This window comes from Denitratisoma sp. (genome assembly GCA_032027165.1).
GTDB lineage: Bacteria > Pseudomonadota > Gammaproteobacteria > Burkholderiales > Rhodocyclaceae > Desulfobacillus.
This window is the reverse complement of record JAVSMO010000001.1, coordinates 1,910,291-1,967,180: the sequence shown is the minus strand read 5'-3', so window position 1 is coordinate 1,967,180 and position 56,890 is coordinate 1,910,291. Positions and strand designations below refer to the sequence as shown.

The 56,890-nt window shown below is 69.3% G+C and carries 47 protein-coding genes (2 of these 47 cut by a window edge); 34 read left to right on the top strand and 13 right to left on the bottom strand.

Features of this window, described 5'->3' with window-relative positions; translation table 11 throughout:
* The 3 genes in view from ROZ00_09625 to nirD are tightly spaced (at most 21 nt apart) and all read left to right on the top strand, a layout consistent with a single transcriptional unit that may run on beyond the window.
* A protein-coding gene (locus ROZ00_09625) for an ABC transporter ATP-binding protein (protein ID MDT3736473.1) crosses the window boundary here: on the top strand, positions 1-51 show its 3' portion. The gene continues 741 nt to the left of window position 1, outside the view; the window shows 51 of its 792 coding nt (coding positions 742-792); the start codon falls outside the window, past its left edge; its stop codon occupies positions 49-51.
* Between the two features lie 21 nt (positions 52-72).
* Positions 73-2,556 (top strand): nitrite reductase large subunit NirB, encoded by a 2,484-nt coding sequence (gene nirB / locus ROZ00_09620; GenBank protein ID MDT3736472.1) that lies wholly within the window; start codon positions 73-75, stop codon positions 2,554-2,556.
* A complete protein-coding gene (gene nirD, locus ROZ00_09615) occupies positions 2,525-2,836 on the top strand; it encodes a nitrite reductase small subunit NirD (protein MDT3736471.1) in 312 nt (103 codons plus the stop codon). Before nirB ends, nirD begins: the two co-directional genes overlap by 32 nt.
* A gap of 35 nt (positions 2,837-2,871) precedes the next feature.
* On the opposite strand, the gene ROZ00_09610 is transcribed toward nirD, so the two are convergent.
* The gene (locus tag ROZ00_09610) at positions 2,872-5,583 is read right to left on the bottom strand and encodes a molybdopterin-dependent oxidoreductase (GenBank protein ID MDT3736470.1); all 2,712 of its coding nucleotides are present in this window, start codon (positions 5,581-5,583) and stop codon (positions 2,872-2,874) included.
* 155 nt (positions 5,584-5,738) lie between these two features.
* Positions 5,739-6,611: an OmpA family protein gene (locus tag ROZ00_09605; protein ID MDT3736469.1), complete on the bottom strand. Its 873-nt coding sequence runs from the start codon at positions 6,609-6,611 to the stop codon at positions 5,739-5,741.
* Positions 6,612-6,734: 123 nt separating this feature from the next.
* Here ROZ00_09605 and ROZ00_09600 point away from each other — a divergent pair, with 123 nt between their 5' ends.
* The 3 genes from ROZ00_09600 to ROZ00_09590 are packed head-to-tail and all read left to right on the top strand — an operon-like array spanning position 6,735 to position 9,324.
* The gene (locus tag ROZ00_09600) at positions 6,735-7,535 is read left to right on the top strand and encodes an RMD1 family protein (GenBank protein ID MDT3736468.1); all 801 of its coding nucleotides are present in this window, start codon (positions 6,735-6,737) and stop codon (positions 7,533-7,535) included.
* A 20-nt stretch (positions 7,536-7,555) separates the two neighbouring features.
* On the top strand, positions 7,556-8,437 hold the full coding sequence (locus ROZ00_09595) for a 2-hydroxy-3-oxopropionate reductase (GenBank protein ID MDT3736467.1): 882 nt from the start codon (positions 7,556-7,558) through the stop codon (positions 8,435-8,437).
* Entirely contained in the window at positions 8,437-9,324 is an 888-nt protein-coding gene (locus ROZ00_09590; protein ID MDT3736466.1) for an NAD(P)-dependent oxidoreductase, read from the top strand. Before ROZ00_09595 ends, ROZ00_09590 begins: the two co-directional genes overlap by 1 nt.
* On the opposite strand, the gene ROZ00_09585 is transcribed toward ROZ00_09590, so the two are convergent.
* Together ROZ00_09585 and mtnA are read right to left on the bottom strand one after the other, a co-directional pair.
* Complete coding sequence (locus ROZ00_09585) at positions 9,302-9,937, bottom strand: class II aldolase/adducin family protein (protein ID MDT3736465.1); 636 nt, start codon at positions 9,935-9,937, stop codon at positions 9,302-9,304. The two genes, ROZ00_09590 and ROZ00_09585, sit on opposite strands and share 23 nt — an antisense overlap.
* Positions 9,934-11,010: an S-methyl-5-thioribose-1-phosphate isomerase gene (mtnA, locus tag ROZ00_09580; GenBank protein ID MDT3736464.1), complete on the bottom strand. Its 1,077-nt coding sequence runs from the start codon at positions 11,008-11,010 to the stop codon at positions 9,934-9,936. The genes ROZ00_09585 and mtnA overlap by 4 nt, the downstream gene beginning before the upstream one ends.
* A gap of 30 nt (positions 11,011-11,040) precedes the next feature.
* On the opposite strand from mtnA, the gene ROZ00_09575 reads away from it, so the two are divergent.
* Positions 11,041-12,207 carry a pyridoxal phosphate-dependent aminotransferase gene (locus ROZ00_09575; protein ID MDT3736463.1) on the top strand — a complete coding sequence of 389 codons (1,167 nt, stop codon included), beginning with the start codon at positions 11,041-11,043 and terminating at the stop codon, positions 12,205-12,207.
* A gap of 12 nt (positions 12,208-12,219) precedes the next feature.
* Here ROZ00_09575 and ROZ00_09570 read toward each other — a convergent pair whose 3' ends face one another.
* The 3 genes from ROZ00_09570 to ROZ00_09560 all read right to left on the bottom strand — a co-directional run bounded on the left by ROZ00_09570 (position 12,220) and on the right by ROZ00_09560 (position 14,557).
* A complete protein-coding gene (locus tag ROZ00_09570; GenBank protein ID MDT3736462.1) occupies positions 12,220-12,429 on the bottom strand; it encodes a glycine zipper 2TM domain-containing protein in 210 nt (69 codons plus the stop codon).
* Between the two features lie 104 nt (positions 12,430-12,533).
* Entirely contained in the window at positions 12,534-13,853 is a 1,320-nt protein-coding gene (locus tag ROZ00_09565) for an ATP-binding protein (GenBank protein ID MDT3736461.1), read from the bottom strand.
* A complete protein-coding gene (locus ROZ00_09560) occupies positions 13,850-14,557 on the bottom strand; it encodes a response regulator (protein ID MDT3736460.1) in 708 nt (235 codons plus the stop codon). Before ROZ00_09560 ends, ROZ00_09565 begins: the two co-directional genes overlap by 4 nt.
* Positions 14,558-14,672: 115 nt before the next feature.
* Here ROZ00_09560 and ROZ00_09555 point away from each other — a divergent pair, with 115 nt between their 5' ends.
* From ROZ00_09555 to ROZ00_09495, 13 genes are all read left to right on the top strand, one after another.
* Complete coding sequence (locus tag ROZ00_09555; GenBank protein ID MDT3736459.1) at positions 14,673-15,449, top strand: DUF3365 domain-containing protein; 777 nt, start codon at positions 14,673-14,675, stop codon at positions 15,447-15,449.
* Between the two features lie 21 nt (positions 15,450-15,470).
* A complete protein-coding gene (locus ROZ00_09550) occupies positions 15,471-16,070 on the top strand; it encodes a cytochrome c (GenBank protein MDT3736458.1) in 600 nt (199 codons plus the stop codon).
* 31 nt (positions 16,071-16,101) lie between these two features.
* A complete protein-coding gene (locus ROZ00_09545; protein ID MDT3736457.1) occupies positions 16,102-16,305 on the top strand; it encodes a DUF2892 domain-containing protein in 204 nt (67 codons plus the stop codon).
* A gap of 26 nt (positions 16,306-16,331) precedes the next feature.
* Positions 16,332-17,810 carry a hypothetical protein gene (locus ROZ00_09540; GenBank protein MDT3736456.1) on the top strand — a complete coding sequence of 493 codons (1,479 nt, stop codon included), beginning with the start codon at positions 16,332-16,334 and terminating at the stop codon, positions 17,808-17,810.
* A gap of 11 nt (positions 17,811-17,821) precedes the next feature.
* A complete protein-coding gene (soxX, locus tag ROZ00_09535) occupies positions 17,822-18,307 on the top strand; it encodes a sulfur oxidation c-type cytochrome SoxX (protein MDT3736455.1) in 486 nt (161 codons plus the stop codon).
* Positions 18,308-18,317: 10 nt separating this feature from the next.
* Positions 18,318-19,229, top strand: coding sequence for a sulfur oxidation c-type cytochrome SoxA (gene soxA / locus ROZ00_09530; GenBank protein ID MDT3736454.1), 912 nt, complete (start codon positions 18,318-18,320; stop codon positions 19,227-19,229).
* A 27-nt stretch (positions 19,230-19,256) separates the two neighbouring features.
* Positions 19,257-19,727: a thiosulfate oxidation carrier protein SoxY gene (soxY, locus tag ROZ00_09525; GenBank protein ID MDT3736453.1), complete on the top strand. Its 471-nt coding sequence runs from the start codon at positions 19,257-19,259 to the stop codon at positions 19,725-19,727.
* A 31-nt stretch (positions 19,728-19,758) separates the two neighbouring features.
* Positions 19,759-20,061 carry a thiosulfate oxidation carrier complex protein SoxZ gene (gene soxZ, locus ROZ00_09520; GenBank protein ID MDT3736452.1) on the top strand — a complete coding sequence of 101 codons (303 nt, stop codon included), beginning with the start codon at positions 19,759-19,761 and terminating at the stop codon, positions 20,059-20,061.
* 21 nt (positions 20,062-20,082) lie between these two features.
* The gene (locus ROZ00_09515) at positions 20,083-20,550 is read left to right on the top strand and encodes a hypothetical protein (GenBank protein MDT3736451.1); all 468 of its coding nucleotides are present in this window, start codon (positions 20,083-20,085) and stop codon (positions 20,548-20,550) included.
* Between the two features lie 95 nt (positions 20,551-20,645).
* Complete coding sequence (locus ROZ00_09510; protein ID MDT3736450.1) at positions 20,646-21,758, top strand: efflux RND transporter periplasmic adaptor subunit; 1,113 nt, start codon at positions 20,646-20,648, stop codon at positions 21,756-21,758.
* Positions 21,758-24,853 carry a CusA/CzcA family heavy metal efflux RND transporter gene (locus ROZ00_09505; GenBank protein ID MDT3736449.1) on the top strand — a complete coding sequence of 1,032 codons (3,096 nt, stop codon included), beginning with the start codon at positions 21,758-21,760 and terminating at the stop codon, positions 24,851-24,853. Before ROZ00_09510 ends, ROZ00_09505 begins: the two co-directional genes overlap by 1 nt.
* Positions 24,850-25,161: a DUF3240 family protein gene (locus ROZ00_09500; GenBank protein ID MDT3736448.1), complete on the top strand. Its 312-nt coding sequence runs from the start codon at positions 24,850-24,852 to the stop codon at positions 25,159-25,161. Before ROZ00_09505 ends, ROZ00_09500 begins: the two co-directional genes overlap by 4 nt.
* The gene (locus ROZ00_09495) at positions 25,158-26,387 is read left to right on the top strand and encodes a TolC family protein (protein ID MDT3736447.1); all 1,230 of its coding nucleotides are present in this window, start codon (positions 25,158-25,160) and stop codon (positions 26,385-26,387) included. Before ROZ00_09500 ends, ROZ00_09495 begins: the two co-directional genes overlap by 4 nt.
* A gap of 11 nt (positions 26,388-26,398) precedes the next feature.
* On the opposite strand, the gene glnE is transcribed toward ROZ00_09495, so the two are convergent.
* Positions 26,399-29,068: a bifunctional [glutamate--ammonia ligase]-adenylyl-L-tyrosine phosphorylase/[glutamate--ammonia-ligase] adenylyltransferase gene (gene glnE / locus ROZ00_09490; GenBank protein ID MDT3736446.1), complete on the bottom strand. Its 2,670-nt coding sequence runs from the start codon at positions 29,066-29,068 to the stop codon at positions 26,399-26,401.
* Positions 29,069-29,170: 102 nt separating this feature from the next.
* On the opposite strand from glnE, the gene ROZ00_09485 reads away from it, so the two are divergent.
* From ROZ00_09485 to ROZ00_09465, 5 genes are all read left to right on the top strand, one after another.
* Entirely contained in the window at positions 29,171-33,037 is a 3,867-nt protein-coding gene (locus ROZ00_09485; GenBank protein ID MDT3736445.1) for a YhdP family protein, read from the top strand.
* Entirely contained in the window at positions 33,034-33,837 is an 804-nt protein-coding gene (locus ROZ00_09480; GenBank protein ID MDT3736444.1) for a carbon-nitrogen hydrolase family protein, read from the top strand. Before ROZ00_09485 ends, ROZ00_09480 begins: the two co-directional genes overlap by 4 nt.
* A gap of 24 nt (positions 33,838-33,861) precedes the next feature.
* A complete protein-coding gene (gene tldD / locus ROZ00_09475; GenBank protein MDT3736443.1) occupies positions 33,862-35,295 on the top strand; it encodes a metalloprotease TldD in 1,434 nt (477 codons plus the stop codon).
* 119 nt (positions 35,296-35,414) lie between these two features.
* Complete coding sequence (locus ROZ00_09470) at positions 35,415-36,209, top strand: type IV pili methyl-accepting chemotaxis transducer N-terminal domain-containing protein (protein MDT3736442.1); 795 nt, start codon at positions 35,415-35,417, stop codon at positions 36,207-36,209.
* Between the two features lie 31 nt (positions 36,210-36,240).
* The gene (locus ROZ00_09465) at positions 36,241-37,035 is read left to right on the top strand and encodes a type IV pili methyl-accepting chemotaxis transducer N-terminal domain-containing protein (protein MDT3736441.1); all 795 of its coding nucleotides are present in this window, start codon (positions 36,241-36,243) and stop codon (positions 37,033-37,035) included.
* A 42-nt stretch (positions 37,036-37,077) separates the two neighbouring features.
* Here the strand turns inward: ROZ00_09465 and ROZ00_09460 are convergent, their stop codons facing one another.
* Positions 37,078-39,750, bottom strand: coding sequence for a cation-transporting P-type ATPase (locus ROZ00_09460; GenBank protein ID MDT3736440.1), 2,673 nt, complete (start codon positions 39,748-39,750; stop codon positions 37,078-37,080).
* Between the two features lie 139 nt (positions 39,751-39,889).
* Between ROZ00_09460 and aroG the strand changes: the two genes are divergently transcribed.
* Both aroG and ROZ00_09450 read left to right on the top strand, forming a co-directional pair.
* Positions 39,890-40,990, top strand: a complete 1,101-nt coding sequence (gene aroG / locus ROZ00_09455; protein MDT3736439.1) for a 3-deoxy-7-phosphoheptulonate synthase AroG — start codon at positions 39,890-39,892, stop codon at positions 40,988-40,990.
* Positions 40,987-41,508 (top strand): cyclic nucleotide-binding domain-containing protein, encoded by a 522-nt coding sequence (locus ROZ00_09450; GenBank protein ID MDT3736438.1) that lies wholly within the window; start codon positions 40,987-40,989, stop codon positions 41,506-41,508. The genes aroG and ROZ00_09450 overlap by 4 nt, the downstream gene beginning before the upstream one ends.
* A gap of 9 nt (positions 41,509-41,517) precedes the next feature.
* Here ROZ00_09450 and ROZ00_09445 read toward each other — a convergent pair whose 3' ends face one another.
* From ROZ00_09445 to ROZ00_09430, 4 genes are all read right to left on the bottom strand, one after another.
* Positions 41,518-42,069, bottom strand: coding sequence for a cob(I)yrinic acid a,c-diamide adenosyltransferase (locus ROZ00_09445; GenBank protein ID MDT3736437.1), 552 nt, complete (start codon positions 42,067-42,069; stop codon positions 41,518-41,520).
* Between the two features lie 82 nt (positions 42,070-42,151).
* Positions 42,152-44,701, bottom strand: coding sequence for a sulfate permease (gene sulP, locus ROZ00_09440; GenBank protein MDT3736436.1), 2,550 nt, complete (start codon positions 44,699-44,701; stop codon positions 42,152-42,154).
* A 144-nt stretch (positions 44,702-44,845) separates the two neighbouring features.
* Positions 44,846-46,108 carry a HAMP domain-containing sensor histidine kinase gene (locus ROZ00_09435; protein MDT3736435.1) on the bottom strand — a complete coding sequence of 421 codons (1,263 nt, stop codon included), beginning with the start codon at positions 46,106-46,108 and terminating at the stop codon, positions 44,846-44,848.
* Positions 46,092-46,781 carry a response regulator transcription factor gene (locus ROZ00_09430; protein ID MDT3736434.1) on the bottom strand — a complete coding sequence of 230 codons (690 nt, stop codon included), beginning with the start codon at positions 46,779-46,781 and terminating at the stop codon, positions 46,092-46,094. Before ROZ00_09430 ends, ROZ00_09435 begins: the two co-directional genes overlap by 17 nt.
* Positions 46,782-46,993: 212 nt before the next feature.
* On the opposite strand from ROZ00_09430, the gene ROZ00_09425 reads away from it, so the two are divergent.
* From ROZ00_09425 to ROZ00_09395, 7 genes are all read left to right on the top strand, one after another.
* Positions 46,994-48,949, top strand: coding sequence for an SLC13 family permease (locus tag ROZ00_09425; protein MDT3736433.1), 1,956 nt, complete (start codon positions 46,994-46,996; stop codon positions 48,947-48,949).
* A gap of 6 nt (positions 48,950-48,955) precedes the next feature.
* Complete coding sequence (locus ROZ00_09420) at positions 48,956-51,064, top strand: SulP family inorganic anion transporter (protein ID MDT3736432.1); 2,109 nt, start codon at positions 48,956-48,958, stop codon at positions 51,062-51,064.
* Between the two features lie 69 nt (positions 51,065-51,133).
* A complete protein-coding gene (hyfB, locus tag ROZ00_09415) occupies positions 51,134-53,143 on the top strand; it encodes a hydrogenase 4 subunit B (protein ID MDT3736431.1) in 2,010 nt (669 codons plus the stop codon).
* Positions 53,140-54,093: an NADH-quinone oxidoreductase subunit H gene (locus ROZ00_09410; GenBank protein ID MDT3736430.1), complete on the top strand. Its 954-nt coding sequence runs from the start codon at positions 53,140-53,142 to the stop codon at positions 54,091-54,093. Before hyfB ends, ROZ00_09410 begins: the two co-directional genes overlap by 4 nt.
* Positions 54,090-54,758 carry a formate hydrogenlyase gene (locus ROZ00_09405; protein MDT3736429.1) on the top strand — a complete coding sequence of 223 codons (669 nt, stop codon included), beginning with the start codon at positions 54,090-54,092 and terminating at the stop codon, positions 54,756-54,758. Before ROZ00_09410 ends, ROZ00_09405 begins: the two co-directional genes overlap by 4 nt.
* 7 nt (positions 54,759-54,765) lie before the next feature.
* Positions 54,766-56,217, top strand: coding sequence for a hydrogenase 4 subunit F (locus ROZ00_09400; protein MDT3736428.1), 1,452 nt, complete (start codon positions 54,766-54,768; stop codon positions 56,215-56,217).
* Positions 56,214-56,890, top strand: partial view of an NADH-quinone oxidoreductase subunit C gene (locus ROZ00_09395; protein ID MDT3736427.1) — the start only. The gene runs 883 nt beyond the window's last position; 677 of the gene's 1,560 nt are visible here — the first part of the coding sequence; it begins with the start codon at positions 56,214-56,216; the stop codon falls past the right edge of the window. Before ROZ00_09400 ends, ROZ00_09395 begins: the two co-directional genes overlap by 4 nt.

Here is a 56,890-nt window from a genome sequence, read left to right as displayed (position 1 = left end):
GCCGCGGTGCTGGAATTCCTCCACCGCAAGCACCTGCGGCGCGCGGCGTAATCGAAAGAAGGGAGCGCAACAATGAAGAAACCCAAACTCGTCCTCGTCGGCAACGGCATGGCCGGCGTGCGCACGCTGGAGGAATTGCTCAAGCTGGCGCCGGACCTCTACGACATCACCGTCTTCGGCGCCGAACCGCACGGCAACTACAACCGCATCCTGCTCTCGCCGGTGCTGGCGGGCGAGATGCAGCTGCCGGAGATCATGCTCAACGGCCTCGACTGGTACCGCGAGCACAACATCACCCTGCACGCCGGCAAGAAGGTGGCGAAGATCGACCGCATCCGCCGCAAGGTGGTGGCCGAGGACGGCACCGAGGCGCCCTACGATCGCCTGCTGCTCGCCACCGGCTCGAACCCCTTCATGCTGCCGGTGCCGGGCAGGGACCTGCCCGGCGTGATCGCCTACCGCGACATCGCCGACACGCAGGCCATGATCGAGGCGGCGGCGCATCACAGGCACGCCGTGGTGATCGGCGGCGGCCTGCTTGGCCTGGAGGCGGCGAACGGACTGAAGCTGCGCGGCATGGACGTCACCGTGGTGCACGCGGCGGACTGGCTGATGGAGCGCCAGCTCGACCGCGCGGCGTCCGGCATGCTGCAGGCCTCGCTCGAGGCGAAGGGCCTGAAGTTCCTGCTGCCGAAGTTCACCAGCGAGCTGGTACAGGGGGAGTCCGGCCGCGTCTGCGCCGTGAAGTTCAAGGACGGCGAGACGATCCCCGCCGACCTGGTGGTGATGGCGGTGGGCATCCGCCCGAACACTGCGCTGGCGGAAGCCGCCGGCCTGCACTGCGACCGCGGCATCGTCGTCAGCGACACGCTGCAGACCTACGACCCGCGCATCTACGCCGTCGGCGAGTGCGCCGCGCACCGCGGCACCGCCTACGGGCTTGTCGCGCCGCTCTTCGAGCAGGGCAAGGTCTGCGCCAACCACCTGGCCAATTTCGGCATCGGCCGCTACGCCGGCTCGGTGGTGTCGACCAAGCTCAAGGTGACGGGCATCGACGTCTTCTCCGCCGGCGACTTCATGGGCGGCGAGGGCACCGAGGAGATCGTGCTGAACGACCGCAACGGCGGCGTGTACAAGAAGCTGGTGCTGAAGGGCGACAGGCTGGCCGGCGCCGTGCTCTACGGCGACACGGTGGACGGCAGCTGGTACTTCCAGCTGCTGCGCGAGGGCCGCGACGTCTCCGGCATCCGCGATCACCTGATGTTCGGGGAATCGCATCTCGGCAGCGCCGGCCATCAGGGCCAGAGCAAGGCCGCCGCCATGGCGGACTCGGCCGAGGTGTGCGGCTGCAACGGCGTCTGCAAGGGCACCATCGTCAAGGCGATCAAGGAGCAGGGCCTGTTCACGCTGGAGGAGGTGAGGAAGCACACCAAGGCCTCCAGCTCCTGCGGCTCGTGCACCGGCCTGGTCGAGCAGATCCTCGCCACCACGGTGGGCGGCGCCTACCAGCCGCAGGACGCCTCGAAGAAGCCGCTGTGCGGCTGCACCGACTACACGCACGAGGAGGTGCGCAAGGCGATCCGCGAGCAGAAACTGCTGTCGATTCCCGAGGCGATGCGCTTCATGGAATGGAAGACGCCCGACGGCTGCTCAGGCTGCCGGCCGGCGCTCAACTACTACCTGGTGTGCGCCTTCCCGAAGGAATACCGGGACGACCCGCAGTCGCGCTTCATCAACGAGCGGGCGCATGCCAACATCCAGAAGGACGGCAGCTTCTCGGTGGTGCCGCGCATCCACGGCGGCGTCACCACGCCGGCGCAGCTCAGGCGCATCGCCGAGGTGGCGGAGAAGTACGCCGTGCCGACGGTGAAGATCACCGGCGGCCAGCGCATCGACCTGCTCGGCGTGAAGAAGGAGGACCTGCCGCGGATGTGGGCCGACCTCGACATGCCTTCGGGCTTCGCCTACGGCAAGTCGATCCGCACGGTGAAGACCTGCGTCGGCTCGGAGTGGTGCCGCTTCGGCGTGCAGGACTCGACGAACCTCGGCATCGACCTCGAGCGCGCGCTCGACCGCATGTGGGCGCCGCACAAGGTGAAGCTGGCGGTGAGCGGCTGCCCGAGGAACTGCGCCGAGGCCGGCATCAAGGACGTCGGCGTCGTCGGCGTCGAGTCCGGCTGGGAGATCTACGTCGCCGGCAACGGCGGCATCAAGACGGAAGTGGCGCAGTTCCTGGCCAAGGTGAAGACGCGCGAGGAGGTGATGGAATACGCGGGCGCCTTCCTGCAGCTTTACCGCGAGGAAGCGCGCTACCTCGACCGCACGGTGCACTGGGTGGCGCGCGTCGGCCTCGACTACGTGAAGCAGCGGGTGGTCGAGGACGCGGCGAACCGCAAGGCCCTTTACGAGCGCCTGCTCTTCGCCCTGCAGGACGAGAAGGACCCGTGGGCCGAGCGCGCCAAGGGGCTGCGCAGTGCCGAGTTTGCGCCGATCAGGATTGTCGAGAAAAAAGGAGAAAGCAGCGATGAGCGCCTGGCTCAAAGTGTGTCCGCTTGAGGAGATCCCGCCGCTCGGCGCGCGGGTGGTGAAGACCGCGCGCGGCGACGTCGCCGTGTTCCGCAACGCGCAGGACGAGGTGTTCGCCGTCGACGACCGCTGCCCGCACAAGGGCGGCCCGCTCTCGCAGGGCATCGTCGCCGGCAATCGCGTCACCTGCCCGCTGCACGGCCTGCACATCGCCCTCGACAGCGGCAAAGCCGTCGCCCCCGATACCGGCTGCACGCACCGCTACGCGGCGCGTGTGGACAACGGGACGGTATTGATTCAGCTCGGCTGAACGGCCTCCCCCTTTTCAAAGGGGGGAAGAAAGGATCAGGCCGCAGCCTTGCCCGCCGCCAGCAGCCGCTTCAGCTCCGGCACGCAGGAGCCGCAGCCGGTGCCGCAGCGCAGGGTCTCCTGGAGGGATTCGAGGTTCGCGCCGGCGGCGACGGCGGCGAGGATGTCCTTCTCGGCGACGTTGTTGCAGGCGCAGACGATGCGCCCGCGCACGGCGACGCCTTCCGGCGGCGCGGAGAGCGGCGCCAGCAGCCAGCGGCGCACATCCCCGGCCGGCCGGCCGTCGACCACCATGTCCTTCAGCCAGGCCGCGGCGGCCGTCTCGCCGGACAGGTGCAGCCCGGTCAGACGGCCGTCCTCGAGGCGCGCCTTCTTGCGGATGCCGCGCTGGCGGTCGCGGTAGCTGAGGCAGTCGGCGTCGCTCAAGCCGAGGATCGAATCGATCTCCTCCAGCCATTCCGCCGGCGGCGCTGCCTCGCCGGCGAGACGCAGCACCACCGTGGCGGTCTCGCGCCCGGCCAGCGTCAGGCTGGCGTAGCGGAAGCGCGCGAGCAGGGGCTGCAGGCGCGCCAGCCAGGCGAGCGCCTGTTCCGTGCCGTCGGCTTCGCGGCGCAGCACCAGCGCTTGCCAAGGCAGCTCGAGGCGGGCCGCCTGCACGGCGGCGTGCTTCAGTTCGGGCTGCTTCGAGAAGGGATCGAGCGCGCCGGGCATCAGTTCGTTGGCGCCGCTGTGCGAGAGCGAGCGGCGTCCCCAGTGCATGGCGAGGAAGACCTGCCCCGCGCGCAGCTCGCCGGAGGCGGCGACGGTGAGCACGGTCTCGCCGCGCCGCCCGCGCAGGCTGGCGAAGTCGCCGTCCTGCAGGCCGCGCCGGAGCATGTCGTCGGCGTTCATGAGCAGGCGCGGCGCTTCCTCGTGGCTGTAGAGTTGGGCGGCGCGGCCGCTGCGGCTCATGCCGTGCCACTGGTCGCGCAGGCGGCCGGTATTCAGGTGCAGCGGGAAGCGCGCATCGGTGGACTCGGCGGTGCGCGCGAAGTCGAGCGGAACGAAGCGGGCCAGTCCGCCGGGGCGGGCGAAGCGCAGGTCGGCGTACAGGCGCGGCGTGCCGGCCGGCGCGCCCTCGGGGAAGGGCCATTGCTGCGGGCCGCGCGCCTCGAGCAGGGCGTAGTCGACGCCCGTGATGTCGAGGTCGCGGCCGCGCGTGGTGCCGGCGTGCTCGCGGAAGACCTGGCCGGGATGGAACCAGGAGAAGAGCTGGGGCGCGTCATGGCGGCCCAGCTCGCGGCCGAGGTGCAGGGCGAAGTCGCGCGCGATCTGCCAGTCGGCGCGCGCCTCGCCCGGCGGCGGCACGGCGCGGTGCACGCGCGTGATGCGCCGCTCGGAATTGGTGACGCTGCCGTCCTTCTCGCCCCAGGTGGCGGCGGGCAGCAGCAGGTCGGCGTAGGACGCGGTCTCGGTGTCGCCGAAGGCTTCCTGCAGCACGACGAACTCGGCGCGCTCGAGCGCCTCGCGCACGCGCGCCTGCTCGGGCAGCGACTGCGCCGGGTTGGTGCAGGCGATCCACAGCGCCTTGATCTCGCCGCGCCGCACGGCCTCGAACAGCTCGACGGCGGTCTTGCCCGGCGCCTCCGGCAGCGACGGCACGTTCCAGTAGCGCGCCAGCTCCGCGCGGTGGTCGGGATTGGCCGGGCTGCGGTGGCCGGGCAGCAGGGTCGCCATGCTGCCGGTCTCGCGCCCGCCCATGGCGTTGGGCTGGCCGGTGAGCGAGAAGGGGCCGGCGCCGGGCCGGCCGATCTGGCCGGTGGCGAGGTGCAGGTGGATCAGCGCGGCGCCGTTGGCCGTGCCGTGGGAAGACTGGTTGAGGCCCTGGCACCAGAGCGAAAGCGCCGCCTTCGCGTTGCCGAACCAGCGCGCGGCGGCGACGATGTCCTCGGCCGGGACACCGCAGACGGACGCGGCGGCGGCCGGCGTCAGCTCGCGCACGGCGTCGCGCACCCCGTCGAAGCCCTCGGTGTGGGCGCGGATGAAATCGCGGTCGACCAGGTCCTCCCACAGCAGCACGTGCAGCATCGCGCCGTAGAGCGTGACGTCGGTGCCGGGCAGCAGGGCGAGGTGCAGGTCGGCGCCCGCGGCGGTGTCGGTGCGGCGCGGGTCGACGACGATCAGCTTCATGTCCGAGTTGGCGCGGCGCGCGTCCTCGATGCGGCGGAAGAGCACCGGATGCGCCCAGGCGGTGTTCGAGCCGGCGACGAGCAGGCAGTCGGCGAGGCCGAGGTCTTCGTAGCTGCACGGCGGCGCGTCGGCGCCGAGCGTCTGCGTATACGCGGCCACCGCCGAGGACATGCACAGGCGCGAGTTGCTGTCGATGTTGTTGGTGCCGACCAGCGCCCGCGCCAGCTTGTTGAAGACGTAGTAGTCCTCGGTGAGCAGCTGGCCGGAGACGTAGAAGGCGACGGCGTCGGGGCCGTGCTCGCGGATGATGGACGCGAAGCGCCGGGCGGCGTGGCCGAGGGCGGCGTCCCAGCCGAGGCGCTGGCGCGGCGCTTCGCGCGCCGTGCGCAGTTCCGGATGCAGCAGGCGGCCCTCGCGGCCGGCGGTCAGGTGCAGCGTGGCGCCCTTGCTGCACAGGCGGCCGAAGTTGGCCGGGTGGGCGGGGTCGCCGCGCACGCCGGCGATGCGGCTGCCGTCGTGCTCGATAAGGACGCCGCAGCCGGTGCCGCAGTAGCAGCAGGCGGATCGGGTTTCGTTCATGCCTTGCACTGAGCAACCGCTGTGCCAGGAGCGGTGATCGGCCGGAAAGCCAGTGCTGGCGCGGCCTTGCGAGATTTGGCCCTGCGGGGCCGGATGTCTCCGGATGGTGCGGCCCGCCCCGGCCGCGGGCCAAAGTGGTGCGCCGACTGCTGCGCTTAGCGCTTGACCAGCTCGACCCGCCGGTTCTTCGCCCGGCCTTCCTCGCTGCGGTTGTCGGCGACCGGCACGGCGTCGCCCTTGCCGTCGGATTTCAGGCGCCTGGCATCGATGCCGTTGGCGGTGAGATACTTCACGACGCTCTCGGCGCGCTGCTTGGACAATTCCGCATTGGCGCGCTTGTCGCCGACATTGTCGGTATGGCCCTCGACCGACAGCCTAAGCGACTTGTCGTTCTTCAGGAGCGCAACCACTTCGTTCAGCAGCGGCGCCGATTCGGCCTTGATGGTGGCCTTGCCGGTGTCGAAGAGGATGCCGGTCAGGGCGACGAAGCCGTTCTTCCTGATCGCATCGGCCATTTCTCCGGCGGAGAATTCCACCTTCTGCACCATGGCGCCGACGTCGACGATGTTCAGCTGGTAGCGCAGGCCTTCGTTGTCGATGTTGATCTGCATCCAGCGCTCGCCGCCGTTCGGCCGCGGCATGCGGTAGACGGCGCTTTCGGGATCGCCGCCCTTGGGATGGCGATTGACCAGGACGCCGCCGGCCTTCCTGAAGGCGTTCTCGTAGTTCCTGACCAGTTCGACGGCGCTCGGCTTGCGCGCGCCCTCGTTGAGGATGTAGTCGATGAACCAGTGCTTGCCGGCCTTCGTTTCGCCGATCGGCTCGTAGGAGCCGTCGTAGCCCTTGCTGGCGAAGCGGTATTCGTTGAAGTCCTTCAGCTTGGAGCTGTCGATATGGAAGCCGGGAAAGCGCGGCACTTCCGGGTGATCCGCGGTGCCCGGGTTGTCGCCCGGATCCTTGGCGGCGAAGGCCGCGGCGGCGAGGAGGGCGAGGATCAGGGCAAGGGGGAATTCAAGCAACCGTTTCAAGTTGAAGCTCCTTTTCGGTGTGGACGCGGCGGGCGGATTCTAGCCGGTGGCTTCGGCATGTCGTTATCCAATATCGGCAAGTTTGCGCGCCACACCTTTTCGCGCCTGTGCGAAACTATCCCCATGGAAACGCTTCCCCTCTGCCGCAAGGGCGCCTTCAAGGCGCGCGCCGTGCTGCTCGGCGAGCGGCTCGACCTGCGCGCCCTCGGCAGCGGCAACGCGCTGGCGACCAGCCCGCTGGCCGTCGAGGTGCAGGGCGGCGGCGTGGCGGTGCTGTTCCGCTACGGCGTGGCGGTGTTCTTCGACGTGGCGGCGATGGAGGAGGTGTCCTTCCTCGAGCGGCTGCGGCCCTTCGTGACGCGGCCCTACGAGCGGCCGGAGACCGAAGAGATCGAGATCGCCGTCGAGCCGCAGGCGAAGGACGGCGTCAGGCCGGGCACCGTCGTCTTCGAGGCCTGCACGATCGAGCGTCTGCAGCTCGTCGCCGACATCCTCTCGAAGAGCGTGCTGCTGGCGTTGTACGAGGCGCGCGTCTCGGCCGAGTTCGACCGCGTCGAGCCGCTGGCGGCCGACCTCGCCGAGCATGGCCGCATCCCTGGCCAGGAGCGGGCGCTGCTGAAGAACATCGGCGCCATGCTGCTGATCGAGAGCCGCATGGTCGGCCGCGCCGAGATCAGCGAGAAGCCGGAGCTGCTGTGGGAGCAGCCGGGTCTGGAGAGCCTGTTCGTGCGCCTGCAGGACGAGTTCGAGATCCGCGAGCGCCACCAGGCGCTGGAGCGCAAGATGAACCTGCTCTCGCACACGGCGCAGAGCGTGCAGGACCTGCTGTCGACGCGCCACTCGCTGCGCGTCGAGTGGTACATCGTCATCCTGATCGTCTTCGAGATCCTGCTGACGCTCTACGAAATGTTCATCAAGCACTAACCGACAGAGGAGAAAACAACATGAATATCGGATTCATCGGCCTCGGCCTCATGGGCCGCCCCATGGCCATCAACGTCGCCCGCGGCGGCCACACCCTGCACATCTGGGCGCGGCGCGCGGCCTCGCTCGAGCCCTTCGCCCAGTTCGGCGCGCACGCCCACGTCAGCCCTGCCGAGGTGGCCAGGCACGCCGACCTCGTCGTCACCATGGTGGCCGACGCGCCCGACGTCGAGGAAGTGACGCTGGGCGAGAACGGCGTGGCGAAGGGCGCCCGGAAGGGCCTGCTGGTGGCCGACATGAGCACCATCGCGCCGGCGGCGGCGCAGCGCATCGGCATGAAGCTGGCCGACGAGGGCATCGAGTTCCTCGACGCGCCGGTCTCCGGCGGCGAGGTCGGCGCCATCAACGCCACGCTGTCGATCATGGTCGGCGGCAAGGCGGCGGCCTTCGAGAGGATGAAGCCGATCTTCGAATTGATGGGCAAGAACATCGTGCACGTCGGCGACTCCGGCGCCGGCCAGGTGGCGAAGGCCTGCAACCAGATCGTCACCGGCATGGGCGTGGCGGCGGTGGCCGAAGCCTTCAACTTCGCCCGCAAGAGCGGCGCCGACGTCGCCAAGGTGCGCGAGGCGCTGATGGGCGGCTTCGCCTACAGCAAGATCCTCGAGAACCACGGCCAGCGCATGATCGATCGCAACTTCAAGCCGGGCTTCAAGGCCTGGATGCACCAGAAGGACCTGCGCATCGTCATGGAGGAGGCGCACCGCCTCGGCCTGATGCTGCCGGGTGCGGCGGCGACGGCGCAGATGTTCAACGCCATGGTCGGCTCCGGGCTGGGCGAGGACGATTCGGTTGCCATGCTGAAGCTGCTGGAGCGCATGTCCGGCGGCGAGAAACACTGATGAAGGTCGGCTTCATCGGCCTCGGCGTCATGGGGCGCCCGATGGCCCTGCACCTCGTCAGGGCCGGGCACGAACTGTCGGTCTACGCGCGGCGCGCCGAGGCGGCGCAGCCGCTGGTCGACGCCGGCGCGCGGCGCCTTGCCACGCCGGCGGAAGTGGCGGCGGCGAGCGAGGTGGTGTTCACCATGGTCACCACCGGGGCCGACGTCGAGCAGGTGGCGTTGGGCGAAGCCGGCATCCTCCACGGCGCGAAACCGGGCACGGTGGTGGTCGACATGGGCACCATCCCGCCCGGCACGGCGCGGCGCATCGCGGCGCAGCTGGCGGCACGCGGCATCGACACCATCGACGCGCCGGTCTCCGGCGGCGAGGTCGGCGCGCAGAACGCCACGCTGGCGATCATGGCCGGCGGCAAGGCGGAGGTGCTGGCGCGCGTGCGGCCGCTGCTGGAAAAGCTCGGCAAGACCATCGTGCACGTCGGCCCGAACGGCGCCGGCCAAGTGGCGAAGGCCTGCAACCAGATGATCATGGTCTCCTGCATCGAGGCGGTGGCCGAGGCGATGCTGCTGGCGAAGCAGTCCGGCGCCGACCCGGAGAAGGTGCGCCAGGCGCTCGCCGGCGGCTCGGCCGGCAGCCGCGTGCTGGAGGTGTTCGGCGCGCGCATGACGGCGCGCGACTTCAAGGCGGGGGTGGAAGCGCGCCTGCACCACAAGGACTTCGGCATCCTGCTCGACGAGGCGGCGACGCTCGGCGCGCCGCTGCCGATCGCGGCGCAGGTGTGGCAGCAATTGAACACCCTCATGGCGCAGGGCCTGGGCCGCGAGGACACCGCCAGCCTGCTGCGCGTGCTGGAGGCCGAGTCGACTACGGCTGCCCGTAGGTCCTGAACTTCTCCAGCACCGTTTCCATCTCGGCGTCCGGCAGCAGCACCGGGCGGCCGACCTGCAGGGCGCGCCAGTACTGCTCGCACAGCGACTCGAACTCGACGGCGAGGTCGAGCGCGTGGCGCAGGTCGCGGCCGAACACGAGCAGGCCGTGGTTGGCGAGCAGGCAGGCGCAGCGGCCTTCCAGCGCTGCCAGCGCGGCGTCGGACAATGCCTGCGTGCCGAAGGTGGCGTAGGCGGCGCAGCGCACCGTGGCGCCGCCGAAGCGCGCGATCATGTAGTGGAAGGGCGGGATGTCGGCGCGCAGGCAGGCCAGTGCGGTGGCGAAGGGGGCGTGGGCGTGCACGACGGCGCCGGCCTCCGGGCGCGCCGCGTAGAGGTCGCGGTGGAAGCGCCATTCGGAAGAGGGTTTGCGCGGCCCCTGCCAGGAACCGTCCATGGCCACCGGCACGATGTCGCCGGGCTGCATCTCGTCGTCGGCGAGGCCGGTCGGCGTGACGAGGAAGCCTTCGCCCCAGCGCGCGCTGACATTGCCGGCGGTGCCGCGGTTGAGGCCGTGCGCGGCGAGCGAGCGGACGGCGGCGACGATGCCTTCGCGCAGGTCGATCTGGGTCATGTCTGGTTCCCGAAAAGGGTGCGCAGCTCGCCGGGCGCGCAGACGCCGCGCTCGGTGACGATGCCGGCGATGAGCCTGGCGGGCGTGACGTCGAAGGCGGGGTTGGCGGCGGGCATCCAGTCGGGGGCGATGGCCACGGTGGCGTGCACGCCATGGCGGTCGAGACCGCCGACGTGGCGCACCTCGCCGCCGTCGCGCTCCTCGATGGGGATGCGCGCGCCGTCGGGGCAGTCGCGGTCGATGGTGGACAGCGGCGCGGCGACGTAGAAGGGCACGCCGCAGTCGGCTGCCGCCAGCGCCTTGAGGCAGGTGCCGATCTTGTTGGCGGTGTCGCCGTTGGCGGCGATGCGGTCGGCGCCGACGATGACCATGTCCACCGCGCCCTGCCGCAGGAAATGCCCGGCGGCGTTGTCGGCGATGAGGGTGTGCGGGATGCCGGCCTCGTGCAGCTCCCAGGCAGTGAGCAGGCCCTGGTTGCGCGGCCGCGTTTCCGAGACGAACACATGCACCGGCAGGCCGGCCTCGCGCGCGGCGTAGACCGGCGCCAGCGCCGTGCCCCAGGCGGCGGTGGCGAGCCAGCCGGCGTTGCAGTGGGTCATCAGGTTCACCGGGCGCCGCCCGACGGCCTCGAACAGGGCGAGGCCATGCTCGCCGATGCGGCGGTTGGCGGCGGCGTCCTCCCCGGCGATGGCGCGCGCCTCGGACCAGGCGGCGGCGTGCCGCTGCGCCACCGGCAACGGCGCGAGTTGCCGCTTCATGCGCGCCAGCGCCCAGTGCAGGTTCACCGCCGTCGGCCGCGTCGCGGCGAGCGTGTCGCAGGCACGCTGCAGCGATTCGTTGGCGGCGCCGTCCTTCAAGGCGAGGGCGACGCCATAGGCGGCGGTGACGCCGATCAGCGGTGCGCCGCGCACCAGCATGGCGCGGATGGCGTGGGCGGCGTCGGCGAGGGAGCGCAGGTGGCGCGTGGCGACCTGGTGCGGCAGCAGCGTCTGGTCGAGGATGACGACGGCGTCGCCCTCTTCGCGGATCGTGAACAGGCGGTCGGAAATCATGGCCCGGGGATTGTAGCTCACCGGGTGCGGGCCTTATGCCACAATTCGGGCATGCCGAACTTCCCCGCTCCCATCGACTCGCGCCTGCCCTGGGTGGGCACGACCATCTTCACCGTCATGTCGCGCCTGGCGGCGCAGCACGGCGCCATCAACCTGTCGCAGGGCTTCCCCGATTTCTCGGCGCCGCCGGCGCTGTTCGATCTCGTGGCGAAGCACATGCACGCCGGCGCCAATCAGTACGCGCCGATGGCCGGCGCGCTGCCGCTGCGCGAGGCCATCGCCGAAAAGGTCGCCGCCCTCTACGGACTGACTTTCGACGTCGAGCAGGAGATCACCGTCACGGCGGGCGCGACGCAGGCCATCTTCACCGCGGTGGCGGCGCTGGTGCGGCCGGGCGACGAGGTGATCGTCTTCGAGCCGGTGTACGACTCCTACGTGCCGTCCATCGAACTGAACGGCGGGCGCGCCGTGCCGTGCAGGCTGACTTTCCCGGATTACCGCCCGAACTGGGACGAGGTGCGCGCGCTGATCACGCCGAAGACGCGCATGATCATCATCAACACGCCGCACAATCCAAGCGGGTCGGTGTGGGAAGCCTCGGACATGCAGGCGCTGGAACAACTCGTGCGCGGCACCGGCATCGTCGTCGTCTCCGACGAGGTGTACGAGCACATTGTCTTCGACGGGCAGCGGCATGAGAGCGTGGTGCGCTATCCGGGCCTGGCCGAGCGCAGCTTCGTCGTCTCGTCGTTCGGCAAGACCTACCACGTCACCGGCTGGAAGATCGCCTACTGCCTGGCGCCGCGCGAGCTGATGGCGGAGTTCCGCAAGGCGCACCAGTTCGTCGTCTTCTGCGTGAACCACCCGATGCAGCTGGCGCTTGCGGAGTTCATGCAGGACAAGGAGCGTTACCTCGGCCTGGCGGACTTCTACCGGACCAAGCGGGACTTCTTCAGGCAGCAGCTGGCGGGATCGCGCTTCGTGCCGCTGCCCTGCCCGGGCACCTACTTCCAGTCGGTGCGCTACGACGCGATTTCCGACGAGCCCGACCGCGCCTTCGTCGAGCGCCTGACGAAGGCGCACGGCGTGGCGGCGATTCCCTTCTCGGCCTTCTACACAAGCACGAATGGCGGCCGCGACGACAAGGTCATCCGCTTCTGCTTCGCCAAGGGCGAGGAGACGCTGGCGCGCGCCGGCGAGAAACTGCGCGCCGTGTAGGCAGCGGGACCGCTACTGCTTGACCTGGTTGCCGATGACGCCGCCGACGGCGGCGCCGCCGACCGTGCCGAGGGCGCTGCCGCCGGTCAGCACCGCGCCGCCGACCGCGCCGACCGCGGCGCCGATGGCGGTGTTCTTCTGCTGCGTCGTCATGTTGGCGCAGCCGCCCAGGGTCGCGGCAACCACCATGAGGGCGGCAAGGGTTGAATTCGGCGTGCGCATGTTGTCCTCCTTTGTCGTTCATCGTTACGCATACGCGTAGACGAACCGGCGCCGCCACTTGTTCCCGAAATTTTTCGCGCGACTGTCGTCGACCGACGACAGGTTTACCCTTGGCGGGAGGAGGGGATGCGGACGCTGGCGACGGTGCCGCCGCCGGGACGATCGGCCAGCGCGACGCTCCAGCCGTTGGCGTTGGCGAGCTGACGCACGATGGCCAGGCCGAGGCCGCTGCCCCCGGTGAGCGTGCTGCGCGAGGGCTCGAGCCGGTAGAAGGGGCGGAAGACCGCTTCGCGCTCCTCGGCGGGAACGCCGGGACCGCGGTCGAGCACGCGGATCTCGATCGCCTCGTCGCCGAGCGTGTACTCGATGTCGACCGGCGCGCCGCCGCCGTAGCGCACGGCGTTGTCGATCAGGTTGACGAGGATGCGCTTGAGCGACAGCGGCCGCACCAGGATGCGGCAGTCCGGCCCCTTGTTGCCGCGGATGACGGCGCCGGCCTGCGTGAATTCCGCGGCGATCTCGGCGAGCAGGTCGCAGAGGTTCATGTCGACCGTCTCCTGCTCGGCGAAGTCGCGGCTGACCTCGAGGCAGCGGGCGATCAGCTCGTTCATGCCCTCGACGTCGCGCAGCACCCTGTCGATGAGGTCGCGGTCGGGCTTCTCCGAGAGCATGCCGAGCGCCAGCTGGATGCGCGCCAGCGGCGTGCGCAGGTCGTGCGAGATGCCGGCCAGCAGGGTGGTGCGGTTGGCGAGGAGTTCCTCGACCTGCTCGCCCATGCGGTTGAACTCGCGCGCCAGGGTGGCGAGCTCGGTCGGGCCCGTCTCCGCCAGCGGCTCCGGCCGCCGGCCCTGGCCGATGCGCTGCGTGGCGCTGGCCAGCCGCGCGAGCGGCCGGATCAGCCAGCTGGCCAGCCCGGCCGAGGTATTGAGCGTGACGAGGGTGCCTACCGCGAGGATCAACAGCATCGCCAGCCAGGGCTGCACGTCGACGCGGCTGGCCGGGAAACCGACGCGCACCTTGCCGTTCTCGGTGGGCAGGTCGGCCCAGTACCACTCCTCGCCGTCCTCGGCGTGGCTGGCGCGCAGCACGATGCTTTCTCCGGTGCGCGAGCTGAGCGCCGTCTCGAGCAGCTGGAAATACGGCAGCATGCGCGTGAAGGCGACGACCTCGCCGGGCGGATCCTGCACCTGGATGCGGTACAGCCGGCCGATGCGCTCCTGCATCCACGGGCGCTCTTCGACCGGCTCGCTCCGCCAGTTCTCGGCGGTCTCGATCATCAGCGCGGCGAGGTCGCTGGTGGCGTTGCGGCCGAGCGGCACCAGGGCGAAGTAGGTGATGATGGCGATGGTGAACAGCTGGAAGGCGAAGGACACCAGCGCGATCACCAGCGCGGTGCGCCCGAACAGCGTGCGCGGCAGGATCATGGCTTTCTGGCGCCGCCGGGCGAGAAGAGGTAGCCCTCGCCCCAGATCGTGCGCAGGTAGACCGGATGCGCCGGATCGGGCTCGATCTTGCGGCGCAGCCGCGTGACGCGCACGTCGACCATGCGGTCGAAGGGCGCGCGCTCGTAGCCCTTGAGCAGCTCGACCAGGGCGTCGCGGCTGAGCACGCGGTCGGGGTTCTCGATCAGCACCTTGAGCAGGGCGAACTCGGCGCCGGAGACGTCGACCTCCTCGCCGTTGCGCGTCAGGCGGTGCGCCTCGAGGTCGACTTCGAAGGGGCCGAAGCGGCGCAGCCGCCCGGCTGCCGCCACCGGCTGGCGGCGGCGCAGCACCGCCGCCACGCGCGCCAGCAGCTCGCGATGGCTGAAGGGCTTCGGCAGGTAGTCGTCGGCGCCGACCTCGAGGCCGACGATGCGGTCGACCTCCTCGCCGCGTGCCGACAGCATGATGATCGGCGGGCCGCCGTGCGTCCCCAGGTCGCGCGCCAGCGTCAGGCCGTCCTCGCCCGGCAGCATGACGTCGAGCAGCAGCAGGTCGACCGGGTGCGACGAAAGGTGCCGCTTCATGGCCTGGCCGTCGCCCACGCCGGCGGCCTCGTAGCCGTTGTCCGACAGGTAGCGCACCAGCAGCTCGCGCAGCCCCTCGTCGTCGTCCACCACCAGTATGCGGCCCCGGCACTCGGCCATGCCTCCCCCCCTTGTAACAACTTGTAACAAATGCGGCCTCCCTGCAACAGCGCGGAAACCGCTCCTGCCTATTCTGCACGTGCAGAAAAAACATAACACAGATGAGGAGGAGACGATGTTCAAGCTGAAACGATCCGCGGCGTTCGCCGCATTGTGCCTGCTGGCCGCGCTGCCGGCCGCAGCCGAGGAGATCGGCGCCCGCGCCAAGGGCGGTTTCGCCGAATCGTTCTTCCTGGAGAAAGTGCCCCGCGCCGAGGCCAAGGCGACGGCCGAGCGGCTGGCCAAGGCGGTCATCGCCGCGCGGCTGATCATCTTCGCCTACGCCGGCAAGTTCGTCGATCCCAACCTCGGCGACAAGGGCTTCTCCGGCGAGGTCTTCGAGACGCAATGGCGTGCCGCGCTCGAGCCCGACATGCTCGACGCCACGCCGACCCAGAAGCGCCTCTACGAGAAGCTGATCTGGGCCGGCCGCCAGGTCATCGAGAACAACCAGGATCGCCTCAACTTCAAAGGCGTCGGCTGGAAGAATTTCCTGCCGGCGAAATGGGAGCGCGAGATGGGCGGCGTATTCACCGCCAAGACCGGCATCGTCATCAAGCAGCCTGGCCGTGCCTACCGTAATCCGGTCAACGTGCCGGACGATACCGAGCGTGCCGCGCTGATTCACTACGTCAAGGCCGGGCACAACGAGAACGCGCCGATCAGGAAGACCGAGAAGTGGGGCAAGCAGGAGGTGTACCGCCACATGGAGCCGATCCGCCTGATGCCGCCCTGCCTGCCCTGCCACGGCAAGCCGAAGGGCGAGCTGGACATCGTGAATTTCGAGAAGGACGGGCTGGAAACCGGCGACCTCATCGGCCTGATGAGCGTGACCCTCGCCGTGAGCGACTGATTTTTTAAAGGGAGAACATAAATGAGAACAGCAAAACGGGGCGTCATCGCGGCGGCAGTCGCGCTTGGCCTGGGTCTGAGCGGCGCGGCCTGGTCGCAGGCGCCGGCGTTCGCGCCGGAGGACATGCAGCGCGGCAAGGCCTTCCTGCAGAAGAGCATGGGCATGATGAAGCCGGAACTGCAGGAGAAGGTGAAGGCGCTGCCGCCCGAGATCCAGCAGTTCCTGCTCAAGATCGCCATCAAGCACAAGCGCCACAGCGAGACGCTGACCATGCGCCAGGTGATGCAGGAGTTGCTCGCCGACTACCAGGCGGTGGCCGCCGCCATCGCCACCGACAACGGCGAACAGGCGGCCGATGCCGCGCGCCGCATGGCCCACCATCGCCTGCCGCGCGGCGGCCTGCTGCCCTATCTGCCGCTGGAAAAGGTCAATGCCAAGGATCTCGGCGTGCTGCCGGCCATGGAAGAGGCCGTCGAGGGCGGCGCCATGAAGCTCGCCGCCGCTGCCGAGAAGGGCGACATGGCCGCCGCCGCACGCCACTTCGGCGACGTTACCGCCGGTTGCGTTGCCTGCCATGTGCATTTCCGTGGCCAGCCGGGCGTCTCGCCGCGGCTGAAGTGATGCTTTCAACGCAAACGTTCGGAGAGAAAACATGACTGTCGATCGCATCGTGCATCTCGTAGCCGGCCTGATGGTGCTGCTGGGCCTCGTGCTGGCGCATTACGTGCATCCCTACTGGGTCGCGCTGACGGCCTTCGTCGGGCTGAATCTGGCGCAAAGCGGCATCACGCAGTTCTGCCCGCTCGCCTTCTTCCTGAAGAAGGCCGGCGTCAAGGATGAAAGCTGCTGCTCATAAATAACGAATCTGGGAGGAGGAGAAAAATGAAAGATCACAAGGGGAAACTGACGGCGGCGCTGGCCGTCGCATTCGCGGCGCTTGGCATCTCCGGACGGGCCATGGCGGCGGACTGGGTGATGCTGCAGGCGATGGAGCCGCCGAGCACCACGCACAAGCTCTTCGGCATCGGCCAGCTCTCGTACACCAACTACTACGGCTGCGACAAGATGCAGGGGCTGGTGAACCCGAACAACGGCAGCGCCACCACTGCCCACGGCCTGCTCAACGGTTCCTACAATGCCATGTGCCGCACCGGCCCGGAGCTGCGCGACCAGAAGGCCGACTTCAACCTCGACAACCTCGCCGTCGGCCTGCGCGGCAACCTGATTCCCGGCAAGATCAACTACTTCCTGATGGCGAACTTCGGCCAGAACGCCGCCAACTACGAGCCGCTCGACACTTCGCGCGACCATCTCGTCAGCCTCACCGACGCCACCATGACCTTCAGCTACATCCCCGGCGTGCGCGTGCGCGCCGGCCTGATGAGGAAGCCCGGCCCGGAGGAGCTCTATCAGGGGGTCGGCGCCCAGCCCTACATCTGGCCGACCGACTTCATCGCCCGCGTGCAGACCGAGAAGTTCGTGCGCACCAACACCAAGGGCACCGCCTTCATTCCCGGCCAGGGCTACAGCAACGCCACCGCTTCCTACAGTGGTTGGGACGCCGACGCCGGCCGCGACTGGGGCATCCAGTTCTTCGATGCCTTCAAGGTCGGCAAGTGGACCCACACCTATGCCGCCATGATCGGCAACGGCAGCGGCATCCACAGCGTCAGGGACTACAACAGCGAGAAGGACCTCAACCTCTACTTCTCCACCGAGTACGACCTGCCCGGCGGCAAGGGCCCGGGCAAGCACGGCATCAAGGGCTACGTCTATCACCAGCGCGGCACGCGCAACTTCGAGATCAACGCCGCCGGCGATCATAGCAAGGACTTCGACTTCACCCGCCACGGCTTCGGCATCAAGGCGCTCGGCGAACTCTTCGGCGAGGGTCGCGGCAAGCACCGCCTCGGCTTCGACCTGATGTACGCCAACGGCATGATCTTCTATACGCCGACCGGCAACGTGGTGGACGGGGCCTTCGGCGGCCAGATCCAGATCGCCGCCGAGAAGGGCAACAAGGCGCGCGGCATGACCTTCGACTACGGCTGGTACATGAACGACAAGTGGGACTTCGGCATCCGCTACGCCCGCCACGACGTGCTGCACAAGACCATCGGCACCAACCTCTGGAACGACGCCGACGAGCGCATCATCAAGCAGCTCACCTTCGCGGTGAACTACAACTACACGAAGGCCACCCGCCTGACCTTCAACATCGAGCCGCGCGACGCGAACGCGCCGAATCCTGTGACGGTCGGGCCGAATGCCGCCTTCCGGGCGCGGGCGACCAACAACGCCGGCGTCGTCACCGGGGCCGTCGGCGCGCGCTTCGGCCTGCAGCTGACCCACCAGTTCTGAACGGGCCAGGCATGAAGCGACACGTTCTGATTGCCGCCGTCCTGCAGGGACTGACTTTTGCCGGAACGGCCGCCGCCCAGGGGGCGGCGGCCCCCCAGGCAGCGGCCGCTCCCAAGGCTCCGGCCAACTATTCGGCCTTCCCCTGCCTGAGCTACAGCCTGCCCTGCGGCAAGCTCGCCACGCGCAGGCCGGAACAGAAGGCGCTCGAGGGGCCGCTCAACGGCAATGCCGCGAAGGGCAAGCAGATCGCCCAGGCGCGCAATCGCGGCAACTGCCTGGCCTGCCACGTCATGCCGGGCGGCAGCCAGCCCGGTTCGCGCGGGCCCGACCTCAGCCACTTCGGCAGCACGGGCCGCAGCGCGGCGGAGGCCTACGCCATGGTCTTCGACATGCGCACGATCAACCCCGAGACCCTGATGCCGCCCTTCGGCACCAATGAAATCCTCACCGACCAGGAACTGCGCGACGTCGTCGCCTTCCTGCTCTCATCGAAATAAAGGACCCGCGATGTTCGAACGCAAGCGCACCGCCCTGTTGTCGGCGCTCGTCCTCGGCCTGGCCGCAGGCTGTGCCGTCCTCGGTGACGGGACCTATCGGGAACGTTACCCGGACGCGCAGATCGATCCCTTCAAGGGCGTCGAGGGCGACGTCGGCTTCAGCGACACCATCCAGTACTGGCGCACCGAGGCCGATTTGCAACGCCATGCCGGACTGGCCGACAAGCCGGCCGAGGTGTGGAAGCTCAACTGGAAGCACATGGACCTCGACCGCATCGACCTGCACCCCGGCCACCTCGCCGTCGACGAGGGCCAGGCGCTGGTGAAGAAGCTCGCCGCGCGCAATCCCGCCTTCCTCGCCTGCCTGGGCGAAGGTTCGTCCGATCTCAAGGGCAAGGCGGCGGCCTACCCGAAGTTCGACGAGGCGCTCGAGCGCATCGTGACGGTGGAGGCGCGCATCGAGCATTGCGCGAAGAGCGTGCTGAAGGAGGACCTGGCCCAGGGCAAGCCGCCCAACACCAAGATCTCCGTCTATTTCAAATCGCTCAGTGCCGGCATGCCGATCAAGGTCGACCTGTCGGACGAGCGGGTGATGGAAGCCTACCGCCGCGGCGAGGAACTCTTCTACCGCAAGACCGGCCAGCTCAACTTCGCCTGCGCTTCCTGCCACACGCCGGGAAGCATCATGGGCCACAAGCTGCGCGGCGAGACGCCGACGACGCCGTTCGGCGATGCGGCGCATTACCCGACCTACCGCACGCCGGTCGGCGCCCTGGAGTCGATCCAGGAGCGTTTCGCGCGCTGCCACGGCCAGATGCGCACCCAGGGGCTGAAGCCGGGCGATCCGGCCTATGCCGACCTCGAAGTCTTTGTAACCGTGCTGTCCAACGGATATCCGGTTTCGGTTCCCTCGGCCCGTTAGCCGGGGTTTTGATTGGAGCAAGCAAGAGTGAATCAGTTACGCAGGTTGATATTGAAAGGCGGCGGCGCCGGCGGGGTGCTTGCCTGCGCTCTCGCGGCGGGGCTGCTGCGCCCCACCCGGGCACACGCGGCGGAATGGAACAAGGCGGCCTTCGAGTCGAAGAACCTCGCCGACGCCCTGAAGAACATCGGCGCGGAAGGCGCCGCGGAAAGCGCCGACATCCACATCAAGGCGCCGGAGGTGGCGGAGAACGGCGCGGTGATCCCGATCGAGGTGAGCTGCCGCATGGCCGGGGCGGAATCCATCGCCCTGCTGGCGGAGAAGAACCCCTTCCCGCTGATGGCGCACGCCGTGCTCGCCAACGGCACGGAAGGCTATCTCAACACCCGCTTCAAGATGGGCCAGACCTCCGTCGTCAAGGTGGTGGTGAAGGCCGGCGGCAAGCACTACATCGCCAGCCGCGAGATCAAAGTCACCATCGGCGGCTGCGGCGGCTGAGGCAGGAGAGGAAACGAAAATGGCAGAACCCATGAAAATCCGTACCAAGATGGTCGACGGCAGCGCCCATATCTTCGTGCTCATGATCCACCCGATGGAGACCGGTCAGCGCAAGGATCCGCGCAGCGGCCAGGTCTACCCCGCCCACTTCATCCGGCATGTCATGGCCACGGTCAACGACAAGCCGGTGCTGGACATGCAGTGCGGCCCGGCGATTTCCAAGAACCCGGTATTCGGCTTCCGCGTCAAGGACGCCAAGCCCGGCGACAAGCTGGTCGTCGCCTGGGAGGACAACAAGGGCGAGAAGTCCCGCAGCGAGGCGACGATCGCCTGAAAACACACAAGACACGCAAACATGAAAAACAGACACAAGCACCTCATCGCGGCCGCCCTCGGCGCGCTGTTCATCGCCGGCGCGGCGCCGGCCGCCGGGCCGGCCAAGTCGGTCGACCAGCGCGCGCCGCTGGTCCTGCTCGACGAGGAGCGCCACATCGTCCTCGAGGAGATGCGCAACTTCCTCGCCGTCCTGCAGACCATCACCGACGCCCTCACGCGCGAGGACATGAAGGAGATCGCCCGCGCCGCCCGTACCATGGGCAGCGGCGCCGCCAACGAGATCCCGCCGAAGACGGTGGCCAAGCTGCCGGAGGAATTCAAGGTCCTCGCCGGCGGCGTGCACACCACCTTCGACCTGATGGCCCTCGACGCGGAATCCCTCGCCGATCCCAAGCACACGCTGACGCAGATGAACGACCTGCTGCAGAAGTGCAATGCCTGCCACGGCATCTACCAGATCAAGGTCGGCAAGGCGGCAAAAAAGTAGCTTCCAGCCGTTCCTTAAGCTTCCGTTAAGTCGCCGGCGGGAGAATGCCATGCTAAATTGAGATGGCGTTCTCCCGCCGCTTGTCGCTCATGAATATGAAACTTCATCGAAACGGACCAGGACTGCTTGTACTGCTCGCCGCGCTGCTCGCCGCGCCGCTGTTGGCGGCCGAGGAACTGCCGGTATCGGCGGCCCAGATGAAGTCCCTCGGCATCGAGACTGCGCCCCTCGCGGCGCAGCGCGCCGGCGAACTGCCCGGCCTGCCGGCGCAGGTGGTCGTGCCCAACAACCAGCTGCATGTGCTGAGTGCGCCGATCCCCGTGCTGGTCGAGCGGATGCTGGCCACCGCCGGCGAACACGTGAAGAAGGGTCAGGTGCTGGCGCGCCTGCAGGGGCCGGCCGTCGTCGAGATGCAGCGCGCCTACCTGCAGGCCGCCTCGCAGCTGCGCCTGGCGAAGGACAACCTGGCGCGCGACGAGAAGCTGTTCGCCGAGGGCATCATCGCCGAGAGCCGCTACCGCGCCACGCGCAGCTTGCACGCCGAGCAGGCGGCGGCCTATAGCGAGCGGCGCCAGGTGCTGCGCCTGGCCGGCATGAGCGAGGCGGCCATCGCCCGCCTGCAGTCGGGCGGCGGCCTGGGCAGCGCCATCGAGGTCGCCTCGCCCGTGGACGGCGTGGTGCTGGAGCAGATGGCCACCGCCGGCCAGCGGCTGGAAGCCGCCTCCCCGATTTTCAAGGTGGCGAAGCTCGACCCGCTCTGGCTGGATATCCAGCTGCCGATTGCCCGCCAGGGCATGGTGGCGGAGGGCGACCAGGTGACGCTGCCCGCCCAGCAGGCCGTCGGCAAGGTGCTGACGGTCGGCCATGGCGTCGGCGGCAGCCAGACGGTGCTGGTGCGCGCCGAGATCACCCGCGGCGCCGAGCGCCTGCATCCCGGGCAGTACGTCGAGGCGACCGTGGTCAGCGCCGTGCGCAACGGCCGCACGGGCGGACAGTGGAACGTGCCCAACACCGCCCTGGCGCGGCTGCAGGGTCGCGTCCTCGTCTTCGTGCAGACGGCGCAGGGCTTTCGCGCCGTGCCGGTCGGCCTGGTCGTCGAAGGCGCGCAGTCGAGCAGCGTGCGCGGCGAGCTGAAGGGCGATGAGCGCATCGCCGTGCGCGGCGTCTCGGCGCTGAAGGCGGCGCTGATGGGCATCGGGGGCGAGTGATGCTCGAGCGGCTGGTCGAGTTCAGCCTCACGCAGAGGCTGCTGGTCGTCATTGCCACCCTGGCACTGGTTGGCGCCGGCGCTGTCGCCTTCAACGGCCTGCCGATCGACGCCTTCCCGGACGTCTCGTCGACCCAGGTGAAGATCATCATGAAGGCCCCCGGCATGACGCCGGAGGAGGTCGAGGCGCGCATCACCACGCCGATCGAGCTGGAGATGCTCGGCATCCCCAACAAAAAGATCCTGCGCTCGGTGTCGAAATACGCCATCGCCGACATCACCATCGACTTCGAGGACGGCACCGACATCTACTGGGCGCGCAGCCAGGTGACCGAGCGCCTCAACGGTATCCTGCGCGACCTGCCGCCCGGCGCCGACGGCGGCCTGGCGCCGATCACCACGCCGCTCGGCGAGATGTTCATGTTCACCATCGACGGCGGCGACCTGACGTTGCAGGAGCGGCGCGGCCTGCTCGACTGGGTGATCCGGCCGGCGCTGCGCACCCTGCCCGGCGTGGCCGACGTGAACGCGCTCGGCGGCGAGGCGCGCAGCTTCGAGGTGGTGCCGGACATCGCGGCGCTGGCCGCGCGCGGCGTGACGCTGGGCGCGCTGCAGCAGGCGCTGGAGGCGAACAACCGCAACGACGGCGCCGGCCGCCTGTCCGAGGGCGAGGAGTCGCTGGTGGTGCGCGCCGAAGGCGCCATCCGCGACCTGGACGACGTGCGCGCGGTGGTGGTCTCCAGCCGCGACGGCACACCGGTGCGGGTGGGCGACGTCGCCGCGGTGCGCATCGGCCACCTCACCCGCTACGGCGCCGTCACGCAGAGCGGCGCGGCCGGCCAGGGCGAGGCGGTGCAGGGCCTGGTGCTCGGCCTGCGCGGCGCCAACGCGCGGCAGGTGGTGAACGGCGTGCGTGCCAAGCTGGCCGAACTGGCGCCGACGCTGCCGGAGGGCGTGACGACGCAGGTCTTCTACGATCGCGGCAGCCTGGTCGAGCGCGCCGTCGGCACGGTGTCGCGGGCCCTGCTCGAAGCCATCGTGCTGGTGGTCGTACTGCTGGTGCTGTTCCTCGGCAACCTGCGCGCCGCCCTGGTGGTGGCGCTGACCCTGCCGCTGGCGGCGCTGGTGACCTTCATCTTGATGCGCCAGTTCGGCATGTCGGCCAACCTGATGAGCTTGGGCGGGCTGGCGATCGCCATCGGCATGCTGGTCGACGCGGCGGTGGTGGTGGTCGAAAACATCGTGACGCACCTGGCGCATGAAGAGGGGAAGGCGGCGAACCGGCTGCCGCGCCTGCACGTCGTCTACCGCGCCGTGCGCGAAGTGACCCTGCCGGTGGCCTCGGGCATCACGATCATCGTCATCGTCTTCCTGCCGCTGGTGACCCTGCAGGGGCTCGAGGGCAAGCTGTTCGTGCCGGTGGCGCTGTCGATCATCTTCGCGCTGTCCGGCTCGCTCCTGCTGTCCCTGACGGTGATCCCGGTGCTCGCCTCGTTCCTGATCCGCGAGGCCGGCCACGGCGAGCCGTGGCTGGTGCGCCAGGCGCTGCGCCTGTACGTGCCGCTGCTGGAGTGGGCGCTGCGCCACACGCGCCAGGTGGCGATCGGCGCGGCCGCCGCGCTGGCGCTCACCGCGCTCATCTACACCCAGGTCGGCAAGACCTTCATGCCGACCATGGACGAGGGCGACCTCATCGTCGGCGTCGAGAAGCTGCCGTCGATCAACCTGGAGGCGAGCGTGGCGACCGATCTGCGCATCCAGCGGGCGATCCTCGAGCGCGTGCCGGAAGTGAAGCGCATCGTAGCGCGCGTCGGCTCCGACGAGCTGGGGCTGGACCCGATGGGCCTCAACCAGACCGACACCTTCCTCGTGCTCAAGCCGAAGGACGAATGGCGCGAGCCGGACAAGGCCTGGCTGATGGACGAGCTGCGCAAGGTGCTGGCAGATTTCCCCGGCGTGGCCTACAGCTTCACCCAGCCGATCGAGATGCGCGTCTCGGAGATGATCGTCGGCGTGCGCGGCGACGTGGCGATCAAGATCTTCGGTCCCGACCTTGCCACGCTCAATCAGATGGCGCAGCAGGTGGTCGACGCACTGAAGCCGATCCGCGGCGCCGAGGACGTGTTCACGGTGAAAAACGAGGGCCTGCAGTACTACCGCATCGAGATCGACCGCTTGGCCGCCGGCCGCCTCGGCTTCAACGTCGACGACGTCCAGAACGCCCTGCGCACCCAGGTCGAGGGCCGCGTGCTGGGCGTGGTGCTGGAGGGCAACCGGCGCACGCCGCTGCTGCTGCGCGGCGGCGAGCGCGAACGGATGTCGCCGGCGATGTTCAACGGCCTCAGCCTGACGCTGGCCGACGGCCGCAGCGTGCCGCTGACGGCGGTGGCGAAGCTGGTGCGCGCCGACGGCCCGGTCAAGATCGACCACGAGAACGCGGCGAAGATGGTCGTCGTCTCGGCCAACGTGCGCGACCGCGACCTGGTCGGCTTCGTCGACGAGGCGAAGCGCGCCGTGGCGGAGAAGCTGACTTTCGCCGGCGGCTACAGCACCGTGTGGGGCGGCCAGTTCGAGAACCAGCAGCGCGCCGCCGCACGCCTGGCGGTGGTGGTGCCGGTGGCGCTGGCGCTGATCTTCCTGCTGCTCTTCGCCACCTTCGGCTCGCTGCGCCAGGCCCTGCTGGTCATCAGCAACATCCCCTTCGCCATGATCGGCGGCGTGCTGGCGATGTGGCTGGCAGGCGAGTACCTGTCGGTGCCGGCCTCGGTCGGTTTCATTGCGCTGCTCGGCATCGCGGTGCTCAATGGCGTGGTGATGGTCACCTATTTCAACCAGCTGCACGCGCAGGGCATGGCGGTTGAGGAGATCGTCGTCGAGGGCGCGAAGCGGCGCCTGCGCCCGGTGCTGATGACGGCGAGCATCGCCGCCTTTGGCCTGGTGCCGCTGCTGTTCGCCAGCGGGCCCGGCTCGGAGATCCAGAAGCCGCTGGCCATCGTCGTCATCGGCGGCCTGGTCAGCGCCACGCTGCTGACCCTGGTCATCCTGCCGATCCTTTACCGGCGCTTCGGCATTGCGCCGCAGGAGGGCGTGAAATGAAACCACGGGATTGCGTGCTCACCCTGGTCTTCCCGGTTTCCCTCGAGGAGGACCTGGTCGACCATCTGCTCGAGCATCCGGAATGGGTGACCGGCTTCACCAACACGCGGGTCGAGGGGCAGGGGCAGGCGGTGCGCCTGCACGGCTCGGCCGAGCAGGTGCGCGGGCGCTCGCGCCGCGTGCAGGTGCAGGTCGTCATGAACCGGGAGGATGCGCAGGCGCTGGTCGCGCATCTCAAGGAAACCCTGCCGAATCCGGAGATCGCCTACTGGCTGGTGCCGCTGATCGAGTTCGGGAGATTCGCATGAAATTCTTGTCCTGCCTCATCCTGCTGCTGCCGGCGCTTGCCGTCGCCGCGCCGCCCGACGACACTCCCGACCTGCCGCCGCGCGCAGTCGTGGCGAGCGTCCTCGCCGGCCATCCGGACGTGCTGGCGGCGAAGTCGGGCGTGCGCTACGAAGAGTCCAATCGCAGCCGTCTCGAGGCGGGCGAGCACGAGTTCAGCGTGAGCGTGGGCTCGGCGCGGCGCCGCACCGACACCTCACGCAGTCTCAACGAATGGGATGTTGCCGTCGAGCGGCCGATCCGCCTGCCGGGCAAGGCGCGCCTCGACGGCGAGCTCGGCGAGCTGGGTGTCGCACAGGCGCAGTCCTCGCTGGGTGATGCCATGCACGAGACGGCGCGCGGCCTGCTGCGCGCCTGGTTCGGCTGGCTGAAGGCGCGTGCGCAGTCCGACGAATGGAACAACCAGGTGTCCCTGCTGAGGCGGCAGAGCGAGGTTGCCGCACGGCGGGTGCGCGCCGGCGATGCGCCCCGCCTCGAGCAGACCCTGGCCGAAGCCTCGACCGCCCAGGCTGAGGCGGCGGCGGTGCAGGCGGAGCTGCGGGCGTCCGTCGCTGCCGCCGAATTGACGCAGCACTATCCCGGCATATCCCTGCCGGAAAGGCCGGTCCTGGCGACGCCGACGCCGGTCGACCAGCCGCACGCGTACTGGCATGAGCGCATCCTGCAGCACAACCACGAACTGGCCGCCGTGCGCGCCGAGGTGAAGCGGCGGCAGACCCTCATCGCGCGCAGCCAGGCGGAGGAACTGCCCGATCCGACCGTCGGCGTGCGCCACGCCTCAGAGGCCGGCGGCAACGAGCGGGTGACGGGGCTGTATGTGAGCATCCCCCTGCCGGGACGGGCGCGCACCGCCTCGACCGAAGGCGCCCGCGCGCAGATGGACATGGCGGTGCAGAAGGAAGCGGCGCTGCTGCGCAGGCTGAACGCCGAAATATCCGCCGCGCATGCCGGCGCCACGGCCGCCTACGAAGGATGGCGCAAGGCGCAGGCGGCGGCGCAGGCGATGGAGCGCAACGCCGAGCTGATTGCGCGTGCCTACGCGCTGGGCGAGGCCGGCCTCAACGACACGCTGAACGCCCGCCGCCTCGCCGTCGAAGGCAAGCTGGCGTCGGCGACGGCGCAGCTGGATGCCGCCGAGGCGCGCTATCGGCTGCTGCTCGACGCGCACCAGCTGTGGCTGCACGACTGAGCCGGCGCGCCTCAGTCCTGCCCGAACACCGTCCGCCACAGTTCCTGCACGCCGTCGATTTCCCGCGCCAGGCTGCCGCGTTCGACGCGGGCGTACTGGGCGTCGTTCAGGCGCAGGCTGTGCTGCAGCCTGCGGTACGTGCGGTAGGCATCGCGCACGCGCTCGGCGAGCTCGTCGGGGATGAGGCCGAGGCCGGCGGCGATCTTCAGCAGGGCCAGGTTGCCGAGGTTGCCGGTGAGCTCGGCGTGTTCGTGCGCATGGCCCAGCACCAGGGCCTGCACGATGAATTCGACGTCGATGAGGCCGCCGCGGTCGTGCTTGATGTCGAACAGCGCACTCTTGTTGGCGTGGGCGGCGGCCATCTTCTCGCGCATGGCGCTCACTTCGCGCTTGAGTTCCGCCAGGTCGCGCGGCTTGCGCAGCACCTCGATGCGGATGGCCTCGAACTTTCGCCCGATGCCGGCGTCTCCGGCGGAAAAGCGCGCCCGCGTCAGCGCCTGGTGTTCCCACACCCAGGCTGATTCCATCTGGTACTGGCGGAAGGCTTCGACCGAGCTGACGAGCAGGCCGGACTCCCCGTTGGGGCGCAGGCGCAGGTCGGTTTGGAAGAGGATGCCGGCCGGCGTCGTGCTGGATATCCAGGTGTTGATGCGCTGCGCCAGGCGCGCGTAGTTCTCCGGCGCGTCGGGATGGTCGTCCTCGAAGAGGAAGATGATGTCGAGGTCGGAGGCGTAGCCGAGCTCCTTGCCGCCCAGCTTGCCGTAGGCGACGACGGCGAAGGCCGGTGTGTCGCGGTGGCGCTTGAGCAGCTTGCGCCAGGCCAGCCGGCTGGCGAGGTCGAGCATGATGTCGGCCAGCTCGGAGAGATGGTCGGAGAGCTTCTCCAGCGGCAGCAGGCCGGCGAGGTCCTGCGCCAGCAGGCGGAACACCTGGGCGTGGTGGGCCTCGCGCATCATGTCCATCTGCCGCTCGGTGTCCGGCTCGTGCTCGTCGAGGTCCTGCGCCAGCTGGGTGCGGAAGGCGGCCCAGTCGGGTGCGACTTCCAGCAGGCGCGCGTCGAGCAGTTCGTCGAGCAGCACCGGATGGCGCGTCAGGTAGGTCGCCGCCCAGCTCGAGGCGCCCACCAGCTGCGCCACCTTCTGCAGGGCCTGCGGGTACTGCTGCAGCAGGGCGAGGTAGGCGGCGCGGCGGCTGATCGTTTCCAGCAGGTCGAGACCGCGTGCCAGCGTGGCGTCGGGGTTGGGCGTTGCCGCCGCCGCCTCGATCAGGCGCGGCACCAGCGCGTCGAAGCGCTCGCGGATGCCCGCAGGCATCTGCTGGTAGCGGCTGCCGTTGCGGATGCCGGCGAGCCGCTGCGCGCCGCCCGCGGCATCGCCGTAGCCGAGGCGGGCCAGTTCCCGTTCCGCCTCGCCGCTTTCGCAGCCCTGCCAGGCGGCGGCGAGATCGTGTCCGTCGCGGTTGGGATCGGCGAAGACGGCCTCGAAGCGGCGGCTGACGTTGGCGCGATGGTCGTCGAGCTCCTCCAGCAGGGCGGCGTAGTCGTTGAAGCCCATGCCGCGCGCGATCAGTGCCTGGTCGCCCGGGTTCTCCGGCAGGGTGTGCGTCTGCGCGTCGTCGAGGTACTGCAGGCGGTGCTCGAGGTTGCGCAGGAAGCGGTAGGCGACGGTCAGTTCGCGCACCGCAGATTCGTCGAGGATGCCGCGCTCGGCGAGCAGCGCCAGCACCTGCAGCGTCGGCCGGATCTGCAGGGCCTTGTCGCGGCCGCCGCGGATGAGCTGGAAGACCTGGGCGATGAACTCGATTTCGCGGATGCCGCCGGGGCCGAGCTTGATGTTGTCGGCCATGTCGCGCCGCGCCACCTCGCGGCGGATCTGCGCGTGCAATTCGCGCATGGCGTTGATGGCGCCATAGTCGAGGTACTTGCGGAAGACGAAGGGACGCGCCAGGGCGGAGAGGTCGTCCCCGCGCGCGCCGCACAGCGGCCGCGCCTTGATCCAGGCGTAGCGCTCCCACTCGCGGCCCTGGGTGATGAAATAGTTCTCCAGCATGTCGAAGCTCGCCACCAGCGGGCCGGAGTCGCCGTTCGGCCGCAGGCGCATGTCCACGCGGAAGACCTGGCCGTCGCCGGTGATCTCGGCGAGCGCGCCGATCAGCTGGCGGCCGAGGCGCGTGAAGAACTCGAAGTTGGACAGGCGCGATCCCTCGCCGTCGGTCTCGCCGTCCTCGGGGTAGACGAAGATCAGGTCGATGTCGGAGGAGGCGTTCAGCTCGCGCCCGCCCAGCTTGCCCATGCCGATGACTACCAGCTCCTGCGCTTCGCCCGTCGGCGAGCGCGGCGTGCCGTGGCGGGCGACGAGGGCGGCGGAGAGCACGGCGGCGGCATGCGCCACCGTTTCGTCGGCCAGGGCGGTCATGGTCTCGGTCACCTCGGCGAGGTCGGCGAGGCCGGCCAGGTCGCGCGCGACGGTGCGTGCCATGACGCGGGCGCGCAGGCGGCGCAGGCCGGGGCGCAGCGCCGCCTCGCCGGTCGCCTCGGCGGCCAGGTATTCGCGCATGGCCGGGGCATTCCAGGGGGTCTGCAGGTCGGCGCGAAGCGCATCGCCGATTTCCGGGCGGCTCTCGATGAGTCGGGCCAGGAAACGGCTGAGCGGCAGGATGTCGTCCAGGGTGGCCGGGTACATGTCGTCGGAAAGGCTGATTGAACGTTTAAGGGTAAAATCAAACAAATAGAGCGTATCGGGCGCATTGTACTGGCATGTCGTCCGGGCGCCCTCAACCCTTTGATGCACGAGAGGACTTCGATCGATTCGCCGCCGCCGCGCAAATCCCTTTTTGCGCGTCTTCTCCAGCTTCCCCGCCTGATTCCCGCCTGGCTGCGCCGCACGCTGGTGTGGGGGTTTTGGCTCGCCTATTTCGGCTTCGCCCTGATCATCCTGGCGCTGCGCTATTCGGTGCTGCCGAACATCGAGAACTACCGCGCCGACATCGAGCGCGGCATCTCGCAGGCGGCCGGCCTGCCGGTGAGCATCGCCCGCATCGACACGCACTGGAAGGGGCTGCGGCCGCAGCTGTCCCTGCGCGGATTCAGCATCCACGACGCCGCCGGCCGCCCGGGACTGACTTTCGACACGGTCGAGACCGAGCTGTCCTGGGCCTCGCTGTGGCGCTGGCAGCTGCGCCTGCACCGGCTGGAGGTCGATTCGCCCACCCTGCACATCCGCCGCGAGAAGGGCGGCCGCATCTTCGTCGCCGGCATCCAGCTCAACGCCGAAGCGAGCGGCAGCGACCTTTCGGACTGGCTGCTGTCGCAGGAGCGCATCGTCATCCGCAACGCCTCGATCCGCTGGGAGGACGAGCAGCGCGGCGCGCCGCCTCTGGAGCTTGCCCAGCTCAACTTCATCCTGCAGAACGACGGCCGCCGCCATCGCTTCGGCCTGACCGCCGTGCCGCCGCGGGAGCTGGCCGCGCGCCTCGACGTGCGCGGCGATTTCCGCGGCGCCGACCTCGACCGCCTGGAGTCCTGGAAGGGGCAGGTCTACGCCGAGCTCGACTACGCCGACCTCGCCGGCTGGCGCGCCTGGGTGGATTACCCCGTCGAGCTGCCGCAGGGCGCCGGCGGCATGCGCCTGTGGCTGGGCTTCGCGGAAAAGCGCCTGAACGCCCTGACGGCCGACATCGCCCTGCGCGACGTCAGGCTGCGGCTGGCGCGCAACCTGCCGATGCTCGATCTCGCCCATCTCACCGGCCGCATTTCGGGCCGCCTGCCGCAGAACGGCTTCGAGGTGGCGTCGCGCAAGCTGGCGCTGGCGACGCGCGACGGCATTACGCTCCTGCCGACCGATTTCAGCCTGCGCTGGACGCCGGCCATCGGCAAGCAGCCGGCCGGGGGCGAGGTCGCCGCCAACGGCCTCGACCTCGACGTGCTGGCGCGGCTGGCCGGCTTCCTGCCGCTGGATGCCGGCACGCGCAAGACGCTGGCCGATTACGCGCCGAGCGGCCGCATCTTCGATCTCAAGCTGGGCTGGAACGGCGAGGCCGGCGCGCTTTCCAGCTTCAACGTGCGTGCCCGTTTCGAGGGCCTCGGCCTGCGTGCGCAGGGCTACTGGCCGGGCTTCGTCGGGCTGACGGGCAGCATCGAGGGCAACGAGAAAGGCGGCCACGCCAGCCTGGACAGCCGCGCCGCCGCACTCGAACTGCCGACGGTGTTCGCCGATCCCCGGCTGGAATTCGAGCAGCTGAACGCCAAGGCGAACTGGACGCTGTCCGACGGCCGCATCGACGTGCAGCTGAAGAACCTCGACTTCGACAACAAGGATGCCGCCGGCAGCGCCGCCGGCCGCTATCGCAGCAGCCTCGACGGCCCCGGCGAGATCGACATCACGGCACGCCTCAGCCGCGCCGACGGAGCGGCGGTGTGGCGCTACATGCCGCTGGTGGTCAACCGCGACGTGCGCGACTGGCTGCGCGCCTCCATCACCGGCGGGCGCGCCGACGACGCGCGGCTGCGCCTGAAGGGCGACCTGAAGGACTTCCCCTTTGCCGACGGCAAGCAGGGCCTCTTCCAGGTCTCGGCGAAAATCGCCGGCGCCGACCTGCGCTACGCGCCGGGCTGGCCGGGCATCGACAACATCGACGGCAGCCTGCTCTTCGAAGGCAAGCGCATGCTGATTCGGGCCGACAAGGGCAGCATCTACGGCGTCACGGTGTCCGGCGTGAGCGCCGAGATTCCCGACCTGGAGGCGCCGGAGGAAATCATCAGCATCGCCGGCCGCGCCGCGGGCCCGACGGCCGACTTCCTGCGCTTCATCGAGACCAGTCCGGTCTCCGCTCAGATCGACCGCTTCACTGAAGGCATGCGCGCGACGGGCAGCGGCACCCTGGGCCTGAAGCTGACCATCCCGCTGCGCCAGCTGGCCAACACGCTGATCGAGGGCGACTACCAGTTCCTGCGCAACGAGCTGACCGTGGACAGCGACCTGCCGCCCCTCACCGAGGTGAACGGCCGCCTGCAGTTCACCGGCGGCAGCGTCAGCATGAAGGATGCGCGCGCCCAGCTGCTCGGCTCGCCGCTCGTCATCAACGCCGCCACGCGCGGCGACGGCGCGGTGGCCATCAATGCCCAGGGCAGCCTCAACATCGCCAACATGCGCAAGTCGATGGACCATCGCCTGCTCGAGCACCTGTCGGGCAGCGCCGCCTGGCGCGGCACCGTCCTGGTGAAGAACCGCAACGCCGACGTGAGGCTGGAGTCGAACCTGCAGGGCATCGCCTCCAGCTTGCCCGAGCCGTTCAACAAGACCTCGACCGAGACGCTGCCCTTCAAGTTCGAGCGCAGCGCGTCTGCTGCGGCGGATGCGGCGCGCGACCAGGTCCGCATCAACCTGGGCAGCGAGCTGGCCGCCCATCTTTATCGCCGGCACGACAAGGAGCGGACCGTCATCGAGCGTGGCGTCGTCGGCATCGGCGAGGCGCCGCCGCTGCCCGAGAACGGCGTCCTGCTGGCGGCCAATGTCCCGGCCTTCAATGTGGACTTCTGGCGCGGCCTGTTCGCGGCGAATGGCGGCAATGGCGGAGGGGGCGGCCACCCGGTGAGCCAGATCAGCCTGCGTACGGCGGAGCTGACCGCCTTCGACCGGCATTTCCACGACGTCAACCTGCGCGCCTCGCTGCAGGGCGATACCTGGCAGGCACAAGTGGCGAGCCGGGACGTGGCCGGCGAGTTCTCCTGGCGGGCCGACGAGCGCGGCCGCCTGCGGGCGCGCCTGAAGCATTTCACGCTGGGGGAGACCCGCCCGGGCAAGTCGCTGATCGCCGAGGAGCCGCTGCGCGAGCTGCCAGGACTGGACATCGTGGCGGAAAGCTTCACCCTGCGCGGCCACAAGCTGGGCCGGCTGGAACTGCTGGCGACCAACGTGGACAACGCCTGGAAGCTGGACAGGCTGGGCATCGCCAATCCGGACGGCACGTTGGTGTCCGACGGCCTCTGGCGCGGCAGCGGGACGCAGCTCAACTTCAAGCTCGACGTGTCCGACATCGGCGGGATGCTGGAGCGGCTCGGCTACGCCGATGCCGTCAAGCGCGGCACGGCCAGGCTCGAGGGCAAGGTGTCCTGGGCGGGAACGCCGACGCAGATCGACCACGCCTCGCTCGACGGCACGCTGAAGGCGGAGGCCGCGCGCGGCCAGTTCAACAAGCTGGAGCCGGGCGTCGGCCGGCTGCTCGGCATACTCAGCCTGCAATCGCTGCCGCGGCGCATCACCCTGGATTTTCGCGACATCTTCAGCGACGGTTTCGCCTTCGACAGCATCGCCGGCAGCGCCAAGGTGGCGCGCGGCGTGATGAGCACCCAGGACCTGCAGATCCAGGGGCCGTCGGCGAAGATCTTCATGACGGGCGAGGTCAGCATTCCCGCCGAGACGCAGAACCTGCTCGTGCGCGTCGAGCCGGCGCTGGGCGAGACGCTGGCCGTCGGCGCCATGATCGCCAATCCGGCCGTCGGCGCCGCCGCCTGGGTGGCGCAGAAGCTCCTCAAGGATCCGTTCGGGCAGATGTTCGCCTTCGAGTACGCCGTTACCGGCAGCTGGAGCGATCCGAAGGTCGAGAAGATCCAGAAGCAGGCGGCCACGAAAAGGGAGGATGCGATCCAATGACCTCGACCCGCATTGCCGCCGTGCAGATGGTTTCCGGACCGGACATCGCGCAGAACCTGCGCGAGGCCGACGCGCTCGTCGCCGCGGCGGCGGCTGGGGGCGCCCGCCTGGTGGCCCTGCCGGAATACTTCCCGCTGATCTCGGGCAACGAGACGGACAAGGTGCGCGCCCGCGAGCGGGACGGCGAAGGGCCCCTGCAGGACTTCCTGCGCGAGGCGGCGCAACGGCACAAGGTCTGGCTGGTCGGCGGCTCCATTCCGCTGGAAGCGTCAAGTCCCGACAAGGTGCGCAACAGCTGCCTGGTGTACGACGATGCCGGCCGGCGGGTGGCGCGCTACGACAAGATCCACCTGTTCGGCTTCACGCGCGGAACCGAACGTTACAACGAAAGTCAGACCATCGAAGCCGGCAGCGAGGTCGTCGCCTTCGATTCCCCGGTCGGACGCGTGGGATTGTCGATCTGCTACGACCTGCGCTTTCCCGAACTGTACCGGGCGATGGGGCCGGTGGACCTGCTGGTGGTGCCGGCGGCCTTCACCCACACCACCGGCCAGGCGCACTGGGAGCTGCTGCTGCGCGCGCGGGCGGTGGAGAACCTCTGCTACGTGCTGGCCTCGGCCCAGGGCGGCACCCACCCGAGCGGGCGCATGACCTGGGGCGACAGCATGGTGGTCGATCCCTGGGGCGCGGTGCTCGAGCGCCTGCCCAAGGGACCGGGCGTGGTGACGGCGGAGATGGACCCCGACCGCATCGCCGACTGGCGCGCCAGCCTGCCGGCGCTGCAGCACCGCAAACTTTGACACACACCCCGACACGACAACGAAATGAACCATCTCGATACCGCCGAATCCCGCCTGCTGGCCCCCTTCGACCTGTCCGCGCATCAGCTTGAAACGGTGTTCGGCGACCTCTGCCGCCACCGGCTCGATTATGCCGACCTGTATTTCCAGTACAGCCGTTCCGAGGCCTGGAGCCTGGAGGAGGGCATCGTCAAGTCGGGCAGTTTCAACATCGAGAGCGGCGTCGGCGTGCGCGCCATCTCGGGGGAGAAGACGGCGTTTGCCTACTCCGACGAGATCTCGCTGCCGGCTTTGAGGTCGGCGGCGCAGGCCACACGCGCCATCGCGGCGCAGGGGGGGCAAAGCCAGGCGCCGCTGCGGGCCGGCAAGCCGGCGCCGGCGCTTTACGGTGCCGCCGACCCGCTGGCCTCGCTGCCCGATACCGAGAAGGTGAAATTGCTGGAGCGGCTGGAGGGCTTCGCCCGCGCCGAGGATTCCCGCGTCGTCGAGGTGATGGCGCACATCGCCGGCGTCTACGAGGTGGTGCTGATCGCGCGCGCCGACGGGCATCTCGCCGCCGACGTGCGGCCGCTGGTGCGCGTCTCCGTCACGGTGATCATGGAGGAGCATGGCCGCCGCGAGCAGGGCTCGGCGGGCGGCGGCGGCCGCTACGACTACGGCTATTTCACCGATGCCGTGCTGCGCGACTACGCCAGGCAGGCGGTGCACCAGGCGCGCGTGAATCTCGCCGCGCGGCCGGCGCCGGCCGGCGAGATGACGGTGGTGCTGGGCAGCGGCTGGCCGGGCATCCTGCTGCACGAGGCGATCGGCCACGGACTCGAGGGCGACTTCAACCGCAAGGGCAGCTCGGCTTTCGCCGGCCGCATCGGCGAGCGCGTCGCCGCGCCCGGCGTCACGGTGGTCGACGACGGCACGATTCCCGACCGGCGCGGCTCGCTGTCGGTCGACGACGAGGGCAACCCGACGCAGCGCACCGTGCTGATCGAGGACGGCATCCTCGCCGGCTACCTGCAGGATTCGCTCAACGCGCGGCTGATGGGGGTGGCGCCCACGGGCAACGGCCGCCGCGAGTCCTTCGCCCATCTGCCGCTGCCGCGCATGACCAACACCTGCATGCTCAACGGCGAGCGCGATCCGCAGGAGATCATCGCCTCGGTGAAGAAGGGCCTGTATGCCGCCAACTTCGGCGGCGGCCAGGTCGACATCACCAGCGGCAAGTTCGTCTTCTCGGCCGCCGAGGCCTACCTGATCGAGGACGGAAAAATCACCCAGCCCGTGAAGGGGGCGACCCTGATCGGCAACGGCCCGGATGCGCTCACCCGCGTCTCCATGATCGGCAACGACCTCAGGCTCGACCCGGGCGTCGGCACCTGCGGCAAGGAAGGGCAGAGCGTGCCGGTGGGGGTGGGCCAACCGACCCTGCGCATCGACGGACTGACGGTGGGCGGCACCGGCTAGGCGGTTTCAAGGATTGACTTTCGTCAATCAGTTGCAGGCACCGCCCGGCTAGCATACGGCCTTCGAACGGACCCGGAACCCGTCCGCCAGGGCGAACTGCGGCCGAAGGGAGCCTGCCAATGAAAAGACTGCTTGCCGCACTCGGCCTTGCCGTGCTGGCCGTCGGCTTCGACGCCGCCACCCACGACGCCCAGGCGCAGATCGCCAATGTCAACGAGGCCATCAACAAGGCCGGCCGCCAGCGCATGCTGTCGCAGCGCATGGCCAAGGCCTACCTGCAGGTCGGCCTGGGCGCCGATGCGGACCAGTCCAGGCGCAACATGACCTACTCGGTTTCCGTCTTCGACCGCCAGCTGGTCGAGCTGAAGAACTACGCGCCCAATGCCGACGTCAAGAACACCTACCTGCTGCTGGAAACCGCCTGGCTGGCCTACAAGGACGTGCTGATCGGCATGGCGCCCAGCAAGGAAGGCGCCCGCAAGGTGCTCGAGCTGAGCGAACGCGTGCTCGAGCTGGCGCACAAGGGCACGACGCAACTGGTCGAGATCTCCGGCACGGAAAGCGGCCCGCTGGTGGGCATGGCGGGCCGGCAGCGCATGCTCTCGCAGCGCATCGCCAAGTTCTACCAGGCCCTCGCCTGGGGCACCGCTCCGGCGAATGCGCAGGCAGAGCTGGAAAAGGCTCGCAAGGAATTCAATGTCGGCATGCGCGCCCTGGCGCTGGCCCCCGCCACCACCAAGGACATCAAGGACGAGCTCGAGAAGGCCCGCCAGCAATGGACCGCCGTCGAGGCACTGCTCGACAGCAAGTCGCCCGACCGCAAGGCCGGCTCCGCCGGCATGGCGCTCGCCAGCGAGCGTCTGCTCGACGCCCTGGAAAACGTCACCGCCATGTTCGAGAAACTGAACAAGTGATCAACCGCTTCATCGCATAAAGGATAGGCCCATGTTCCTCAACAAGCTCGTCTGGGTGGTCGGCTGCATCGCCGTGTTCGGGATGGGGGTGCCGGAGGCGCAGGCGCAGATCGCGGACATCAACTCCGCCATCAACAAGGCCGGCCGCCAGCGCATGCTGTCGCAGCGCATGGCCAAGGCCTACCTGCAGGCCGGCCAGAACGTCGACGCGGCGCGCTCCAGGAAGATTCTCGACACATCCATTTCCCTGTTCGACCAGCAGCTGGTGGAGCTCAAGAATTTCGCGCCGACCGCCGAGATCAAGGACACCTACCTGCAGTTGGAGCGGGCCTGGCTGGGCTACAAGGACCTGCTGGTCGGCGCCAAGCCGAGCCAGGCGGCGGCGCAGCGCATCATGGAGGTCAACGAGGAGGTGCTGCGCATCGCCCACAACGGCACGGTCCAGCTCGAGAAGCACGCCGGCACGACACAGGGCCGGCTGGTGAACATCGCCGGCCGCCAGCGCATGCTGTCGCAACGCATGGCGAAGTTCTACCAGGCACTCGCCTGGGGGGTGGCCCCGGCCAACGGTGCCGCGGAACTCGAGAAGGCGCGCAAGGAATTCATCGAGGGCTTCAAGGAACTGGAAAGCGCGTCGATCAACACGCGCGCCATCAAGGAGGAGCTCGAGCTCGGGCGCGTGCAGTGGGATTTCTTCGAGACCGCGCTGAAGGGCAAGGGCGAAAAACCGATGCTGATGCAGAACGTCGCCACCACCAGCGAACGCATCCTCGAGGTGATGGACAACGCCACCGGGATGTACGAAAAGCTGCAGGGTGCCAGGTAGCGGTTGTCCTGGTGCCAAAAAAGCCGGCCGGGGCCGGCTTTTTTATTTACCGGCCCTGCGCAGCCAGGCCTTGCGCGCCTCGTCCAGTCCCCACATCGCCGCCGCGAAGGGCAGGGCGAGCAGCCAGACGTCGGCACCGACCGGTGCCGTGCCGAACAGCCAGTTGCCTGCCGGCGTGTAGACGATGGCGAGGATCAGGGCCAGTTCGGCGGCGAGGCCGACGAGGATGAGCGGGTTCGCCGCCAGGCCGAAGGCGAGCGAGGATTTCAGCGGGTGGCGGCAGAGGAAGAGGTTCATCACCTGCATGACCACGATGGCGACGAGGCAGGCGGTGGTCGCCTGCAGATAGAGCGGGTCGGCCTTGTCCAGTGCGATGCCGTATTGCCAGCCGGCGGCATGCAGCACGAGGAAGAAGGCCGCCAGCGCCGCCGCCGCCTGGATCACGCCGAGGAACAGGTAGGCGCGGGCGAGCAGGCCCCAGGAAAGCAGCCGCTCGCCGCGTGCGCGCGGCGGGCGCCGCATCACTGCCGGGTCGGGCCGCTCGGCGCCCAGTGCCAGCGCCGGCAGCATGTCGGTGCCGAGGTCGACGGCGAGGATCTGGATGACGGTGAGCGGCAGCGGAATCCTGAACATGACAAAGGCGAGATAGGGCACCAGTTCGGGGATGTTCGAGGTGAGGATGTAGGTGAGGAACTTGCGCAGGTTGTCGAACACCGCGCGGCCTTCCTCGATGGCGGCGACGATGCTGGCGAAGTTGTCGTCGAGCAGGATCAGGTCGGCCGCCTCCTTCGCCACGTCGGTGCCGGAGAGGCCCATGGCGATGCCGATGTGCGCGACCTTCAGCGCCGGGGCGTCGTTCACGCCGTCGCCCGTCACCGCCACGGTTTCGCCCTTGTGCTTGAGCGCCTCGACGATCAGCATCTTCTGTTCCGCTGCCACCCGCGCGAAGAGGATCTCCGGGGCGTCGAGCGCCAGCTGCAGCTGCTCCGCCGTCATCCGACGTAGCTGATCGCCGGTGACGACGACCGGCTGGGCGGATTTCACCAGGCCGATTTCGCGCGCGATGGCGAGCGCCGTGTGCGGATGGTCTCCGGTGACCATGACGACGCGGATGCCGGCGGCGGCGCAGCGCGCGACGGCGTCCGGCACCTCGGGCCGCGGCGGGTCTTCCAGCCCGACCAGCCCGGCCAGCAGCAGGCCTTCCTCCGTCGCGGGCAGGGCGCCCTCGGCCGGGCGCTGGGCAAAGGCCAGCACGCGCAGGCCGGCTACCGCCATTTCATCCTGCGCCGCCAGCAGGCGCGTGCGCACCGCGTCATCGAGCGGCACGATGCCGGCGTCGAGCTGCACGCGGTCGCAGCAGGCGAGCACCGTTTCCAGCGCACCCTTGCAGTAGAGCACGCGCCCCTGCGGCGTGTCGCACAGCACCGACATGCGCTTGCGGTCGGTGTCGAAGGGCAGCTCGTCGACGCGGACGTGGCCCGGCAGCGCGCCGGCCGCGCGCCGGCCCAGTTCGGCCAGGGCGAGCTCCATCGGGTCGCCCGCCCGCTCGCGCCGGCCGTGGCGGTCGATCTCCTTCAGGTTGTGGCATAGCGCGGCGTTCTCGAACAGGGCGCGGTTGTCGGCTGCGAGGTTCGGCTGGGCGGCGAGATCCTCGGGGGAAAACAACCCGCCGCCGAGCCAGAGCCGCCGCACCGACATGCGGTTCTGCGTCAGCGTGCCGGTCTTGTCGGAGAGGATCACGGTGGTCGAGCCGAGCGCCTCCACCGCCGGCAGGTGGCGCACCAGGGCGTTGCGTTTCGCCATGCGCTGGGTGGCCATCGCCAGCGACAGCGTCACCGTCGGCAGCAGCCCCTCCGGCACGTTGGCGACGATGATGCCGACGGCGAAGAGGAAGTTTTCCCAGAACGGCAGGCCGAGCGCCTGGCCGATGAGGAAGAAGACGACGCCGATGCCGGTGGCGAGCAGGGCGACGAGGCGCGACAACCGCGCGATCTCGCGCTGCAGGGGCGAGGTGGCCTCGCCCGCCGTCTGCGTCAGGTGGGCGATGCGGCCGAACTCGGTGCGCATGCCGGTGGCGTAGACCACGGCGCGCGCCTGGCCGGAGACCACCGCGGTGCCGGCGAGCAGCAGGTTCTTCGCCGCGAGCGCCGTCTCCTCGGGACTGACTTTTGCGTCGCGCGCCTTGGGCAGCGATTCGCCGGTGACGGTGGCGGTGTTCACGCGCAGGCCGAAGGCCTCGACGACGCGGCAGTCGGCGGGCACCTGGTCGCCTTCCTGCAGCAGGACGACGTCGCCTGGCACCAGCCCGGCGGCGTCGATCCGCGTCGCCTCGCCGGCTCGCACGACCTGCACCGTCTGCGGCAGCAGGCGACGCAGCGCCGCCAAAGCCCGCTCCGCCTTGTATTCCTGCCAGAAGGAAAAGCAGCCGTTGATGAGGATGACGCCGACGATGGCGATGCCCAGCCGCGCCATGCCCTGGCCCGGGTCGAAATGCTCGGCGAGGAAGGCCAGCCCCGCGCCGAGCCACAGGATGAGGGCGAAGAAGTGGGTGAACTCGCGGGCGAACTGCAGCAGCAGGTGTTCGCGCCCGACCTCTTCGACATGGTTCGGTCCGAACTCCGCCAGCCGTCGCCGTGCCTCGTCCGCATCGAGGCCGGCGGCGGAAGTCTTCAGGCTGGCGAGCGCCTGTTCGGCGCCGAGCTGGTGGAGGTGCATGCGCCCATTCTCCTGCGCGCCCTGCCGCACGGCAACGAGTCCGCCGGCTTTGCGTTAAAATGCAAGACCTTAGTCACAGGCAGCGCGGCCGAACATGAACCCCCCGAACAAATCGAGCAAGCCGAACATCGCCTCCGTCATGCCCGGTCCGAAGGGCGGCCTGGCCTATCCGCGCGCCGTCACCGACGACGTGCGCATCCGCGACATCCACGAGGTGGCGCCGCCTTCGCACCTGCTGCGCGAGTTTCCGCCGACGCCGAAGGCGGTCGAGACCACCTTCGCCGCGCGCCAGGCCATCCACCGCATCCTGCACGGCGCCGACGACCGCCTGCTGGTGGTGGTCGGCCCCTGCTCGGTGCACGACTTCGACGCCGCCGTCGAGTACGCCATGCGCCTGAAGGCCGAGGCCGACCGCCTCGCCGAGGACCTGCTGGTGGTGATGCGCGTGTATTTCGAGAAGCCGCGCACGACCGTCGGCTGGAAGGGCCTGATCAACGACCCGCGCATGGACGGCAGCTTCAAGATCAACGAGGGCCTGCGCATCGCCCGCCACCTGCTGGTCGAGCTCAACGAGATGGGCCTGCCGGCGGCCACCGAGTTCCTCGACATGATCACGCCGCAGTACATCGCGGATCTCGTGAGCTGGGGCGCCATCGGCGCGCGCACCACCGAGTCGCAGGTGCACCGCGAACTGGCCTCGGGCCTGTCCTGCCCGGTCGGCTTCAAGAACGGCACCGACGGCAACATCAGGATCGCGGTGGACGCCATCCGCACCTCGCAGCAGCCGCACCATTTCCTCTCGGTGACCAAGTCCGGCCACTCCGCCATCGTGTCCACCAACGGCAACGAGGACTGCCACGTCATCCTGCGCGGCGGCAAGGAGCCGAACTACGATGCGGCCAGCGTGGACAAGGCGTGCAAGGAACTCGGCGCGTCCGGCCTCGCCGCGCGCGTCATGGTCGACTTCTCCCACGGCAACAGCCGCAAGGACTTCAGGCGGCAGATGGAGGCGGCGCGCGACGTCGCCGCCCAGCTCGCCGCCGGCGAGGACCGCGTCTTCGGCGTCATGGTCGAATCCCACCTCAAGGAAGGCCGCCAGGACCTGGTGCCGGGCAAGCCGCTCGAGTACGGCAAGAGCATCACCGACGCCTGCCTCGGCTGGGAGGATTCGGTCGCGCTGCTCGACTTGCTTGCCCAGGCGGTGCGCGACCGCCGCGTGGCCCTGCTCGGCAAAGAGTGAGCGAGCGTTTCCCCGGCCTGGTCCATCTCGGCGATGCGACGTCCTTCGTCGATCGCATTCTGGAGATCATCGAGCGCATCCGGCTGTTCGAGGACTTCGAGCGCGGCGAGATCGGGATCCTGGCGGCGCAGATGCGCTGCTACCGCGCGCCGGCGGGCGCCATCGTCATCCGTGAGGGCGACAGCGGCGACTTCATGCTGATCCCGCTCGACGGACAGTGCGAGATCGTCAGGAACGATCCGGCCGGCGTGCCGCGGCGCATCGGCCTGGCCGGGCCGGGCAAGATCCTCGGCGAGATGTCCATGATCGACGGCGAGCCGCGCTTCGCCTCCTGCATCGCGCTCGAGGAAACCCTGTTCGCCGTGCTCGACCGCGACGGCCTGTCGCGCATCATCGCCGACAATCCCAGGCTCGGCATCAAGATACTCATGGAACTGGTGCTGCTGCTCTCGCAGCGGCTGCGTACGGCCAGCGGCAAGCTGGTGGTGTTCCGCGCCGATGGCAGCGACGCGGCTTAGCAGCGTCGCCTAGCGCTTCCGATCCTTCTGCCAGAGCACGTCACTGCGGCCGGCGAGGCGGTTCAGCGTCCGGCCGAGCACGAACAGCAGATCCGACAGGCGGTTTACGTACTTGCGTCCGGCTTCGCTGACGGCCTCGGCCGCGGCGAGGCCGACCAGTTGCCGCTCGGCGCGGCGGCAGACGCCGCGCGCCAGATGCGCCAGCGCCGCGGCGCGGGTGCCGCCCGGCAGGATGAATTCCTTCAGCGGTCCAAGGTCCGCGTTGTAGCGGTCGATGGCGTCCTCCAGTCCGTCGATGCTCTTTTCATCGAGCAGCGCCGCGCCGGGAATCGCCATTTCGCCGCCGAGATCGAAGAGGTCGTGCTGGATGCCGGTCAATAGCGCGCGGATATCCTCCGGCAAGTCCTCCGTCAGCAGCAGGCCGACGACCGAATTGAGCTCGTCCAGATCGCCCAGCGCGGCGATGCGGGCCGAATCCTTGGAGACGCGCGAGCCGTCGGCGAGGCCGGTGGTGCCGGCGTCGCCGGTGCGCGTGTAGATTTTCGAAAGACGGTGGCCCATGCGCGCGAATCCCCTGAAAAGTCAGTCTGTGCAGGACGGCGAGTTTAGCGGGTAACGCACGGCCGGCCAAGCGACAGCGGCATCAGGCCTGTTTCGCGACGGCGGCCTCGATGTCGAGCAGGTCGACGCCGACCTTCACCACCAGCACGGCGCAATCGAGCGCGCCGACGATCTGGTCGACGGTCTTGCGGCGCTGGTCGAACAGGATGACCAGGTCGGCCTCGAGCTCCTGTGCCGCGCGCAGGGTCGCCGGAACGAGCGCCTCGGCGGCCAGCCGCACGTCGCAGGCGCAGCCTTCGATGCCGAGCAGGCCGGCGGCATGCCCGGCGTCGGCGGCCCGGCTTTCGGGTGTGGCGTCGCCGGCGGCGAGCAGGGTGATCGGCACGCCGGAGATCCGGGCGAGCTGGGCGGCGATGTCGAGGGCGCCGCCGCAGGCCGCGAAGTCGGCGGCGAGCAGGATGCGACGGCGCCACATGCGGGATTTCCAGCCGGCGATCAGGACATGGCAGGGCGCGCCGGCGATGATCTGCGCGGCGTTGTCGCCGAGCAGCCGCTCCTTGAGGTCGCCGCGCGGCGGCCGCCGGCCGATGACGAGGATGTTGGCGGCGGCTTCGGCGGCGGCGGCGAGCACCTCCTTCACCGCAGGTTTGCCATGGCGAACAATCGGCTTGCAGTCGACACCGGTTGCGCGGGCCGCATCGGCCACGGCATCGAGCCGCGCCCGCGCCTGGCCGTCCTCGTCGGGCGAGGCCACCACGGTCGTGGCGTCGAGCGTGACGCCGAAGCCGCGCGCCAGGGCCAGGGCGATCTCGCGCGGCCGCTCGCTGTACTCGCTGCCGTCGGTGGCGAACAGCAGGCGCTGCCGGCGCAGGCCGTCGGGCAGCACGCCGCTGTGGCATTCCTTGAAGATGCGCTTGGTGCAGCTGCGGCAGACGTCCGGGTCGAGCGTCCAGTACAGGGCGCGCGTGACGTCGCTCCTGACCGGGAAGAAGGCGCCTTCGCCGATGTCCTTCAGGTAGCCGCCCTGGCGGAGGAACTGGAGCGCGCCCTGGTTGAGGCGGTAGAAATACAGGCCGCCGCCCAGGCGCCGGCGCCGGCGCGCCTCCTGGGCGAGGATTTCCGCGCCGGCGATGTCGATGTGGCTGATGCGGGCGGCGGCGATCAGCACGGACTTCTGCTGCGGGTTGGCCTCGTCGATCTCCTGCAGCGCCTGCTGGACGTAGCTGGCGGCGCCGAAGTAGACGGCGCCGTTGATGCGCACGATGCGCAGTTGCGGGCATTCGGGATGGCCCTGGGCGCGCACGAAGTGGTAGGCCCCCGCCTCCGGCGCCGGCACCAGCGGCACGATTTCCGGTCGCGAGGTGCGGTGCAGATACATCATCAGCGACAGGGTGACGCCGAGGAAGATGCCGGCCTCCAGGTTGACCAGGGTGCCGACCAGCGTGGCGAAGAGGATCGCCGTCTCGGCCTTGCTGGTATGCCAGATGTGGCGGATGTGATGGAAGTCGATGAGGCCCCAGGCGACGAGGAACAGGATGCCGGCCATGGCGGCGGTCGGCAGGTAGGCGGCGAGCGGCGCCACCGCCAGCAGCACGACGAGCAGGAACAGCGAGGCGAACACCGAGGCCAGCGGCGTGCGCGCGCCGGCCTCGTAGTTCACGCCGCTGCGGTTGAAGGAGCCGCTCGAGGCGTAGGCCGAGAAGAAGGCGCCGACGATGTTGGACAGGCCCTGGCCGATGAACTCCTGGTTGCCGTCGATGCGCTGCTCGGAGCGCACGGCGATGGCGCGCGCGATGGACACCGCCTCGGTCAGCGCCAGCATGGTGATGACCAGGGCCGGGCCGAGCGTCACGCGCAGCGCGTCGAGCGAGAAGTCCGGCAGCGACAGCGGCGGCAGCTGCGCCGGCAGGGCGCCGACGGTGGCGATGCCGGCCGCTGCGCCCCGCCAGAGCACCAGCGCCTCGGCGACGAGGCTGCCGACCAGCATGGCGACGATCATGTAGGGCACGCGCTTCAGGTAGCGGCGCGAAAGAATGCCGGTCGCCAGCGTGGCCAGGCCGATGCCGGTCACCCAGGGGTTGATGTCGCCGGCCTGGACGAAGACCAGGCGGAAGACTTCATGGAGCGGCGTGCCGCGGGGGATGTCGATGCCGAGGAAGTTGCGCACCTGGCTGACGGCGATGAGGATGGCGGCGCCGGCCGTGAAGCCGATCACCACGGTGTGGGAGATGAAGTTCACCAGCATGCCCAGGCGCGCCAGTCCGAGGGCGAACTGGAAGACGCCGACCAGGAAGGTCAGCGTCAGCACAAGACGGATGTATTCCGCCGAGCCCGGCTCGGCCTGGTGCGACAGGGCGGCAAACACCGCGATGGAGATCGCCGTGGTCGGTCCCGACACGAGGTGCCAGCTCGACCCGAACAGCGCAGCGATCACCGCGGGGATCATTGCGGCGTAGAGGCCGTATTGCGGCGGCAGGCCGGCGATGGTGGCGAAGGCGACGCCCTGCGGCAGCACGATCAGCGCGCCGGAGAGGCCGGCCATCAGGTCCGCGCGCAGTGCGCCGCGCGTCAGCATCGGCCACCAGAGGAGGAACGGCATGAGCCTGGCTGCAGTGATCGAGGGGCGTCTCATCGAAGTCTGCGCAGGAGGGGGGGCGAGGTCGTTGGGCGAAGGCAAAGTGGAATATTAGCAGATTTAAATATTCTTCCGGAGCCGGAAGGCTCCCGGGCGGCGAAACGCGAGGGCAATGCTAGCGGGTGGTGCGTGAAGGGAGCGTTAAGAACCGAAACCGAGCGTCGCCGTCGTGCCTTGCATGGAAGGGCTGTCGAGCGTGATGTGCCAACCCACGCGTTCGCAGACGCGCTTGACGAGGGAGAGCCCGATGCCGGCCCCCGAGCTTTCGGGTCCGCGGAAATGGCGGTCGAAGACGCGGTCGAGGTCCTCGCCGGGGATGCCGCTGCCGCTGTCGGCGACGACGAGCTTGTGCCGGTCCAGCGTGACCTGGACGCGGCCGTTGCGCGTATGCGCCACGGCGTTATGGACCAGGTTGGCGACGACGATGGCGAACAGGGCCGGCGGCACGGGCAGCAGGACCGCCTCCGCCACCTCCAGTTGCAGATGCGTGCCGCGCCCCGCGGCGAGCGGGCGGTAGCGCTCGATGCAGCGCGCGGCCAGCGGGCCGGCGTCGCAGGGCGTGTCGACCGGCGCATTCCCTTCGCGCGCCAGGAGCAGCAGGGCGTCGGTCAGCTCGCTCATTTCCGCGGCGGCGCGCTCGATGCGGGCGATGCGCTCGCGCCGGGCCTCGCCCAGCCCCGGGTCGTCGGAGAGCACTTCGACGGCGCCGCGGATGACCGCCAGGGGCGTGCGCAATTCGTGGCTGGCGTCGGCGGTGAACGCGCGTTCGCGCTCGACGAAGGCCGCCAGCCGCGCCAGGTAATGGTCGAAGGCGTTCGCCAGCCGGTCGATCTCGTCGCCGGGATCGGCGGCGCGTCCCAGGCGCGGCGGCTTGTCGGGGTCGGCGCGCAGGACGGCCTCGGCGAGATCGGTCACCGGCGCGATCACCTGGCCGGCCAGCCAGACGCCGCCGAGGGTGGCGAAGATCGTGATGAAGGCGACGCCCGCCGCCAGATAAATGAGGAAGCGGCGCTCGCGCCGCTGCTGGCGCGTCTCGTCGAACAGCAGCACGTAGCGCTCGCCGGCCCGTTCCTCGACCGCGACGCGGTAGGGGATGCCGTCGAGCAGCAGTTCATGGCGGCCGGGCGGCAGGGCGGCGATCGGCGCGGGCAGGTCGGCGGCCGCCGCGCCCGGCCGGAGCAGGTAGCCGCGCAGGCTGGCGGTGGCCGGCGGCAGCGACGCCGGGTTGCGCTCGCGCCGCGCCTTGTAGTCGGCCATTTCCGCCGACAGCGTCTCGTCCATCAGACGCTGCGAAACGTCGTGGGCGGCGATCCAGATGCCGAGGGCGAAGAGCAGGCTCAGTGCCGCGCCGAGCACGGCGAAGGCAATGGAGACACGGATGCGAAGGCTATGCCTGCGGCGCATCCGGGTCGGCGATCTGCCAGCCGATGCCGCGCTTCGTGTGCAGCAGCGGCAGGCCGAAGGGTTTGTCGATGGCGCTGCGCAGCGCATGCAGGTGGGTGCGCAGTGCGTCGGAGTCGGGCGGGGCGTCGCCCCAGATGGCGCGCTCCAGCTCTTCGCGTCCGACGACGCGCGGCGCGGCGCGCATCAGCACCGAGAGCATGCGCAGGGGAATCGGCGGCAGCGTGATCGCCCGGCCGCCGCGCGTCACCGCCAGGGAGGCGGTGTCCAGGCGCAGATCCGCCACCTGCAGGGCGCCCGGTGCCACCGTCCCGCGGCTGCGCCGCATCAGCGCCTGGATGCGCGCCAGCACCTCGCGCATGGCGAAGGGCTTGACGAGGTAGTCGTCGGCGCCGGACTCGAGGCCGACCACCCTGTCATCGAGGGTGTCGCGCGCCGTCAGCATGAGGATCGGCGTGGTGCACCCGAGATCCTCGCGCAGGCGCCGGCACAGCGTGATGCCGTCCATGCCCGGCAGGATCAGGTCGAGCAGGATCGCATCGAAGGACTGCGTGGCGGCGAGGCGCAACCCGGCCGGCCCGTCGCCGGCGACGTCCACCACGAGTCCCCGCGCCTCCAGGTAGTCGGCGATGTTGGCGGCGAGATCCGGATTGTCCTCGACGACGAGGATTTTCATCTGCGCTGTCATGCGGCAATTATGGCGTAGTCGCCCAGGCGCGGGGCGAAGCAGAATTCGGCACCTTGATCGCGGAATAAAAATTCCCGTCGACCGGCTTTTCGGCGTGCTGCTAATATCACAGGCTACGTTAAGGGAACGTTAAATAGAGGCGAAGCGAGCGCCAGGCGCCGACAGCCCTCCCTCCGATACAACCTTTCGAGCCCAAATAAATGAGTGATAAATCCGCCTCGAGCCCGGCCAGGACCGTGGTGGCTGCCGTGCTCTTCGCCTTGGCCGCCGCCGGCGTCGCCGCCGTGGTGCCGAGCCGGGAGATCGCCGTCGTCTTCGCCATCCTCCTGCTGACCGTCTATCTCTTCGCCTTCGAGGTCGTCGGCGTCGACGTGGCGGCGGTGAGCGTCATGGTGCTGCTGGGCCTGGTCAGCGCCTTCAGCGGCGCGCTCGGCCTGGCGCAGCCGCTGGTGCCGTCCTCGGAACTGTTCCGCGGCTTCTCCAGCAACGCCGTCATCTCGATCATCGCCGTCATGATCATCGGCGCCGGCCTCGACAAGACCGGCCTCATGGGCCGGCTGGCCGGCACCATCCTGAAAGTCGCCGGCCGCACCGAGGCGCGCGTCATCCCGGCCATCTCCGGCACGGTCGGCTTCATTTCCAGCTTCATGCAGAACGTCGGCGCCGCCGCACTGTTCCTGCCGGTGGTGAGCCGCATCTCGGCGCGCACCGGCCTGCCGATGTCGCGCTTGCTGATGCCGATGGGCTTCTGCGCCATCCTCGGCGGCACCATCACCATGGTCGGCTCAAGCCCGCTGATCCTGCTGAACGACCTCATCCTCACCTCCAACAAGGCCCTGCCGGCCGAGCACCAGATGCAGACCTGGTCGCTGTTCACCGTGACGCCGATCGGCCTCGCCCTGCTGGGAAGCGGCATCGTCTACTTCGTCCTCGCCGGCCGCTTCGTGCTGCCCGGCGGCGGGCACGAGACGATCACCCAGGCCACCAACACCATGGAATATTTCCAGCGGCTGTACGGCCTCGACTACGGCCTGTTCGAGGCGGTGGTGCCGGCCGGCAGCCCGCTGGTGGACAAGACGCTGGACGACATCGAGCGCAGCGGCCGCCTGCGCGTGATCGCGGCGCAGACGGGCGAAGAGACGCGCGTCGGCCCCGGCGGCCTGTCGCGCGAGGTCGGCATCGGCGCCGGCACCGTGCTCGGCATCCTCGGCGCGCCGGAGCGGCTGCGCGCCTTCGTCGACGCCAACGGCCTCGAACTGCGCGACGACCTGCTGACGTTCACCGAGGCGCTCTCCGCCGCCAAGGCCGGCCTCGCCGAGGTGGTGATCCCGCCCGGCTCCGAGCTGATCGGCAAGAGCGCGCGCGACGTCTGGCTGCGCAAGACCTACGGCCTCGCCATGGTGGCCCTGCACCGCGCCGGCAAGACCCTGCGCGAGGGCGACGGCATCCGCGACATGCCGCTGCAGGCGGGCGACGCCCTCGTCGTGCACACCACCTGGGACGGGCTGGCGCGGCTCGAGTCGAACCGCAACTTCGTCGTCCTCACCACCGAGTATCCGCACGAGGAGCTGCGGCCGCACAAGGTCCGGCCGGCGCTGGCCTTCTTCGCCGTCGCCCTGTTCCTGATCCTGTTCACCGACGTGCGCCTGTCGATCGCCCTGATGACCGGCGCCATCGGCATGATCCTCACCGGCGTGCTGCGCATCGAGGAGGCCTACCAGGCGGTGAGCTGGAAGTCGGTGTTCCTGCTGGCGAGCCTGATCCCGCTCGGGCTGGCCGTGGAGACCAGCGGCACCGCCGCCTGGATCGCGCAGCAGACGCTGTCGATGCTCGGCGGCACGCCGACCTGGGTGCTGCAGTTCGCCATCGCCGTGCTGGCGACCTGCTTCACGCTGGTGATGTCCAACGTCGGCGCCACCGTGCTTCTGGTGCCGCTGGCCGTCAACATCGCCATCGGCGCCGGCGCCAACCCGGCGGTATTCGCGCTGACCGTGGCGCTGGCGACCTCCAACTCCTTCTTCCTGCCGACGCACCAGGTCAACGCCCTCATCATGGGGCCGGCCGGCTACCGCGTCGCCGACTTCATGCGTGCCGGCGGCATCATGACGATACTTTTCCTCGCGGTGCTGATGATCATGCTGAACATCGTGTTCTGACCGCGCGTGCCCACGCGCCTCTTCCCCTTCCTGCGCTGGCTGCCTTACGGCGGCGACAAGCTGCGCGCCGACTTCGTTGCCGGGCTCACGGTTGCGCTGGTGCTGGTGCCGCAGTCGATGGCCTACGCCCAGCTCGCCGGCATGCCGGCCTACTACGGCCTCTACGCCGCCTTCCTGCCGGTGATGGTGGCGGCGCTGTGGGGCTCCTCCAACCAGCTCGGCACCGGGCCGGTGGCGGTGGTGTCCCTGCTGACGGCCTCCACGCTCGCCCCGCTGGCCGCGCCGGGCTCCGCCCAGTACATCGCGCTGGCGATCATGCTGGCGCTGATGGTCGGCCTGTTCCAGCTGGCGCTCGGCGCCTTCAGGCTCGGCGTGGTGGTGAACTTCCTCTCCCATCCGGTCATCGTCGGCTTCACCAATGCCGCGGCGATCATCATCGGGCTGTCGCAGATCAACAAGCTGATCGGCGTGCCGATGGGCCGCTCCGAGCATTTCATCCAGGACATCTGGGGCGTGGTCCTGCAGGCCGGCGACACGCACCTGCCGACGCTGGCCATGGGCAGTGCCGCCATCGCCATCATGTGGGCGCTGCGCAAGTGGGCGCCGAAGCTGCCGGGCGTGCTCATCGCGGTGGTGCTCACCACCGTCGTCAGCTGGTCGATCGGCTTCGAGCGCAACGCCACGGGCCGGATCGACAGCATCGCCGACCCGGAAGCCCGGGCGCTGCTCGCCGAGCATGCCCGCACCGCGCTGCGCATCGACGAGCTGAGCGGCCTGATCGGCACCAAATCGGCGCAGTTGAAGAATCTGCGGAAGGAGCACGGCGAACTCGGCCACGAGGCGGCGACGCTGAACTACGAAATCGAACTGCTCAAGCTGCAGCTGCAGGACCGCGAGAACGAGAACCGAGGCCGCAACCGCGCCATCCGCAGCATCGTCTTCGAGCGAGTGGCCGGAGCCGACGGCAGGCCCGACCGGCTGTATGCCGAGGGCAGGGTGCCGCCGGGCGAGCGGTCCGACGGCCGCCGCTGGCGCATCGCCCGCGCCGGCACGGACGAGTTCCGGCTGGTCGGCGGCGGCGAGGTGGTGGGCACGGTGCCGGAAGGGCTGCCCTCCGTCGGCATGCCGAAGATTTCCTGGGACATGATCGGCAGCCTGCTCTCGGCCGCCATCGTCATCTCGCTGGTCGGCTTCATGGAGGCGATCTCCATCGCCAAGGCCATCGCGGCGCGCACCAAGCAGAAGATCGACCCGAACCAGGAGCTGATCGGGCAGGGCCTGTCGAATGTCGTCGGCGCGCTGACCCAGGCCTTCCCCGTCTCCGGCTCGTTCTCGCGCTCAGCCGTGAACATCAATGCCGGCGCCGTCACCGGCATGTCGTCGGTGATCACCGGGCTGTTCGTCCTGCTCACGCTGCTGTTCCTGACGCCGCTGCTCTACCACCTGCCGCAGGCGGTGCTGGCGGCGGTGATCATCATGGCGGTGATCGGCCTGGTGAACTTCGCCGCGATCGGGCACGCCTGGCAGGCCAGCCGCCACGACGGCATTGCCGCCATCGTCACCTTCGTCGCCACGCTGGCCGCAGCGCCCCACCTCGACAGCGGCATCCTCGTCGGCGCCGGCCTGGCGATCGGGCTCTACCTCTACCGCACCATGACGCCGCGCGTCGCCATCCTCGGCCGCCACCCGGACGGCACGCTGCGCGACGCGAAGCTGCACAGGCTGCCGGCCTCCGAGGTCGTCACCGCGGTGCGCTTCGACGGGCGCCTGTATTTCGCCAACGTCGCCTTCTTCGAGGATGCCATCCTCGAGGCCGTCGCCGCCAATCCGAAGGCGCGCTGGCTGCTGGTGGTGGGCGAGGGCATCAACGAGCTCGACGCCTCCGGCGAGGAAGTCGTGCGCCACCTGGTCGAGCGGCTGCGCAGCAACGGCGTGACGATGCTGTTCTCGGGCCTGAAGAAGCAGGTGCTCGACGTGATGCGCGCCACCGGCCTGCACGAGGCGATCGGCGAGCGCAATTTCCACATCACCGCCGACCGGGCGCTGGAGGCGATCAGCGCCGAAATCGCATCGCAGGGCATCGAGGGCGCCTTCTGCCTGCTGCCGCAGAAATGACGAAGTCATGGCGCATGCGGCTTTGCCGCCCTCGGCAGCCGGGCATTTGCTAAGATAGCTGCCGTCGCCATGCCAGATCTGCTCCCCATCGACGTCCTGCTCATTGCCGCCTGCGCCTGGCTGGCGATCGGGCTGGCCGGGCTGGCGGCGCCGCGCAACCTGTATTTCATCAGCAAGATCCTGTTCCCGCTCGGTGCCGCGGCCGGCGTGCTGGCCGGACTGACTTCCCTGCGTTTTCTCGGCGCCGGGCCGGAAGTCGCCGTGCTGGCGATCGGCCTGCCCGACCTGCCCTTCCACCTGCGCCTCGACAATCTCGCCGCCGTCTTCGTCCTGCTGCTCGGCTTCGCCGCCGCCGGCATCTCGGTCTTCGCCGCCGGCTACTTCAGGAAAGGCGAGGGCGCCGCGCCGGGCCTGCTCTGCCTGCAGTACCACTTCTTCCTCGCCAGCATGCTGCTGGTGCTGCTGGCCGACGACGCCTATGCCTTCATGGTGGCCTGGGAGGGCATGGCGCTGTCCTCGTTCTTCCTCGTCACTACCGACCACCGCCACGCCGAGATCCGCCGCGCCGGCTACCTCTACCTGCTGATCGCCCACGTCGGCGCCATCGCCATCCTGCTCTCCTTCGGCGTCATGACCGCCGGCAGCGGCGACTACAGCTTCGCCGGCATGCGCGCGCAGGCGCTGTCGCCGTTCTGGGCCTCGGCGGCCTTCCTGCTGGCGTTCGCCGGCTTCGGCGCCAAGGCCGGCCTGCTGCCGGTGCACGTCTGGCTGCCCGAGGCGCATCCCGCGGCGCCTTCGCCGGTGTCGGCGATGATGAGCGGCGTGATGCTGAAGACCGCCATCTACGGCCTGCTGCGCGTCTCCTTCGACCTCCTCGGCGAGCCGCTCTGGTGGTGGGGCGTGGTGGCGATGAGCATCGGCCTCGTCACCGCCGTCTTCGGCGTGCTCTACAGCACGGTGCAGAGCGACATGAAGCGCCTGCTCGCCTATTCCTCGATCGAGAACATCGGCCTGCTCGCCGTGGCGCTGGGACTGACTTTGATCTTCCACGCCTACCGCATGGAGGCGCTGGCGGCGCTGTCGATGACGGCGCTGCTCTACCACTGCCTGGCGCACGCCGGCTTCAAGAGCCTGCTGTTCCTGTGCACCGGCTCGGTGCTGCACGCGACGAAGGAGCGCAGCCTCGGCAAGCTGGGCGGCCTCATCCACCGCATGCCCTGGGTGGCCTGGCTGGCGCTCGCCGGCGTCATCGCCAGCGCCGGGTTGCCGCCGCTGTCGGGCTTCGTCTCGGAGTGGCTGCTGCTGCAGAGCTTCCTCTTCTCGCCCGGCCTGCCGCATCCCTGGCTCAACATGGTGGTGCCGGTGGCCGCCGCGGTGGTGGCGCTGGTGGCGGCGCTGGCCGGCTTCGCCATGGTCAAGTTCTACGGCATCGTCTTCCTCGGCCAGATGCGCGAGGAGGCGCTCAAGGACGCCCACGACGCCGGTCCGTGGGAGCGCGCCGGCCTGCTCTGGCTGGCCGGCCTGACCCTGGCACTCGGCGTGCTGCCGACCGCCGTGATTTCCGTCATCGATGCCGCCACACGGCAGCTGCTCGGCACCGGACTCGCCGACAAGGTGCGCGAGCACGGCTGGTGGCTGCTGGCGCCGATTTCCCCCGACCGGGCGAGCTATGCCCCGCTGGTATTCCTCGCCGTGATCGCGGCGGCGGTGCTGCTCGGCCGCCAGCTGGTGCACCGCCTCTACCACGGCCGCCTGCGCCGCTCGCCGGCCTGGGACTGCGGCTACGTCTTCCAGGGGCCCCGTGCGCAGGACACGGCCGAGGGCTTCAGCCAGCCGATCCGCCGCATCTTCGAGCCGATGTTCCGCATGGAGCGGCATTTCCCGACGCTGCGCGACGAGAAGCCGTATTACAGCGTCAAGGTGGAGGACCACTTCTGGCACTGGCTCTACCTGCCGCTGGCGCGCCTCGTCGAGGGGGTGTCGCGGCTGATCATCCGGCTGCAGGGAGGGCGCATCGCCATCTACCTGCTCTACAGCTTCCTCACGCTGATCGTCCTGCTGCTGGTGGCGCGGCCATGAACGTCTTCGGATTCCTGGGGCAGCTGTTCGCCATCGCGCTCGCGCTGCTGCTGGCGCCGCTGCTCACCGGCTGGGTGAACCAGTGCCGTGCCTGGCTGCAGAACCGCTCGGCGCCGCCGCTGCTGCAGCCCTACTACATGCTGCACAAGCTGTTCCTCAAGGACGTGGTGCTGGCGCACGGCGCCTCCCCCCTGTTCCGCTTTGCGCCCTTCGTGGTGTTCGGCTGCATGGTGCTGGCCTGCGCCATCATTCCGACGTTGTCGACCGACCTGCCCTTCGCACCCGCCGCCGACACCATCGCGCTGGTCGGCGTCTTCGGCCTGGCGCGCATCTTCATCGCGCTGGCGGCGATGGACGTCGGCACCAGCTTCGGCACGCTCGGCGGCCGGCGCGAGATGCTGGTCGGCTTCCTCGCCGAGCCGGCCCTGCTGATGGTGATCTTCACCACGGCGATGATCTCCCAGTCGACCTCGGTGGCCACCATCGTCGAGACCCTGGCCCACCGCGACTTCATCATCTATCCGAGCCTGGCCTTCGCCGGCATCGCCTTCACCTTCGTCTCCTTCGCCGAGAACGCGCGCGTGCCGGTGGACAATCCGGCGACGCACCTCGAGCTGACCATGATCCACGAGGCGATGGTCCTCGAGTACTCGGGACGCCACCTGGCACTGATCGAGTGGGCGGCCAGCCTCAAGCTCTACGCCTATTCCTGCCTCGGCCTGGCGCTGTTCTTTCCCTGGGGCATCGCCGAGGGCGCCAGCGTCGCCGGCCTGCTGCTGGCGATCCCGGTTCTGGTGGGCAAGCTCGCCATCGGCGGGATGCTGCTGGCCGTCATCGAGACCATCAATGCCAAGGTGCGCATCTTCCGCGCCCCCGAGTTCCTCGGCACCGCCTTCCTTTTCGCCGTGCTGGGGCTGCTTGTCCGCCTGTTGCTGGAGAGCCAGTCATGAACGCGACCGTGCCGCTCTCCGCCCAGCTCATCAACCTGTTCGCCGCGGTGGTCCTGCTGCTGGCCTTCGCCATGCTGGCGCAGCGGCGCGTCCTGCCGCTCATCAATCTCTTCGCCCTGCAGGGGCTGACGCTGTGCCTGTCCACCCTGGTGGTCGCCTTCACCACCGGACAGGCCCACCTCTACGGCTCGGCCGCCCTGACCCTGGTGCTGAAGGCCGTCCTGCTGCCCCTGATCCTGCACCGTCTGGTGCGCAAGCTGCAGGTGAAGGCCGACGTCGAGGGCCTCATCAACGTGCCGACGACCATGCTGGCGGGCATCGCCCTGGTGATCATCGCCTTCAACGTCGCCCTGCCGATCTCGCAGCTTTCGAGCACCATCAGCCGCGGCACCCTCGGCATCGCGCTGGCCAGCGTCATGCTGGCCTTCCTGATGATGATCGTCCGCACCAAGGCGATCCCCCAGGTGGTCGGCTTCCTTGCCATGGAGAACGGCCTCTTCCTCGCCGCCACCAGCGCCACCTACGGCATGCCGATGGTGGTCGAGCTGGGCATCGCCCTCGACGTGCTGATCGGGGTCATCATCCTCGGCGTGTTCTTCTTCCAGATCCGCGACCAGTTCGACAGCCTCGACATCCGCCACCTCGAGAATCTCAAGGAACGCTGAACAGGCCATGGACTTCTTCACCCTGACCCTCGCCATCCCCCTCGTCAGCGGCCTGCTGCTCGCGGTGGCGGGCGAGCGCAGCTGGGCGCCCAACCTCAACGTCATCGCCAGCCTCGGCACCTTCCTCGCTTCGGTGCTGCTCACCGCCGAGATCGTCGCCATCGGCCCGCGCATGGCCTTCGGCGAGATGTTTTTCATCGACTCGCTCAACGTCTTCCTGGTCGCGCTGACCGCCTTCGTCGGCCTCACCACCAGCATCTTCTCCGGCCCCTACATGAGGAACGAGCGCGAGCACGGCCGGCTCACCGCGCCGCGCCTGCGCCTCTACAAGAGCATGTTCCAGCTGTTCATGTTCACCATGCTGGCGGCGCTCACCACCAACAACCTCGGCATCCTCTGGGTGGCGATGGAGGCGGCGACGCTGACCACCGTGCTGCTGGTCTCGCTCTACCGCACGCCGGCCAGCCTCGAAGCGGCGTGGAAATACTTCATCCTCTGCGGCGTCGGCATCGCCCAGGCCCTGTTCGGCACCATCCTGCTCTACTTCGCCGCCGAGCGCGTGCTCGGCGAGACCGGCCAGGCCCTGTTGTGGACCCACCTCGTCGACGTCAAGGGCCAGCTCGAACCGACCATCATGGCGCTGGCCTTCATCTTCCTGCTGGTCGGCTACGGCACCAAGGTCGGCCTCGCGCCGCTGCACAACTGGCTGCCCGACGCACACGCCGAGGGCCCGACGCCGGTTTCGGCGGTGCTCTCCGGCCTGCTGCTCAACGTCGCCCTCTACGCCATCCTGCGCGTCAAGGTGCTCGCCGACGGCGCCATCCCGACCGGCTTCGCCGGCAACCTGATGATGGGCTTCGGCCTGCTCACGCTGGTGGTGGCGGCCTTCTTCCTGTCGCGGCAGAAGGACATCAAGCGCATGTTCGCCTACTCGTCCATCGAGCACATGGGCCTCATCACCTTCGCCTTCGGCATGGGCGGGGCGGTGGCGAACTTCGCCGGCCTGCTGCACATGACCATGCATTCGCTGACCAAGTCGGCGATCTTCTTCGCCGTCGGCCATGCCGCGCAGAAGTGCGGTACCCAGGTGATGGAGGACATCCGCGGCCTCATCAAGATCAACCCGGTGATCGGCTGGGGCCTCATGCTCGGCACGCTGGCCATCCTCGGCATGCCGCCCTTCGGCGTCTTCGCCAGCGAGTTCATGATCCTCACCCACGCCATGAAGCACCACCCGTGGGCGACGCCGATCCTGCTGCTCGCCCTCGGCGTCGCCTTCGCCTCGATCTTCGGCAAGGTGCAGCCGATGGTCTTCGGCGAGACCCACGTCAAGCGCCTGCCGCATGCGCCGGCCATCACGCCGGTGTTCGTGCACCTGGCCCTGGTGCTGATGATCGGCCTGTGGATTCCGCCTTATCTCACGCGCTGGTTCCACGAGGCGGCGAGGATGCTCGGATGAGATTCCTCGGCGAGCCCATCGAATTCGAGAAGCAGCCGGGCATCGGCAGCCCGGTCTGGCTCGGGCGCGCCGGCAGCGGCGAGGCGCTGCAGGCCTTCGCCGTCGCCGTCCACCGTGCCGACGGCCGCCTGGCTGCGCTCTGGGGCAGCGACGAGCGCCGGCGCAGCGGGTGCTTCCGTGTGCATTGCGTGTTCGGCTTCAGCGCCGGCCATGCCTGGCTCAGCCTCGACCTGCCGGCGGAGAATCCCGTGTACCCCGACCTGGCCGGCATCTTCCCCGCCGCCAACCGCATGCAGCGGGCGACGCGCGACCTCGTCGGCATCGCCACGGCGGGCGGCGACCAAAGGCCCTGGCTGCGCCACGGCGCCTGGCCGGCGGACTGGTTCCCGCTGCGCCACGACGCGGGCGAGGGGGAGGGCTTCCCCAATGCGCCCAGCGACTACGAATTCGTCCAGGTCGGCGGCGAGGGCGCCCACGAGATTCCCGTCGGGCCGATCCACGCCGGCATCATCGAGCCGGGCCACTTCCGCTTCTCGGTGATCGGCGAACGCGTGCTGCGCCTCGAGCAGCGCCTCGGCTACCAGCACAAGGGCGTCGAGAAGCTGTTCATCGGGAAGAATCTCGCCGAGGGCGCGCGGCTCGCCGGCCGCATTTCCGGCGATTCCACCTGCGC

Excerpts from the sequence above, each read along its gene's own strand:
- nirB (MDT3736472.1), top strand. The coding sequence starts at position 73 with ATGAAGAAACCCAAACTCGTCCTCGTCGGCAACGGCATGGCCGGCGTG.
- nirD (MDT3736471.1), top strand. The coding sequence starts at position 2,525 with ATGAGCGCCTGGCTCAAAGTGTGTCCGCTTGAGGAGATCCCGCCGCTC.
- ROZ00_09610 (MDT3736470.1), bottom strand. The coding sequence starts at position 5,583 with ATGAACGAAACCCGATCCGCCTGCTGCTACTGCGGCACCGGCTGCGGC.
- ROZ00_09600 (MDT3736468.1), top strand. The coding sequence starts at position 6,735 with ATGGAAACGCTTCCCCTCTGCCGCAAGGGCGCCTTCAAGGCGCGCGCC.
- ROZ00_09595 (MDT3736467.1), top strand. The coding sequence starts at position 7,556 with ATGAATATCGGATTCATCGGCCTCGGCCTCATGGGCCGCCCCATGGCC.
- ROZ00_09590 (MDT3736466.1), top strand. The coding sequence starts at position 8,437 with ATGAAGGTCGGCTTCATCGGCCTCGGCGTCATGGGGCGCCCGATGGCC.
- ROZ00_09585 (MDT3736465.1), bottom strand. The coding sequence starts at position 9,937 with ATGACCCAGATCGACCTGCGCGAAGGCATCGTCGCCGCCGTCCGCTCG.
- ROZ00_09575 (MDT3736463.1), top strand. The coding sequence starts at position 11,041 with ATGCCGAACTTCCCCGCTCCCATCGACTCGCGCCTGCCCTGGGTGGGC.
- ROZ00_09570 (MDT3736462.1), bottom strand. The coding sequence starts at position 12,429 with ATGCGCACGCCGAATTCAACCCTTGCCGCCCTCATGGTGGTTGCCGCG.
- ROZ00_09565 (MDT3736461.1), bottom strand. The coding sequence starts at position 13,853 with ATGATCCTGCCGCGCACGCTGTTCGGGCGCACCGCGCTGGTGATCGCG.
- ROZ00_09560 (MDT3736460.1), bottom strand. The coding sequence starts at position 14,557 with ATGGCCGAGTGCCGGGGCCGCATACTGGTGGTGGACGACGACGAGGGG.
- ROZ00_09555 (MDT3736459.1), top strand. The coding sequence starts at position 14,673 with ATGTTCAAGCTGAAACGATCCGCGGCGTTCGCCGCATTGTGCCTGCTG.
- ROZ00_09550 (MDT3736458.1), top strand. The coding sequence starts at position 15,471 with ATGAGAACAGCAAAACGGGGCGTCATCGCGGCGGCAGTCGCGCTTGGC.
- ROZ00_09545 (MDT3736457.1), top strand. The coding sequence starts at position 16,102 with ATGACTGTCGATCGCATCGTGCATCTCGTAGCCGGCCTGATGGTGCTG.
- ROZ00_09540 (MDT3736456.1), top strand. The coding sequence starts at position 16,332 with ATGAAAGATCACAAGGGGAAACTGACGGCGGCGCTGGCCGTCGCATTC.
- soxX (MDT3736455.1), top strand. The coding sequence starts at position 17,822 with ATGAAGCGACACGTTCTGATTGCCGCCGTCCTGCAGGGACTGACTTTT.
- soxA (MDT3736454.1), top strand. The coding sequence starts at position 18,318 with ATGTTCGAACGCAAGCGCACCGCCCTGTTGTCGGCGCTCGTCCTCGGC.
- soxZ (MDT3736452.1), top strand. The coding sequence starts at position 19,759 with ATGAAAATCCGTACCAAGATGGTCGACGGCAGCGCCCATATCTTCGTG.
- ROZ00_09515 (MDT3736451.1), top strand. The coding sequence starts at position 20,083 with ATGAAAAACAGACACAAGCACCTCATCGCGGCCGCCCTCGGCGCGCTG.
- ROZ00_09510 (MDT3736450.1), top strand. The coding sequence starts at position 20,646 with ATGAAACTTCATCGAAACGGACCAGGACTGCTTGTACTGCTCGCCGCG.
- ROZ00_09505 (MDT3736449.1), top strand. The coding sequence starts at position 21,758 with ATGCTCGAGCGGCTGGTCGAGTTCAGCCTCACGCAGAGGCTGCTGGTC.
- ROZ00_09500 (MDT3736448.1), top strand. The coding sequence starts at position 24,850 with ATGAAACCACGGGATTGCGTGCTCACCCTGGTCTTCCCGGTTTCCCTC.
- ROZ00_09495 (MDT3736447.1), top strand. The coding sequence starts at position 25,158 with ATGAAATTCTTGTCCTGCCTCATCCTGCTGCTGCCGGCGCTTGCCGTC.
- glnE (MDT3736446.1), bottom strand. The coding sequence starts at position 29,068 with ATGTACCCGGCCACCCTGGACGACATCCTGCCGCTCAGCCGTTTCCTG.
- ROZ00_09485 (MDT3736445.1), top strand. The coding sequence starts at position 29,171 with ATGCACGAGAGGACTTCGATCGATTCGCCGCCGCCGCGCAAATCCCTT.
- ROZ00_09480 (MDT3736444.1), top strand. The coding sequence starts at position 33,034 with ATGACCTCGACCCGCATTGCCGCCGTGCAGATGGTTTCCGGACCGGAC.
- tldD (MDT3736443.1), top strand. The coding sequence starts at position 33,862 with ATGAACCATCTCGATACCGCCGAATCCCGCCTGCTGGCCCCCTTCGAC.
- ROZ00_09470 (MDT3736442.1), top strand. The coding sequence starts at position 35,415 with ATGAAAAGACTGCTTGCCGCACTCGGCCTTGCCGTGCTGGCCGTCGGC.
- ROZ00_09465 (MDT3736441.1), top strand. The coding sequence starts at position 36,241 with ATGTTCCTCAACAAGCTCGTCTGGGTGGTCGGCTGCATCGCCGTGTTC.
- ROZ00_09460 (MDT3736440.1), bottom strand. The coding sequence starts at position 39,750 with ATGCACCTCCACCAGCTCGGCGCCGAACAGGCGCTCGCCAGCCTGAAG.
- aroG (MDT3736439.1), top strand. The coding sequence starts at position 39,890 with ATGCCCGGTCCGAAGGGCGGCCTGGCCTATCCGCGCGCCGTCACCGAC.
- ROZ00_09445 (MDT3736437.1), bottom strand. The coding sequence starts at position 42,069 with ATGGGCCACCGTCTTTCGAAAATCTACACGCGCACCGGCGACGCCGGC.
- sulP (MDT3736436.1), bottom strand. The coding sequence starts at position 44,701 with ATGAGACGCCCCTCGATCACTGCAGCCAGGCTCATGCCGTTCCTCCTC.
- ROZ00_09435 (MDT3736435.1), bottom strand. The coding sequence starts at position 46,108 with ATGCGCCGCAGGCATAGCCTTCGCATCCGTGTCTCCATTGCCTTCGCC.
- ROZ00_09430 (MDT3736434.1), bottom strand. The coding sequence starts at position 46,781 with ATGAAAATCCTCGTCGTCGAGGACAATCCGGATCTCGCCGCCAACATC.
- ROZ00_09425 (MDT3736433.1), top strand. The coding sequence starts at position 46,994 with ATGAGTGATAAATCCGCCTCGAGCCCGGCCAGGACCGTGGTGGCTGCC.
- hyfB (MDT3736431.1), top strand. The coding sequence starts at position 51,134 with ATGCCAGATCTGCTCCCCATCGACGTCCTGCTCATTGCCGCCTGCGCC.
- ROZ00_09410 (MDT3736430.1), top strand. The coding sequence starts at position 53,140 with ATGAACGTCTTCGGATTCCTGGGGCAGCTGTTCGCCATCGCGCTCGCG.
- ROZ00_09405 (MDT3736429.1), top strand. The coding sequence starts at position 54,090 with ATGAACGCGACCGTGCCGCTCTCCGCCCAGCTCATCAACCTGTTCGCC.
- ROZ00_09400 (MDT3736428.1), top strand. The coding sequence starts at position 54,766 with ATGGACTTCTTCACCCTGACCCTCGCCATCCCCCTCGTCAGCGGCCTG.